Origin of the sequence: Giesbergeria sp., assembly GCF_028686475.1 — a bacterium.
Taxonomy (GTDB): Bacteria; Pseudomonadota; Gammaproteobacteria; order Burkholderiales; family Burkholderiaceae_C; genus Simplicispira.
The window spans coordinates 1-57,671 of sequence record NZ_JAQUCA010000007.1 but is presented as its reverse complement, the minus strand read 5'-3'; the positions used below and the strand labels follow the sequence as shown (position 1 = coordinate 57,671).

The window sequence follows — 57,671 nt, the reverse complement described above, 5'->3', positions numbered from 1 at the left end:
TTTATTGCTAGTGCTGTAATAAACGGCACCAGTCTTAACAACCTTGCCATCGTTATCGAACAAGCCACGCAGAATTTCAAACCGATCTTCTATTGAAGAATCCTTGTATTCTTGAGGAATGCACTTTTCCCAATCTTCAACATCAGCATTATCAAAACCATCACTGAGCATACAGCCGAAGATATAGGGATCAATGGGGGTGCTGACTTTCTTCTTGTAAACAGGCTTGGGCAATCGAATGTGAAAGTTACTCAAGCCATTTTTCATTAACGCAATAATTTCTTCAGTCGTTAAAACTTGAGGTGTATCGCTATCTTTTTTCCGCAAGCCCACTTGATATTGCAGCGGAACTGTCCTTTCAAAGACTTCCCACAAATGGTTTCCACACGCTTGAACTTGCCGCCCATCTTCTAGCGTGATGCGATAAATTTTCAATTTACCCTGGGGGTAAATTCCCAAAACCTTCGCCCGCCCACCATCCGGGGTACTCACCAGCATCCCTACCCGAATCTTCCCCATTTGTATCCAGCCAGTAGGCGTATGCACTTTCGAGTCGAGTGGCTGGGCCTTGCCAGCGCGTGTGGTTCCAGTGATAAGTGTGTGACCCGGCAGTGAAGTGAAGGGAATGCCAATATCTTTTTCCTCAGCAATGCCAACGCCGTGAATCCACGGCGCTCCGATGTCCGAATCACGCACTGGCTTGCTATTTTTGGGTAGGACTCCATCCAGCACCGCCGCTTGGATATTGTCGAATTGCGTGCGCTTATTTTTTGGAATCTGCTCCAACCGATCTACTGCATTGCGAACAAACTCCGGCAAATCAGGCAACTCATCCACATTGCGATTCAAAATTTGCGTAGAAATCTCAGCGTGCTTTTGCGACCAAATAAAACCACGCCCCAGTGATAGCAAGCCGCGCTTTCGCTGCAAGCGTGATCGCTTCATCAGCAATGGCAGGGTAATTGTCCTCATCCGTGATAGCGACAACGCCAGTCGGAACTCCCACAATTTCTTTAGCTGCTGCGTGCGAGCAGCCGCCATCGCCAAGGTGCCCAGCATCATCAGCCACCACCACGGCGGTTGCATGACCACCAGAGTGACCGATCCAGCAAGCCAGCCGATGGCCGCATAGCCCTCATACCCGCGACGGAACAAATCCTCGTATGACCTAGTACCCACAAGACTCTCCAAAAAAAACAGACCGGCCAAATTTGGCCGGTCGTACAAAGAACGCCAGCACCAACTCAGCCTTATTTCTTGGAGGCTTTCGCTTGCTGATAGATAGCTGCCAACTTGGCATTGCAGATGGCAGAGCCATCGGGTAACTTTTCCACCACGCACTTAGCTTCATAAAGGGCCGTGTAGTTAGCTGCCGGAAGGGCACCGAACCCCAACGCCTTGCGTCCAATTTTCAAATTGCCGCCCTCCAGCACCTCGACATCGGGATGCGATCCAAAAGCCAGCGCCCGAACCCACTCCACAACCTTGATCGAAATACCCTGGGTAATGTCGGGGGCCGCTACGGTAGGCGGCGGTGTCTCTGGCTGACCAGACGGGACTGGTGATGGCAGCGAAGAATTAGCCGTGACCTGATTGGCGGCAGGAGAGGATGTTGTGGCGGAAGTGGCTGCCTTTGGGGACGCTGCGCCTGCTGTTGCTGGCGTGGTGCTGGAACCAGTTCCACCAGTGGATTGGGTAGCCGCTGGTGAACTAGGTGCTGGAGCCGAGGCCGTTGCTGGCGACGCAGGCGCGGTAGCGTGTGCTGAATATGACTCAGGACGCAACGGATCGTGGACAGGCCCATTGGCTACCGCAACAGGAATATCAACCATCACGCTGGCGGCTTTACCCCCAATCACCTGCGATTCTTGTTCCCGCAAGAATTCCAAGACCCGCGATAGCGACATACGCACGACTTTAGCGAGTGGACTTTCCGTGCCGCTCATGACCATTGCCGGGTTGATGGCGGCCCCCAGTTGATTTAAAAGCGCAGGTGATAGATGGCTAAATTGACCGGGGTAGAAAAATGTCTGCACATAAATCAATCCTGATTGCTGTGGCAATGCGGGTTCATCACGCCATTTGGCGCTGAACTTGGTATTTAACTCCCCGAGCGTAAAACGCCCTGCAAAGCTGTGGCGATGGCCATCAGCCAACGTAACCTCCACGGCACCCGCGCACATCAGGTAGGCGCTGGCTAATGTGGCGCAATAAGCGCACCAGCGATAAAGCGGATCGTCACGTTGCCGCTCTTGTGCTGTGGCCTTGGGGGCAAAAATCACGGCATCGCATGAGCGCACTGCCAACAGCCCAGCTTGCAATCCAAATTGAAGCGCGCCACCAGGCTGGCTACAAACAGACGGTGAAAGCGGCAGGTTCTGGACGCACATGGCCAAGCGTTCCGCCATCGGGACGTACTGTGTTAGGAAAGAATCACGCTGGATTGCACAAGCCGTCAGTAGGTCAGAGAAGTGACTTCGACCAATTAGCTCTGCGAACAAAATTTGTGGAGTTTTCGTGTGTGAGTGCATCCGCACAGGTTGCACGCACCAGAAGTGTCTTCTTAATCGAAAGATTGCCGCAATTGCGAATTTTTCAAAACTTAACTGGGGTGCTTCTTCGGTCATGCTTGAAAAGTTCGCCCGTTCTTGTTTTTTTCACATTTTTAATCCTATGAACTACTCTCCTGCCGTTTTACAAGCATTCCAGAAGCCCGTGATGATCGATATGTTCGCCTCGGAGGAGGAGGGACAAGACCGCCAGCAAATCATCATGCAGCACGCGATGGCGGTGCTCCAGCACTACCAGAACCTCAACGTCTCTGCGATGCAAATGTGCATCCACCTTTTTCTTTGCCGTGAAGAATTTAAGGCCAGCGGCGAGACTGGCTGGGAACAGTTTTGCGCTACCAACTTCGAGTCGTATGGCTTGAGCCAGAGCAATATTCGCCACTCGATCCGAACTGGACGCTCGTTGTTATCACTGATTCGCCGAGTGGAAAGCGCAGGTGAAAAAATGCCGGACTTGAGCGTCCTCAGCCGTAGCGCCTTGCTCGTCTTGGCCGATGCACCGCCAGATGTTCAGGATCGCATGGTTATCGAAATGGGGGAGCAATTGGCAGAAGAAGCCCAAAACAAAGGGCCAACGGCAGAAGAACTGCGCCGCAAGCTGGAAGAAATGGAAGGCGAACTTAAAGAAACGAAAGCGGAAGTTGAGACAAAAAACAAAGCACTTCACCGCCTCAATCAAGCTATTGACGCTCGTGAAACCGAGATCATGGCGGAAAAAGAGAAGGTGAAGCAGCTCACGCGAAAGTTGTCTACACCTGTGGAGCATGTGGTACACAAACTTCCAGATGGCATTAAAACCGAGATGGAGGCGAAAGAGCGCTTGGGCGAAGAAATCGCTTTCCGCCAGCGTGAATTGGCCCGTTTGGAAGAAGATGCAGCGCGACTCAAAGCCGAAAAAACCCGCTACGAAAGCGAGATGGCAGCCAAACGACAAGCCAAGGATGTATTGGAGGCATTGAACGCAGACATCCAAGCCATGATGACGAAATACACCGATGCCTTGATGCAAAAACTTTCTAGCACTGACCCGGAAAACGTCACTCCACTGCTAACTTCGGCTGCACAGCGCCTGCGAATTTTGGCAAATCAACTCTCTCCCTCTTTGCTTTAAGCGACAAATAATTTTTTAGGTGAATCAAAATGTCTAAAAATAGCAATACCGGGAAGAAAAAATTGCCAGAAATTGCACCTCGTCCACCCGATATTCATCGGGTTTGTGGGCCTGCGATGCAAGAAGCCATCGAGGAAGTGAACAAAGCGTTTTTTAAGCTGTGCTTAACTGCTGCACGCCTGGGCGATTCTGAGCCTCTAGCACCTTCATTGCTGGGTGTCAGCCGCGAAGTGCTTGATGAACTAGCGAACTCTGGGCGTTCGGGGATGCTGATGGCGCAAGCCTATGGGCTACCGCTGGTTGAGTGTCGTTTCAAAGATGCCTCAGTTTTGCGGCAAATTATTGATTCTGGATTGGGTTCACCAGAAGCAGTCGCTGCTATCACCAAGACCATGCCCTTGGATGTGATTACAAAAGGGGGCAAACGTTGACAGCGTTCAACCCACCTTCAGCAGATGCAGGCATCCCATCTTGGGTTTTGCTAATGATAAAAATGCAGGCGCGCGCCTGCGTTATCAGTCGCATCACAGGTATTTCATTGACTGATGCGCGCCGCATTTGGCACGCCGAGAATAAGCGCAGTTCTCCATCGGGTCAGCAGCCCAACGATTTGGGTTGGTTTCTCAAAACAGCCGTGCGGCGCTACCATTCAGCGCTTCTACTGATGCTTTACGCGCAGTCAAAAACAAGGCTGCCGGACTATGCAGCGTTTGCCCATACGTACTACCACTACGCACGGATCGCATACGGCGAATTTGATGCTGCAAAAGCCACTGATCCAGCATTCCGGCCCACCGAGAACGACTACACGATCCCGTTCAGTCGGGCGCACTACCTCGTCACCTCCTACACCGACGAAATGGGCCTGATCGGAAATCGGAAATGCCCATTACAGTTGCGTCGCTGCAAGTGCTGCGATGGTGTTTACCTGGCTGATGAATCGGAAGTAGAGCGCATTTGCCCTATCTGCTCCAACAAAAAACAGCGATAGTTCATTAGCCTCCCGCAGAAAAAACTGCGCTACCAAAGAAAGCTGCCATGCTGGTAATGGTGGCTTTTTTTCAAAGTTGCATCCCGTCGGGTTTGGAGTACGATAGAAAAACCAACCACCCCTTGAGAGGAATCTCTATCATGCACCCCGCGAAACTACACGAAGCCATCACTCATTTGGAGGCCGCATCAGCAGCCCTTTTGCAAGTTGTAATCACGAGCAAAAATACTGAACCCTTGCTGGCTCTTGCACTAACTCCCATTGTTGAAGTAATTGGGCCACTCGCCGCACGCATTCAACTAATCAAAGAAGCGACAGAATCTACCGACAAGCCCACTGAAATCACCAGCCATTGACGGCACACATTCCACCAAAGCACACCGGCCAAGTTTGGCCGGTTTTTTTTCGCCCGCCAAAAATGGGGCTAAATTTTGGATGCTTTACAAATTCGACACGATAAGCGCCAACAATCAAAATTGACTATCCCTTGAAAGGTGGTGAAATAGAAATATCACTAAGGAGTTTCAATGAGTCAATCTTTATCAGTGCAAGTTACACGCCCACACCTGCGGTATCTAGCTGTTGCGGCATCCATTGGCCTGCAAATCGCTATCAATCGGGCTAACACATTTTTCCCAACCAGCAGCGACGTTAGTCAAGATGGTTCAGGTAATTTTATTTTGTCTGGTCAATGGCCTAGCAGCATTGAGCCAATCATGCTCATTAGCGGTGCTGCTAAATTTAAGATTGTTGCCGATAGCACTGGGGCAATCTTAGAGCTACACGAGATAGCTAAAAATCAAGATACCAAAATCAATGGAAGTTTAATCGATAGCAGAATACTTGCCGTTTTATTGGGTGCCTGGGCTGATGAACAGATAGAAAAATCATCTCCCGGTTTATTCACGAAATCGAAAATTTTTAATGAACAAAAAGCAGCCTAAACAGCAAGAAGAAAATTCCTCTCTCAAACTTAGAGATTCACCGTATCTTCTTGATTTGCAATTCATTAACAACTTGGAACCCGTTTTTGCAATTACCGTTGAAAACGGCCACTGCACAGGATTTTCTATTCTCAACAGTGCGAAAAAATTGCCCAATGGCATACACACACTTTATGCAGTTAAGAGTCAAAGCTCTTGATTGCATACAAAGAATATTTCGTAAACTTTGGAGGATTTATCAAACACCAGAAGTACCAGCAAATACAAAAATAGGCTTATATATTCGTTAATACAAAAGGAATTTTATGGACAAGACTCAAATCATGATCGACGCTATCCAAAGTTTTTTTGGTGACAACAGCCAAACCCGCGAAGAAACCATCAACGGACTTGAGCGGGCCAAGAGCCACATTGACCTGCTCTTGGAAACGCTGTCGGATGACGAAGATGACACCAGTCCTACCCAAGAAGAAGAAACAGGCACCGGCAAGCAGTCGTAAAGACATCCCAAGTCGCTAAGGCGGCAGACCCAAGCCCAAGTTCAGTACCACAGCTGGCTTGGGCTTTTTCGCCTGTTTCCACCAACTCAAAGGCGTTATTCGGCCCGAATACTGTTAAAAATCAATAAGTTACGAATAGCTGTCCAGCTATAAGATGCAAAAGTTGATGTTCTACAGGAATGCAGCAACTGAACGAGATGTTTGTAATTTTTTGTTTTTTATGAATTTTTTTTGCAAAACTGATAGAATGCGCCAACAAAATACAAGAGGAAACGAAATGCGCGGAATAATTCGTCAAAAGCAGGCAGTCGATTTTTGCAAATGGTCTGGATCACACATCACATTCAAGGCGCTTTTTTCACCGGGCGAACTGTCTGTTAGCGGCGAGGGCCAGCATCGGGTGTATAGAGCATCCGACATTCGCAAGGCCAGACTCGCACTCATGGATGTCCATGTTGAACCTCGACGGGCTAACACACTGCCGCCTATCATTTACGTCAGAATGGCTAAGGGTGGCGTGGGAAAAACCACCGTTGCAGGGAATGTGTCTGCCTGCCTCGCCATGCAAGGCTACAAAGTGCTGATGATCGATACAGACCCCCAAGCATCTTTGACTAGCCTTTTCGGTATTGACTGGGCTACAGAGGAAATTCTGCACATAGGAAAACTTTTGCAGGCTCACTATGAGAGCAAAACTCCTTTGGATGACGAAACCTTAGAGAAGGCAATCCGCCCTATTTATCCAGGAGGAATGCTTGACCTCATTGCGTCTGATATTACGCTCACCAACCTAGATAGTTGGCTCATCAGTGCGGTTAGACAGCGGGAAAAGCTGGTGCAAAGATTCTTTGATGCCCATGTGAACCTCTTGAGCAGGTACGATGTTATCGTGATAGATGGTGCCCCCAGCACAAGCCAACTTTCTTTTTCGCTGATGTATGCGGCACGAAATTTACTGGCCGTTGTCGGTTTGGATGGACAGTCTGTAAAAGCAATGGAAGTCATGGCCTCCAACATCCAAGAGATGAGCGAGGAATTTCCCGAGGTAGATTTTGATTTTAGGATCATTGCAAACAATTTCGTTTCCAACATCGCTACCTGCACGGATTCTTTAGAAGCTCTACGCAAAGCGTATCCAGATAAAGTCGATCCCAATATCATCCCACGCGCAGCCAGCTTCATGCGACAAGTTTCGCTTGAAAATGACGATATGAGTGCGCCTGTTATTGAAAAGGAACCCAGCAGTGTCGCTGCACGGGCGATGGTTGATTTATCACAATCACTTATTGGAGCTTATGGAATTCAATTGGCTGGACTGTTGCCTCTTGTTTTGCCACGCCCCAGAGGCCCGAAAAAGAAGGTCTAAGTTTTTGGAGTTTTTCAATGAACATAGCAAACAATCGACAAATTATCAAAAGATCGGGCCTAGTCACAAGACAGGATTCTGATGCAGCGGCAGCAAATTTACCCAGAATAGGTGATGGAAATACAGGAGGCAAACCTTTCTTAGTGCCTATTGCACTGATTCACGAAAGCCCTTATCAGTCATACCCGATAAACCCAAAGAAGGTTGAAGATTTAGCTGAAAACTTAAAGAAGAATCCGCTGTCTTCACCTATCGTTTTAAGAAGAAGAAGAAACGATGGAGAACTAGAGCTTATTGCCGGTCGGCACAGGCTGGCTGCATACCGCCTGTTAGATCGTCTTGAGATCGAAGCCACGCTACGCAGTTTAGATGATGATGAAGCTGAACGTCTGGTTTTCTATGACAACTTACTTGGCCCAGAACTCACCGACTTTCAAAAATACTTGGGGTTCGCCCAGCGAAAAAAATCAAAAGGATTAAATCAAGAAAAACTGGCAGAAGAAGCAGGTGTCAGTCAGGGTACAGTATCGCGCATCATGTCATTTGACGGGCTACCAGAATCGGTCATGGCCGAGTTGGCCCGTGTGCCTAATGCAATCGGTATGAACAGCGCATCAGAATTTGTTGCACTGGCAAAGAACAACGAAGCACTAGCCATCCAAGCCATTAAGGCTATCGAAGCAGGTAGCATGAATCAAAAATCTGCTATGGAGTGGATGAAAAATGGTGGCAAGGAGAAAGAAAAAGTTACGCGAAATGGTATCAATTCCGTCATCAAAAGCGGAAAGAAAAACTACGCGAAAATGGCTCTTTCATCCAACAGAATGACAATCGTTTTTTCAGACGACAAAAGTGCGATGGATAACTGGAAAAAGATAGAAGAAATGCTGAAAGAAACTTCCGAACAGGCGAAGAAGGAAAACGCCGACTGAAATTCTGGAACGCAGGACAACCGACAGTGCAGCAGTTTCATCTATTTTTGGGCATCTTATACCACAGATTTTGCTCAATTCTGAATCGAATGCTTCACGTTGACCCTGCTATATTTGTGGGAAATTCCGTTCTAACAACCACGACAATCCTATCCAAGCCAAGGAGACATTGACACACACATCCGAAACCTTCGTCACCGTACCCCGCTAACGAAAAAAGCCACTTCCTGCAAGAAGTGGCTTTCATCGGGTTGCCCATGCTGCCACCAAGAACGAGTCCTAGAAAAAACAGCGCAAAAAACTAACTTGCGCCGATTTTAGGACTTTTCTGTGGCAGTTGGCAACACGGGGGATTTTTCGCCCTCAAAAAAATGACTGCCACTCTCGCATCTAATGAATTTGCGTTACCTGCACCCTATCCGCCGAGCATTGCCCGTGCGGCAGACCGTGCCACCGATTGCCGCATTGCAGCCATCAGTGCCTTAAAGCCCTACGCACGCCTACTACTGCAAGCCGTGGTTCGCAGTATCCAAACGAAGGACATTGCCAATTCCGTTCGCATCAGCAACGAATGCTTCGCGCAGACGCTACATGTGAGCGTGAACAAAATTTGCAAAATCAAGAAGGAACTCGAAAGCAAAGAGTGGATTGTTCGCTCCCAAGTGCAGTCGCGCAGACTGGGAATGCAGGTCAGCGACATTTTCTTGACCCCTTGGGCCTTGCAAACATTGGGACTGGTCAGTGGCCGTGCCAAAGACCATCCGGTAATGCCCATTCCCACCGAAGAACAAATTGCTATTCGCGCCGCCGTCGTGCTGGAGCCAACACCACCCCAGCACATCGAAATCGAAATAAGCAACGGCCCACCCACCCCTGCCACCAGCGATGCTGCTGTGGCAGCTGCCGAGCCTAGCCCACAAGCGCAGCCTGATGACCCTAGCCCACCACAAGCGCAGCCCGACCCACAAGCGGCGTACTATGCCAACAACCAAGTGCCTGACGACCTCATGCCACTCAGGCATCTGGGATTGCGGGCATCTGCGATTCGCAAACTGATGGGCATGGCAAGCAAAGCGGGCTTGATGCTAGGTCACATCGTTGAGCTGGCAGAGGATTCGATTGCCAAGGCCAAAAATCCCTACGCTTACACCGTCAAGTTACTCAGTAGCAACATCGACTGGCAAGGCCGACTGGCAGCTAAACGCCAGCGGGAAGCGCAGCAGCAAGAAGCCACAGCGCAAGAGCAGCAAACGACAAATGATGCCAGCACTTTGCGCCAAGCCTTGGCCCAGACGGGCTTGTTGTCCAGCGAAAAGCGCCTCTATGTTTGGCAGTGGAACAGCAGCAGCGCCGTACTGGAGCGCACCAACATCGAAAATTTCGTATGCAACCCGCTACTGGCGAAATGGTCTGTGGTGCTTGACACCCCATCTATCGCGCAGGCCATACGTGCTGGAACGATTTTCGCGGTAACAAAAGAGCAACTGGAGCAATGGCAAACGGCACCATCGGATGATGCAGATGCAGATGCAGATGCACCGCCTTTAGTGTTCACACCACCGACCCCAGCACCGGCAAGCGAAGCGATTGTCCAACCACAAATTGAGGACGAAGGGCGCGTCCATCCTTGGCATGGCACGCCTGTAGCCGCAAATATGGACGCACTGTTTGCAGCTGCAAGTGCATCACCACAGCGATGGCTATGCAACCCGACGAAAAAAACCGTGCTTTTCAGCGTAGATAACGACTGGATACGCATGGCGAAGGTACAGGAAGTGCAGAGCAAGGAGGCGCACAAGGTTCAATGGCTGGCTGTACCCCCTAGCGATGTGACCAAGGTGGCCCAGCTTCTGCAAAAAGGCCAGCTCATCCCCGTCGATAAAGCCACGGTGCAAAGCTGGGAGCCATCCCAACCGCAGCGCGAAACACCACCGCCAGAGGCAGCCCCAGCGACAAAAGCAACGCAATCATCCTCCACGCGCCAATCGGGCTGGCAGGGATTGGGCAATTTGCTAGGCGGTTTCGCCCCAGCCTGACAGCGGGAAAACTACCGGCCAAATTTGGCCGGTTGGAAAAAATTCAACTGGCCCACGCCAAGGGCAGAAATAGCATCGGCTGAAACAGGGGCCGAGGTTTTTCTGTGCCCGCTGACCACCTTCCACCCCATCTTTTGCGCTAAAACACGACCGGCCAAATTTGGCCGGTCAGGAAAAAAGCGAACTGGCCCATGCCAAGGCCAGAAGCGGCATCGGCTCAAACAAGGGCCGAGGTTTTTTAGCGCCCGCTCACCACTTTGTACCGCCACCCTTGCGCCAAAGTACGACCGGCCAAATTTGGCCGGTCAACGAAAAGCCGCACAAAGTCCAAACTTGGACTCATGGCACCCCTACTTTTCGTAGTGCAAAGCCGTCTTTGTGCTCCACAAGCCCAGTTGTAGCGCGTACAAGCTCCACAAATGCCTGCCTTAGACCCATGCCATTACACACAAGTATTTCCATTAAAAAACAATGGGTTACGTGGAAAATTCTGTGAAATTGGATGAAAAGTGAGTCCTTAGCTGCCCGCTGACCATACTCCAAAGTACCAAATTTGCACAAAATTTAAGCAAATAAAGTGCTTTTTCACATCCTAAAAAAGTATCGCCGACTTGTGTGAAATGGGATGCCTTAGACCGGACTCGAACCCGTCCCAGCCCACGGCACCCACCCATTCTTTTCTTCATATAGCGTTCACCCAAAACGATGAACGCTGCGTTCACCGAAAAAGCAAAGCGCCCTAATAACTATCCCAGTCTTTCAGAGAACAGTCCCCAAGGGGAAGAACGGGCTTCGCGTTTTGCTTAAATTAAGCATGGCTTCATTCAGAACAACCGTCCTCCAAAACCCAGCACCGCCGGATAGGCCACGGTGGCCTAAGCACTAGCCAAACGCTTTGCCCAGCTCATCCGTGCGACGCTGAATCGGCGCACGACCGTAGATGTTGATGGTGGTTTGGATATTGGCATGGCCCATCTGTGCTTGAATCACATCCAGCGGTACTTGCTTGGCGACCGCTCTGGTACCAAAGGTGTGTCTTAGCCAGTGAGTGGATGCTTTGGCCAACCGGAACCTTTCTTTTTCTGGTAACGAAGCAGCTGCTACCGCTTTGCTCATCCAACCCCGGACATGCTCATACAGCGCTTGATAGCCTAGCGCTTGCATAGGGTCTTGGATACTGGATAACAGCGGAGCTTGGGCTGGGGCCAACAAGGGGTCATCGCTGAACCCACGCGCCTGTAGATACTCACGCAGGGCTTGCAAAGCCACGGGCGGAATGGCAACTACTCAATATCTGGCTGTGTACCTCCCGACCACATCACCAAGGTGGCCCAGCTTCTGCAACAAGGCCAGCTCATTCCCGTCGATAAGGCCACTGTGCAAAGCTGCGAGCTACCGTCACCCCAACGCGAAACGGCAATGCCAGAGACAGTGCCAACGGCAAAAGCAGCAAAATCCTCTATGCACAAATCGGGCTGGCAGGGGATAGGGCAGGGGCTGGACAGTTTGCTGCGGAACCTCGCACCCGTCTAGCATTTGGAAAAACTACGACCGGCCAAATTTGGCCGGTCAGAAAAAAAGCAAACTGGCCTGCACTAAGGACACCGCATCGGATGAGACAGCCGAGGATTTTCTGTGCCCGCTTGCAGCGCCCACCAGTCTAACTTTGGGCCACCAAAAATTTCCTCAGCTCCAAACTACGACCGGCCAAATTTGGCCGGTCAAGGAAAAACCGGCTTTGCCAAGACTCAGGCCAGTGTCAGCCCTACTTTGTGGAGTCCAAACCCAGACTGCGCGCTCCACAAGCACGGTTGTAGCACGCACAGACTCCACAAAACATCGGATTAGCCCGCTCATGCCCACGGCTCCCGCGACCGCAAAAAAACTTCATATAGCGTTCACCAAAAACGATGAACGCTGCGTTCACCGAAAAAACAAAGCGCCCTAATAACTATCTCAATCTTTCAGAGAACAGTCCCCAAGGGGTAGAACGGGCTTTGCGTTTTTGCTTATTTTTTAAGCACTGCCTCAATTTAAGCAACCTCCTAGCACCACGTCCCCAAATACCGTTAACAAGCAAAAACACACAGTCTGCGCTGTGCTAACGCCTGCTAGGCCATACGCGCTGTGCCCCTAACCAAACGCCTTGCCCAGCTCATCCGTGCGACGCTGAATCGGCGCACGACCGTAGATGTTGATGGTGGTTTGGATATTGGCATGGCCCATCTGTGCTTGAATCACATCCAGCGGTACTTGCTTGGCCACCGCTCTGGTGCCAAAGGTGTGTCTTAGCCAGTGAGTGGATGCTTTGGCCAACCGCAGCCTTTCTTTGTCCGGTAAAGAAGCAGCTGCTACCGCTTTGCTCATCCAACCCCGGACATGCTCATACAGCGCCTGATAGCCTATCGCTTGCATAGGATCTTGGACACTAGATAACAGCGGGGCTTGGGCTGGGGCCAACAGGGGATCGTCGCTAAAGCCACGCGCCTGTAGATACTCACGTAGGGCTTGCAAAGCTACGGGCGGAATGGCAACCCAGCGGTTTTTCGCCCCTTTGCCATGCACCTGCAACAGCCAACCTTCTGGCTCATGCTGCAAATCACCCAGTTTGGCTGCAATCAGCTCTGCGCTACGCAAACCAACGCTGCTGATGAACGTCAATATGAAGCGAATCCGGCAGCGTGAAGGGCTGCATTCTTGGCTATCAATGTAGGCCAGCACTTGCTCCATTGCCACTTCGCTCAAGGCTTTGCTTTGTAACAAGCGCTGCTCTTTATCATCCCCTTGGTTTCTGTTCAGCAGCAGCCAGGGGTTTGCAGGCAAGTAGCGTGCCGCTTGTAGCCAGGCAAACAGACTGGCAACCATGTTGATGGCTTGTTGGCGGCTATCTACGCTCAATGGGCCACGAAATGGTGCCCAGCCTACACTCCCCGGTTGTGCCCTTTGGCGCGACATCCAATCCGAAGGAATGTCCGCCAAGAAGGCCACATACGCATTGCAGTCCTGCACGTCCATTGCCGAAAGTGGCTTGCTATCTCGATAGGCTTGTAGCCACAGCAATAGCCGCTGCGCTTCACGTCGGTAGCTTTTAGCGGTGGCAGCTGAACCGGAACGCGCAGTGATCCAGCTTTCGATGGCTTGCAGATCGTTGCTGGCATTGAGCAGGCCAAGCCCTTGCCCACCAGCACTGGCGACAGCGATGGCGGTACTGGCAACCTCCAGCTTAAATAGCCGCTTGGCTTGCACCGGCAAATCGGGCAGCAAGTTTCGCAAGTGGGCCTCGATGCGCCTAGCCTTGGTACTGCCAATACCGGGCATGGTGGAAAACCAGCGCCCACCGACCTCAATACGCTGGTGTAGCTGGCCCAGCGTTTGGATACCGGCCCACAGCAAGCGCTGTGCCGTGGCATCGTCAAACCAGCCTGTAACCAAATCCTCTGGCAACGGTTGTTCAGCAGCCAGCACTTCCAAGCGCCGCAGCATGGCGAGTTGTCGCCCACGCAAACGGGCACGGCGCTGTTGGCGGTGGTCAGCAGGGTAAGCGTCAGCGTACATCTCAAGAATTTCCGCTTCGCTCCACCCGTCCAAGCCTTGCTGCTCACAAAAATCTTCCAAACTTGGTGTAGCTACCGAAGTGCCCAATCCGATATGCAGGCCCACCAAGCGCCATTCACCGATACCGGCATGGCGACGGGCCACTGCGCGCACTAAATCCACAGTTTGCTGGTGTGCTGTGCTGGCCTGATGACCATGCTCAATGCCCAGATAGCGGCGGGCGCTGTCAAGCAGCGGTAGCCCTTCGGCCACTGCGCGTAGGTAGGCGAAATGGTGCAGGCCGAGGCGACGTACGAAATGAATGGGGGCAGTGGGCGTGGTGGATGGCATAGGGTCAAGCCTACGTCACAATCTGAACTATGCAAATGCCGGGGTAACTAAAGAAAAATTTCTGTGTTTTGTATTTTTGGTCTGATTGTGGAGAATTTGTATGTCTAAAACGCCTTCTGTCAGCGCTTCTTCAGCTATCACCACAGCCAGTAGGCGCAAATGGTTGTTGGGCTTACTGGCCTTGGGTTCGGTCAGTGCAAGCACACTCGCTGCCAAGCCCCCAGCCATTCCAATCGACGTTTGGAAAGACCCCAATTGTGGCTGCTGCAAAGACTGGATAACCCATTTGCAAGCCAATGGGTTTACGGCCAATGCCATTGACCGAGGCAACAATGCCGCACGGGCACGGTTGGGGATGCCGCAAAAATTTGCTTCTTGCCATACGGCGTTGGTGCAGGGCTATGTGATCGAAGGGCATGTGCCAGCAGCGGATATTGTACGCTTGCTCAAGGAACGCCCACAGGCTTTAGGTCTGGCTGTACCGGGGATGCCGCTAGGTTCACCGGGGATGGATGGAGCTGCCTATGGTGGTCGCCGCGATCCATACCAAGTGTTGTTGGTGCAGAAAGATGGCTCATCGGCAGTCTTCAACAGTTATGCTTGAAGTGGGAAAGGCTGAAGAACTGAAGGATGGTACATGGCAGATGGCGAAGCAATACTGGTGCTTGGCCGGGGCATGTGGTGTAATGACATGCACTCACAACTTTGTAGCTGATAGAGGATTGCCAATGTTGGGCGTGCCAGATAGTTTTTCTACACGGAAAAATTTAGGTTTGACTAAATTGAGGCTACGGACACTTTCCTACGGGTTGTGTAGCGACAAAAAATTTTATCCGACTGGCAGCTAGTGTAAAGTTGTAGTCTAATTCTAGCTAGCTCTCTTCAATCTACCTTTGAATGATTCAACAGCACATCTGGAAACAGCTTTATAGAATGAAGACCCATGCGGTCTATCTAGAGCTATTACTCTCTGAGACGGAGGGAATTGATAGAGGAATAAAGATATTTTTGGCTCTTATTTCTACTGGAAGTATTGCTAGTTGGGCTATTTGGAAAGAGGCTCAATTTATTTGGGCTTTTCTTATCGCTATTTCTCAAGTATTGAATGCGATTCTTCCATATCTTCCATACAAAGAGCGGATGAAAGCTCTTTCGGCTCTCGCGAGAGAACTTGATGAGCTTGCCATACATACAGAAATTAAATGGCTAGAAGTGGCTGCTGGTGAACTGACTGAGAAAGAAATGAGAAAACTGCATGCTGATATGCTTACAAAAGCATCTAGCGCTGCACAAAAACATTTCCCTAACAATTCTATCCCAAATGATCCGGTTTTAATGCAGAAGGCAGAAACAACTGCCACCAAATACTTAGCATCTCATACTGAAGGAGAAAATAGTGAGTAATAAATCACCAACTAGCCAAAGCCAAAACCCGCCGATACATCAATCACCTTCGCGCACTCCTTTAGCAGATCGAAAGCTTCCTGAGCCTCAAAAAATACCACCAATGCCAAAAGTCAATCCACCAAAAGGCTAATTCAAAAGGTAGAGCGTGTTATGAAATCTCAAAAATATCTTTTTAAATCAATAAGCTACGAAGGTTGGAAGCATGATCAAGTTCCAAAAATCTCAATAAAATCAGCTAATTGCGATAATTTCATAACACGCTCTAACCTGGAATCCGGCCATGAAAAAAGCTCTGATCATCGGAATCGACAATTACCCAAGCGCCCCTTTGTCTGGCTGCGTCAATGACGCCAATTCCATGGCAAACGTCCTTGAAGCCAATGGAGATGGTTCTCCCAATTTTTCCGTTCGCTTGATTACTGCTTCAACCAATCAAGTATCCAAGCGGGAACTCAAACAGCAAATCGAAGAACTGTTTTCCGGAGATAATGAGACGTCGCTTTTCTATTTTGCTGGGCACGGGTGCCTAACCTCTGTCGGCGGATATATTGTTACAAGCGATGGCATATCGTATGACGAAGGTATTTCAATGAATGAGATACTTCAGTACGCCAACAAGTCAAAGGCAAAAAACAAAATCATAATTTTGGACTGTTGCCATTCTGGAGCTCTCGGAAGACTTCCCGACATTCAGGAAGATCGCTCGCTACTTGGACTTGGTCTCGTTGTTCTTACCGCCTGTAGAGACTCCGAAACTTCTGCTGAAGTCGGCGGCAATGGCGTATTCACATCGCTCGTTGTAGATGCCCTTCAGGGAGGTGCCGCAGACCTTCGTGGCTTTATTACACCCGGTAGCATCTACTCGTACGTAGATCAGGCATTGGGGCCATGGGATCAACGCCCCGTTTTCAAGTCCAACATTACCGCCTTTACATCACTTCGAAGAATCAATCCACCTCTCGCAACGGAAGACCTTCGGAAAATATGTGCTCTATTTTCGGATGCTGCCGAAGAGTTTGCACTAAACCCGACTTACGAAGACACCGACCCATCGGCGGTTCCTGAGCATTGCCAGCAATTCAAGATTTTGCAGAAATATAACCGCGTTAATCTGGTGGTTCCTGTAGGTGAGGAGCACATGTACTACGCAGCAATCAACAGTAAGAGTTGCAGGCTAACGGCGCTGGGCTACCAATACTGGCGACTTGTAAATGAAAAGAAACTTTAAATAGGAGACTACCAATGACAAATACCTACAATCTGTTCATCAGCCACTCGTGGGCATACAGTGACGCATACGAAAAGCTAATTGGGTTGTTGGACTCGAAAGGTGGCTGCTTTCCCTATAAAAACTACTCTGTGCCACAAGATGATCCAATACATAACGCCCCTAACCAAGCTGCGCTACGCGCGGCTATTGAGCGGCAAATTAAGCCAGCAAGCGTTGTTCTGATATTGGCCGGTGTCTACGCAACATATAGCAAGTGGATCAATGTCGAAATTGAAATTGCCGCACAACTTGGAAAGCCTATCATCGCAATTGAACCTTGGGGTTCCGAGAAAACATCGAAGGTTGTAAAGGATGCAGCCGACAAGATTGTCAAATGGCAGACGGATAGCATCGTCAATGCCATTCGCGAGGTAGCGTGAGAAATCTAACCCTCCGCTCAAGCGGACGGCTTCCAGCCGCCGTTTATCCTGTTCGTTAGACATTAGTAAAACGGCATGGACTATTTCAGTGATCGTGAAAATGGGCTTCGCGTTTGTGCAAGTGACGATGTATCGCCTCAGGCCTGGGGCGGCATTGTTGCGCTCGTTCAAGGTAGCGTGAAGTCCGGGGCATTTGCCTTGAGGTTCCCTAAAAGCTGCCCCGACGGAATGGGCACGATCGGAACGGACGAGACGACATTCGAGCTTTCGGTTAAGGCAGAGATTCCGGAACTGAATTGGCCCCTCCAGACAACAGAGGATGAAATCGACGGGTTTTCGATTCACCGTGTTCCGTTTGCACCTCAAGCGCATGTGGTGATGGACCTCGTCGAATTTTGCTTCAGAGCAATTGCAAAGCCTGTTCAGGGTAGTTATCACAAGTTCTTTCAGCACCATCACCTGTCCTTCGAAGAAGATGCTGGCAAGCAAGAGTTTCAGGAGGCGGTCAATCGAATCTTTGCAAGAAACGGGTTGGCGTATCGGCTTACTCCGAATGGCAAAGTCGAGCGGCTCGTGCCAACGATATTGCGGGAGTCGCTTGTTCCTCGTGTATTTAGTACAGGTGACATCCTGCTCGACAAAATGCTGGAAGAGGCGAGACGTAAGTTTCTCAGCCCAGACCTCGCTGAAAGACGCGTTGCGCTTGAACGGCTTTGGGATTGCTGGGAGCGAATCAAGTCGGCGGAAAACCCATCAAACAAGAGAGTTGCCGTAGAGATGTTGCTGGCGAAGGTCGCACCAGAAGCCGAGTTCAGGGCGGCGCTGAATCGTGAAGCCAATGAACTCACAACGATCGGAAATTCGTTCCACATTCGGCATTCTGAAGTCACTCAACAACCGCTCAAGGAGTCGCGTCATGTGGACTACCTGTTTCACCGCCTGTTCTCCCTAATTATCCTCCTCTTGCGAGAGTAAGGTGATACCGACGGTTGTTTTGATTCTACGCTCGTTAAAAACCGAGTTTTATTTTTACCGGTGTTTCCAAAGTAGGTTTTGACTTTGGTTTTGCGCTGGGTACTTTTGGCGCTGGTAGAGGTTCGTTTTTCCGACTATGCTGCTGGCTTTGGGTGGCTGCCGTGTGTAGGGTTGTGCTCTAATGCAGCAGTCAACTGGACTGTCTCCACGCCCCGCATTCCGACAGCCAACTAATTGCCATGTTATATGACATTGAGTAGAAAACAATTGTTTAAAGGAGTAAACTATCTCGATCATTATATCCAATAAAAATACATGGCCAACTGACGTATCCGATTTCTTGGAGGCTAATTCGAGCAAGTTTGAAGGTTGGGAATGCAATTGCTGCACATATAAAAAAACACATGAATATGACCTGGTAGTTCAAGAATTTCGAGATATTTTGAGAAGGTATTCTCTAATCGGATACCATTGCACAAAATTAACAAAGTCGGAAATTGAAAATATCCAAGTCAATGGCATGATTATGCAAAATGCAACTTCATTGAATTTAAGAATAGACCAGCTTCTTCATGCTGGCTTAGTTGATTATGAAGTCGCGCAATGTCTAAAGGCCGTAAATCAGGCAAATGACAGCAATCGTGCAAATATGCTGTGGTTTTGTTTTTACGAGCCTTTTTTAGCTGGGGAATCTGGGATCGGACGATTTTTCAAGTCGTGGGGCGGGGAAGCACTTTACAACTCACATGAAGATGATCCTGTGACAGGAGCTGCGCTGTGCAACATAGGTATTCCATGCCTTATTAAAGCAAATGTTCCTATTGCCTCAATGAAAGATAGTGTATTTCCTGATGGGGTGATAGCTAGGGAATTTTTATCACATCGAGGGCATCAAGTTGAAACTTCGACGCGCTCTCAAGGCTACAGCACTAAAAACATTTCAGTGCAGAATATTATTGAAATAATCGAGCATCCCAGTGCGAGATTTATAGAACTTACAAAATGCGAAGCATGGAAGCGGTATGTCATATAGCAATTCGATAAAATGGATCGCGCCACCAGTCAGTGGTTCTGAAGTTTTTATTAAAGTTTGCTTGGCTTGATTCAGCGATGTGCCATTTTTCTAAAAAAAGCTGGTGAAGGTCAATTGAGTCAATACTCCAGGTAAAAATCGCTTAGGTGGGCTTCATTCACTTCTTGGGTTAGAAGCCCGATCAAATCAAACTCTGCACCTCAAAGCCCACCACAGAGCGTTTTTCCTTGCTGAACTCCACACCAATGAGGTGAATTGGCTCACCCCGCTGGCGGTACTTTTCCGCATAGCCCCGCTGCACAATTTGCTCCAGCGCCTTGCCTTGGGGTACCAGCTCCACCACCTTAAACTCGAAAAGATAAACATGGCGATTGAACAGCACCGTCATGTCGATTCGGCCTTTGTTCGTCACATCCTCTAGGCGAATATCCAGCCCCAAGGCGGCAAAGTGGCTGTAAAAAATGCTGGCGTAATAACCCTCGTACTGTGCGATGGGATTGTTGCGATACCAGTCGTTGGGGATGCTGGAAAAGAAGGCGGTGAACAGGGTGTTCAAGCCGTCAAAGTCGTTGGCTTGCAGTAGTGCATGAAGCTGACCTGTATGTTCCAGCATGGCCCCAGCCTCGGGCAGGTAGCGGCGCAGCATGGTTTCATTCAAACCGGCGCGCACCTCTAAATTGGGGTAGCGCAATCGGTAGCGCGGCTGTACCCCCAAGTATTGCACCTGATCGATGGTCAGATAGCCCGACTGGAACAGCAAGGCTTCGGTACTCATATCGTCCACATCGAAGCTGGACAACAAATTTTCACTGGCCAGCATGTGTTCCAATGCAGGCATGAAGGTGCGCCGCTGTGTAAGTACGTCTAGCAAGAAGGTTGGCGTGCCCGTTTCAAACCAATAGGGTCTAAATTGGCGCTTTTGCAGTAGCAGCAACACATCAAAGGGGTTGTAAATGCCTACCCCATCCCAGTTATAGCCGTTGTACCAAAGGCGCACTTGCTCCCTGTCCAGTCCTGGTAGTTCAGGTGCAAACACCGTGTCCACATCTTCGTCGGTATAGCCGCACAGCGAGGAGTAGGCACTATCGAGGGTGATGTCATTGAGTTGGTTCAATCCCGAAAACAGGCTCACCTTGCTGAACTTGCTCACCCCCGTGAGCATGGCAAAACGGACATGGGCATCTTGGCCCTTGATGACCGAATAGAGATTGCGTAGACCATCGCGCATCTCACGGGCGATGTCTGGGTGGGTGATGTTGTCCAAAATCGGTTTGTCGTACTCATCGACCAGCACCACCACTGGCTCGCCGGTTTGTTGATGGGTCTGTTGCAGCAGATGACCAAACAAGCCCGCAATGTCTTGGTCTTGGGGTACAGCGATACCCAAGCGGGCATAGTTCTCTTGCAGCAGCAAGCGGATACGGGTGTCGAGTTCGGTGCGGCTGTGCAACACGCCATCGGAGAAGCTGATACGCACCACGGGCCAGCGCTGCTCCCAGTTCCAGTGCGAATCGGCGTGCAGCCCGGCAAACAGTGGGCGGTTTCCTTCAAACAACTCGGCAATGGTGTCCAGGAGCAGGCTTTTGCCAAAGCGGCGTGGGCGGCTCAAGAAATAGTAGGAGCCTTGTTCCACCAGTTGCAGTATCTGGGGTGTTTTGTCCACATAGTAGCAATTTTGCTGTCGCAGCTTGGCGAAGGTCTGGATGCCGATGGGCAGCTTCTTGCGTGGCAGGGTGGTGGTGGCATGGCTCATGGGTGAGATTGTGGCAGTTGTGCTGGCACAGCGCATCCCCTGACCGCAATGGCGCGGCAAATGATTGATTTTAAAAGCAATTTTTCGATTCGCTACAGATTGTCCACTTTTGAGCATCTTTTTTTGCCCTAAGATAAGTAATCATTATCTTAGGGCTATAGGTCAAAAAATGGCCCGGAGAGGTGTATAGAAAGGGCCAGCCCTCCTGCTCAAGCAACGGCGAGTACCGTCCTTGCCCAAGGTGGGCCTTGCATGAGTGGCTCCAGCACCTTGCACCTCAATAGTTATGTCACCAACCGTCATCTGGCTTGAAGGTGGCGGCAGCTCTAACGAACGCGCTTGCGTTTCCGAGTTCTCAGATGTGGTGGATGGCTGCCAGCACATGGCGTGGGTGCTTAGGGTGTGGCGTTGTTTTATTCAAAAATTTGCATAAATATGCAGATTCCTGCATAATCAGAAAATGAAGCCACTCCGATTCATTGACTCCAGCCAAAAAGATTTGCGTGCAATGCCTGCTGACGTGAGGCAGGCTTTGGGTCTTGAGCTGATGACCGTGCAATATGGCGGTGAGCCTAGTGACTTCAAACCTATGCCCAGCGTGGGTGCAGGCGCTTATGAAATCCGCTACCGAGACACGGCTCATGGGGCATTCCGTGTGGTCTATGTAGCCAAGCTGGCCGATTCGATTTATGTACTGCACGCTTTCCAGAAAAAAGCGCAGAAGACACCCAAGCCTGACATTGAGTTAGCGGCACAGCGTTACCGGAAACTGATAGGAGCACTCTAATGAACGACGATACCATCCAAATTACCGAAAGCAGTGGCAATGTCTTTCTTGACTTAGGCTTTGACCCAGCAGAAGCTGAAGTGATGAAGCTGCGCGCCCAGGTAATGATTCGCACAGCCCAACAACTCAAGGCACAAGGCTGGACGCAGGCCGAGGCAGCCCGCCATCTTGGCATTACGCAACCGCGCGTGTCGCGCCTCATAAAAGGCAAAGTGGAGGATTTCAGCCTCGACATGCTGCTGATGCTAGCAAATCGCGCGGGATTGCATCCGCAGTTGCAGTTTGCGCGTTGACTGTTTTTTTGCAAATTGCAGTCACCTGCAAGCGCAATGCCGATCTGCACCGACCGGCCAAATTTGGCCGGTTGATCGCAAGAGCCTCAAGTTATAGCCCAGCGTGGCTCAAAATCTTTGCCACTCTCCTTCTTGTGCGCGGCAATCTCCGCCAGCACATCCCGCCAGCGGCCCGCCTTTGATTCCCAATCGCTCCGCCCCGCAAATACTCCAGCGCCGCAGGCACATTCCGCAACACATAGCCGCCGAGTTCTTCGCTGGGATCGCCCACCTGTGGCGGAAGTGCCTCGTCCCATCCATCGAACACAGGCCACGGCACCAGCAGATGTCCGCCGCTGCTGTGCTGCACCCGTACCCAGCCAGAGTCGTCTTGCAGGGCGATGGACGGCCATAGCTCAATGTGATAACCTTGAGCCATCTTTTCAGTTGCTTTCCCTTCACTTATCTTCCTCATGGCCTACCGGCAACGACTGATCAACGCAGTTCTATTCTTTGCGAAGAACGTGAAGTATTGCGACAAGATCAAGCTCTTTAAGCTGCTCTACTTGCTCGATTTTGAACACTTCCGGCAGACTGGGAAGTGCGTGACTGGGTACGACTATCAGGCTTGGAAATTTGGGCCAGTCCCAGTGGACTTGATGGAGGAATGGGAGCAGCTGGAACCTGATCTTGCCCAAGTCGTCTGCATCCTGCCTGAGCAAATAGTGGACTATGTTCGGCATACCGTAAAAGCAAAAGACGGTGTAGAGTTCGACGACAGTGAATTCACTCCGCGCCAATTGCGTATCATGACTGAACTTGTGGATAAGTATAGTGATACGCTGTCCGCCGAAATGATTGATGTCACCCATGCACAAAACGGTGCTTGGGATAAGGTTTGGCAAGGCGGTAAAGGCGCACATCAGCCGATACCCTATGCGCTTGGTATAGCTGATGACGCACCAGAGAAATCGATCCTTCTTGAAGTCGCAAAAGAACAGGCTATGCACGAAGCATCGCGGGCAGCAGAGTATTCCTCTACGAACTGATTTAGCGGCAATGGCTTTCTTTAAGGCTAACACCCTGTCATGGTCAAGTTTTTTCGGACAGAAAGATAAGGAAAAAAGCGGGTTAGTGGGTTTGCGGGAAAATTGTAGTGCCAAGTTGTTCAAACTCGTTAGGAGAAACATAACCCAGAGTTGAATGCAGCCGCTGGGCGTTGTAGAAGTTGACGATGTAGTCGGCAATGTCGCGCTGTGCCTCGGCGTGGTTAGCGTATTGGCCTTGCCAAACGCGCTCCATCTTCAGGCTCAGAAAGAAACGTTCGCACACGGCGTTATCCCAACAATTACCTTTTCTGCTCATGCTTTGCTCCAAGCCATAGGCTCCCAGCAGTTCAGTGTGCGCTTGGCTGGCGTATTGGCTACCCCTATCGGTGTGCATGAGCAGGCCCGGCTCGGGCTGACGCGCGCCAATGGCCATACGCAAGGCATCACAGACCAAAGACGCTTGCATATGTGGAGCCATCGCCCAGCCAACCACTTTGCGCGAGAACAGATCGAGCACCACGGCCAGGTAAAGCCAGCCGCTGGCGGTGCGCACATAGGTGATGTCGCCCACCCAAGCGCGGTTGGCCTGCTCGGGATGGAATTGGCGATTGAGCACATTCTCAGCCACGGGCAGCTGGTGTTTGCTGTCGGTGGTGTGGGTGAACTTGCGCTTCCAACGCGCCCGCAGTCCATGGCGGCGCATGAGGGCACGCACCTTGTAGCGCCCTATGGCGATACCTTGGCGCTTGAGCGCAGCACGCAGTCGGCGCGAACCATAGGTGGTACCACTGGCAGCAAAAATCGCCTGCAATGACAGGGCGTGCGCGCACAGGGGCGCTTTGGGCGCAAGGCTGCGCTGGCGTGCGCTATACAGGCCAGAGCGACTCATGCCAAAGGTGCGGCTCAGTTGTTTCATATTGGCCTTGCTCGCCGTGAGTAGGTTTTGCATCACCTGATCTCGCGGGCGAACAAGGCCGAGGCTTTTTTTAGCAGTTCGTTGTCCGATTTGAGCTGACGAAGCTCTTTTTCCAATTCACGGATACGCTGGTGCTCAGCGGTGAGGGGCTTGCCTATGCCGGGGCGCCCGGCCAGTTCCGCATCGTATTGCTGTAGCCAGCGGTGGACGGCGCTGGTGGTCAAATCCATGTCTTTGCAGACTTGGCTAACGCTCAGGCCCTGCTCTCGAATCATTTTGGCTACTTGCAGCTTGTAGGCTGGGTCAAAGTGCCGTCGTGTTTTTTGGGTCTCAGATGTTGTCATGTGCTCGACTCTGGGGTGGGGCTTCTTGCCTTATCTCCGTGTCCGATTTCATTGAACCACAACACACTATGGCTTGATTCGCGGTACTATCTCAATCAAGAAACAGGTCGGTACATGCCTAAGTATGTACTAATCATAGCGACCAGCCCGAATGGGAATGATGCGCTATCGGCGGTACTCACCTCTAAAGCGAACGGACTACGTGAAGAACCCGCCTGTGATCCTGGGCCGCCTCGGGCTGGTTACTACATTGGAGTGCCGGGAGGAATTCTGTATAAGCCCACATGGGTGGATTTCAGTAGTGTGAAAGACCAAGATGACTTCGAGTTTAAGGAGCTGATCGATAATGGTCGGATAGCATCTACTGAGATTGCTTTATCCAAATTTATTTTCTACGGTATCCTGTGCTGCCTAAGTAAATCGGAGGATATTAATAACCGGCAGCATAAGTGGCTGGCTGCGACGATTGCAGCCCAAGGTCGCGTTTAAACTATACTGTAAGTATTGCTCGTCACGAGTGACACTTGTTTTTTGGCTAATCGATGCCAATCTGGACTGCTATTGCCAGCAGCACCTAAGCCAGACGTTTTATACCATGTACCAAGGAAATTCGATTCCCACCACCATCACGGCATTGAGCCAATTCGACGCACGCCTGACACCGATTGCCCGCTTTATCCAGCGCGAAGGTCATGCCGACATCCCCCTAGAACACCGAGAAGACGGCCAGCCCATAGGCTACTGGTGCAGCAACTGGCGCTTTCGCATTGAGACGGCCATTGATACCATTCCACCAGAGCAAATCGAGAGACTGCGCCAGATAGGCTTTTTGCGCGATCAACCGCCGCCGCAGTTAGCTGTACCGGCACCAGCGCCTGTAGCAACGATGGCCGAGCTGTTCAGCACACTGCACAAGGCGCAAGAGCAGCCCGCACCAGAAGAAAATTTTGGGATCTTCGAGACATGGTTGAAACCAGAAAAAGAGCCAAAGCAGCAGGAAACTTGGACATTGCCCGTGGGTCGCTTGCGGTCTATCCATAGCGACAAGCCTTTGCCCAAAGTTTCGGTCAAGAAGCGGCGCTGGGGACAGGTGCCGACACAGTGAACCTTCCCAAATCAAGTACCGGCCAAATTTGGCCGGTCGTTCAAGAGGCGAAGGCGACTCTCCTTGCTTGCCCCCAGCCACCCTGATTCGCTCAAGAAAATCGTCGATTGGCACAGCATTCACCAAAATTTCGGCTGAAAAATAGGATGCAATTAGACTTTTGCCTTTTGCAAGCTGTGCCAACAAGACACCATCACACCAGCCATCAGGCTTCATCGCTGGATTACTCGATAATCCAATACAAGCCTTGCTCCCATAGACTAGAGGTAGTCAATATCGGCATAGTTCTATTTACAGATTCAGGCCCAGTCCTAGAGTTTTCTAAAAGCATGAATAAAATCAATTCCTTAGATGCCGATGTATTTTGGGATGATGTTTATCAGCAAATACAAGAAATTGAGCAGGCAACGCGACTACTGTTAGAAGCGAAAGTCTCTACAAAAGATTTGATTGCTTTTTTATCGAGAGACAGATGGGAAGGAGTTCAATACTCGCATCACCGAACTATTCCTATTGAGGGTAGGACAGCGCAAGGAATTATTTTTCACTTAATGCAAAAATTTGTTTTTCCACTATCCAGAAAAAATAAAGGATAAAAATTGAGCCGCAGCTACCGTAAAACACCGATCTTCGCTTTTTGTGGAAACTCAGAGGCGTTCGATAAGCGCCAGTGGCATAAGCGCTGGCGTACACATCAACGAAATCAGCTTGCGACAATCACGCAGGCTAACTGCGACATTGTGCCCATCCATTACCGCCAGGTTTCTAATCCGTGGAGCATGGCCAAGGACGGCAAACATTGGTTTGGCCCAGCCAGCCAGCAAAAAGTAGCGCGTAGCACAGCCAGCCGACGAGCAGCCAAGCGCCCATTGTCCGAAGTGTTGGCACTGCAAGCAAGGTTGCTTGCGAAATGGAACTACAAATAATTTTCCAGAATCGGCAGCATTTGTTCGGCAGGCGATGTGCCTTTTGTGCTGCAATAGCGCTTTTGCAATCTACCACACACTTTCATGCAACCTAATTCCCCAGAATTTTTTTCTCTCCCCTATGCGGAAGATATTTTGAAGTCAGGGGACACGTCACGCTGGCTGAAAAATGCACTCAGCCAGGCGTTAGAGCGCGATCCGGTAGATGCTTTGAACGACGCAGAGTTTTTGCTCGGCGTGCTAGAGAAATCACCCGAAGCCCTACCGCTTCCATCAGCCATCGATGTGCTGGCCGCACCAGCAGGGGGCTACTCGTACTGGCTGCTGGACAGGCTCAAGGAAGCGAAAAAACGCGATCATCTTGATCTTCTAATGGATGTAGAGTTACTAATTGGAGTGCTACAAAATCGGGTTGATAAAATCATGCAGCCGCATATTCACTAAATTTGCGCTAGGCAAAACACACCAAGAAAGCGTAATCTTTCAAAGTTGAAATGGTTGAAAAATCGGTCATTCTTGGGGTATGTCATACCTCCAAGAAATCGCCTCTCCACAGAAAAAGCGTCGCAGCATTCGCAAAGTTGGCGATTCTGCACAGTACGCACTGTTGCCATCACCTGCACTTGCGCCTGCACCGCAGGATGGATTGACGCAACAGCAGTCTGCTCTTGCCAACACCAGTTTAAATGGTGTCATACAAGTTAATGCCTATGCTGGGACTGGGAAAACATCCAGCCTGACAGCCCTTGCTGCTAACAATCCCAGCAAAAAGTGCCTCTACATCGCCTATAACAAATCGGCGCAGCAAGATGCAGCTACTCGCTTTGGCCCTAACACCCGATGCACTACAGTGCATGGTTTAGCGTTCGGTGCTGTTGGAAAGAAGTACGCCCACAAACTCAACAATTTGCGCGCCATTGACATTATCAATCGCGCCCAATTGGGCTGGAACTGGGAGTTTGCGGGTGCCGTACTGTCCACCATCACCGCTTGGACGGTCAGTGACTGGGATCAATTTCCAGAATTGCCATGCAGCGTTGAGGGGCCGATTTATGGCGACCTCAATCTGCTCAAAGAAATCGCCAAAGTAGCAAAACAAGTTTGGTACTGGATGTGCGATCCGAAAGACGAAATGCCCATGACCCACGACGGCTACCTCAAACTCTATCAGCTGAGTAAGCCCCGTATTCTGTGCGACTTGCTGATGCTCGATGAAGCCCAGGATACAAACCCGGTCACATGGGCTATCGTTCGTAGCCAGCAGCATTGCCCCATTGTTGTAGTGGGCGACCGCTACCAATCAATTTACAAGTTTCGTGGTGCCATCAATGCGATGGATAGCACTAACCCAGATTTATCATACCCGCTGACACAAAGTTTCCGGTTTGGCCATCGCGTTGCAAATTTAGCATCTAACTTGCTGCGCCAGTTTTGGCTAGAGTCCCGACCAGTCGAAGGGCTTGGGCCTGATACCACTTTCAGCCCACCACCACCAGATCAGCCATTTGCATTGATCTGCCGCACCAATGCACTGGTATTTTCTCATGCAGTAGAAAATTTGCACGCTGGCAAAACATTGGGCTTTGTGGGCGGTGTAGCAAATTATGGCTTTGATAAGCTGCTCGATGTGCATTATCTGGCAACTGACCGAAACGATTTAATCAAAGACAGGTTCATCAAGAAATTTGATTCAATTGTCGATTTTTTTGAATATGCAGAGAAAAGCAAAGACTTTGAGGCTACCCGCCAACTCGACATTGCATCTGAATATGGTCAAAGTCTGGAGCATTTGATTCCACAAATTTACAGGGCAGCAAAATCCGATCTATCAAAAGCGGAAATCACTTTGACCACAGCCCACCGATCTAAAGGAATGACAGTAGATCACGTTGTTTTAGCGGATGATTTTCCAGAAATATTTTCCGCTCAAGGTAAGCCCTTGCCCGAAGAAGAATTGGATCGGCAAGAAATCAACCTGCTGTATGTGGCTGCGACTCGGGCTAGGCGCACTCTGGCGCTGAATTCAACAGCCCGACAGCTTGCACGATAAATTACAGGCGGACACATCATGTTTTTTGTGCAGGCAAGAAACAACCAGATAGTAGAAACCAATGTTTGGGAGGGCCATGACTACTCAAACAGATTTTGTTTCCTATCAAAGGCCGAAGATCACTGGCTTCTGCTAATTCCTGAGCGCCTAAATTTCGCTCTCGATGAGATTTGGGCTGGCAATTCGGCACTAATCGAACGATCAAGGCACGAGGAAGATTGTATCGATATTTTGTTCCCCAATGATTCAGAAAAGCCGTTCAAAATTTCCTTGGACTTGGGCTTAGTCGATAAAAAAATAGTACCGGGTGATTTCATCATGACTGTCTGGTCACGCCAAGGCGGACTAGAAATTAAGCTCAATTGCCACATTCGAGCCAAAGGTAAAAATGCAGCAGCCATCGATAACACTGCCTGTTTTGCTTAGAAAAGCAGGAAAATTTTGCATTCATATTGGAGCTTCACAGGAAGTCAGAAAGGCTTGGAAGCAAGATATTGATAGCACCCCACCGCACTTGTATGCTGATCTGCACGATTACTTTGATTGGGCAATTGCAAACACGCCAGCGGCGAAGCGGGAAGTTCCTCAGTTAGCTGAAAAGATTGATTCCACTTCACCAGAGATAACAACGTGGATGGATGCAGATAAGGCCGATCAGCGGCATTACTGGAATTGCCCCCAGTGCAAGAAGGTGGAATTACAAAAAATTGGAAGCAGGTGCGCCGAAGGGCAAAAATTGCACGATGCTTATATTGAGATGGCCTTCAAAGAAGGACGATTCAAAACCTCAAGCTGCGTTAAAAAGCCAAGTAATAGCGGAGTCGATTGGTCGGTTCATGCCAAGTGGCGCAAAGCGTATCAAGCCTATTACTCACACTATTGTCATTGTTCATTGTGTAAAACTGCTGGCAAAGGTCATAGTAGCCGCTGCGACGAAGGAGAAAAACTATATGCAATTTATCAGGAAGCAGAAAACAAAAATTATTAAACCTCAACTGTGAAATAAACTAATAAAAACTCATTTTCAAAAAGTGGGTTTGCTTTTTCCACCTAAATGGAGATGTTTTCAAAATGAAAAAATTTGATAAATACTTATTGAAACTGTCATTGTTGATAGGCTTGAGTGCTTTTGGTTCAGCACATGCAGAATTTACATCTTTACATCAATTGCCCAAAGTTTATAAACTATCTTTACCACTGATAGGTTTTAAGGATCAGTTTGCTCCTAGTGGCATACCAGGCTGTGTCATGGGCTATCCTGAACTGCGTAGTCGTTGTGCAACTGTTGAAGGTGGATTTGGTTTTATTTTGAAAGGTTACACATCTTTTAACGAGTTCAAAGTTTATATTCCCGCATCAACTACTTTTTTTGGCCTTTCTGGTTATCTTCCTCAAGGAGAAAAGTACGCAGTAGTTGCTCGAATGGGGACGACTCCCGATCGTACTACTTCATTAACTTTAGATGAATATGAAAAAGTAAAACGCACACAAAATATAAATACTGATTTTTATCGTCTCCAAGCTGGTGAGGAGATGATATTTGTTCACGATGGTGGTGGTAATATCAGTCTTTCGGGCACCGCACGACTGACTAAAAATCCTGTTCAAACAGGGAAATGGCTGTATGTTCGGGTTCTTAATGGTGGGTCAATTTATAATCTAACAAGTGTTTATGAAGTTAATTTAGATCAATACCGTACTGCTTACAATACCTTAAATTTTGGCACTGATGGCGATCCAGTAGATAGAGGCACTGCTCCTACAGTTCCCGTACTACCGGGCGTTGCACAAATCAAGGATAATGTACCCACTACCAATTCCAATGGAAATTTGGTTTTGAATTTCACGCTCAAGCGCCCTGCAACTGAAACCGAAGGCACAAACCGAACTAGCTTCTGGATTGCAGCTTATGTACCAGCAGGATTCTTGCCTGAAGAAGCGTGGTTTTTCTTGACACCAGGCGGGTGGCAACAACTGACCTCGACGAACCCCTACACTGTGGCCTACCAAAATTCTCAGGCCGCCCAGCCAGAAAAAATCTTTAATATCTCTACAGGACTATCTGCTGCTGACTTGCGCCATTTCAATGCCCAATTGCACTTTGGTTACATGGGTAATGATGGTCAGTTGAAGGATATGGGGGTAATTTGGTCTGGTAATTGATTTGGCCTAGCGCGAGGCTTGGGATGCACTAGCTGCACAAGCATAGGCCACCACGCACCCAGCCAAGGTGGGGGCGCTCCTCCAGAACAACCGGCCAAATTTGGCCGGTCTTTTTTTGGCAAAGTCGGACACCGGATTGGCAGACGGCTGCACCAGGGTCGAGCAGCATTCCCGTATGGCGAAATTTACAGGCAATCAAGCATCGACCCGTGCAGCAATTTTGCAGAATCGGGAATTCTTTTCTAAATTTTAGGAAAAAAATTCTAAATTCCCGAAAATTTTAGTGAAGGTCATCAAAACAAGCTAGGCTGATTGCTCCTGCTGGCTTCGGCAGCCAAAACATCCCCAAGTGCAGCCTTGCTCAACCCATCCACCCGCACACTCCCAGCAAGCGCAAGGGCTGCGTTTGCGCCAGTCTGGTGACAAGCACATATAATTGCAATTATGTTTGGTTGGATCACTGGAAAGAGGTTGCTGCCATGTCACAAATTACACTCTATTTGGACGATGCCACACAAGTGATCGTCACGGAAGCTGCCAAAGCACAGGGAGTTTCTAAAAGCCGCTGGGTGGCCGACATCATCCGAAAATACGCTACCCAGGAATGGCCCCGAGACTGCTTGGCGTTGGCGGGACGATTTCCCGATTTCCCATTGCGTGATGATGAGCTGGCTGCACAGCAACCAGCAGATGTGCCGCGCATAGGTTTTTGATTGGTGGCTATGCTGATTCTCGATAGCAACACCATCAGTTATTATTTTCGGGGTGACCCGCAGGTAGTGCCACGCCTACAAGCTCTGCGACCTGCCGATGTGGGCGTACCGGCCATTGTCGAATACGAACTACGGTATGGCCTGCTGCGCTTGCCGCAACAGGCAGCGGCTCCACGTCTGGAAGCGTTAGCGCAGTTGCTACGGCCTATGCAACTTTTGCCTTTTGACAGCGAGTGTGCTAACCACGCCGCTCGCATCCGTGTTTCGCTGGAAGCGCTGGGGACACCCATTGGCCCACACGATACGCTGATTGCCGCTACTGCTCTACGCTATCAGGCCACGCTTGTGACCCGCAATGTGCGTGAATTTTCCCGAGTGCAGGGCTTGCACTGGCAGAACTGGCACGAAATTTGTTAATGCAGACCCGTATTTATCCACAGAAAAATTATTTGCCATAAGGCTGTTTTTAGCAACTTCGCGCCAAAACTAACTTCTGCGTAGCCCTAGTGGCCCCCACATACAGCAGCCGTGCTTTTTCCTGTGGATCGTTTTCGTCGCCTGACTCTGTAGCGCTGGCATCCAGCAGGGCCACCACTGGAAATTCGAGTCCCTTGCTTGCGTGCAGTGTGAGAATGTGAACATGATTGCCGTTCGGAGAAAATTCGCCTGACCTTTTCCGAACTTGGTGCGGGATTTTTTGTCGCTTTAGGGCTTGGGCGCAGTCATCCATGCCACGCCAGTTGCGGCACAGCACGGCCATATCGCCCCATGCGAAACCTTCTGCATGAGCTTGTCCCAGCCATGCGGCTACTTGTTCCGCCAGTTGACGCACAGTAGGCTCCGCAATGACCAAGGGTTCCGGGCCATCGCGCCCACAGCCAACTGGAGCAATTGTCGGAATACTGTCTTCGCCGCTGTCGTGGGCGGTGAGCAAGTCAGCCGCTAACAAGCTGGCAGCGCGAAGAATTTGTTTCGTGTTGCGGTAGTTAATTTTGAGGATGGTGCTTCGGCCTTGGGCTTGGATACCCACACTTTTGAAGCTAAAGTTCTGGCGGCGTTTTTGGTAAATGCTTTGGGCATCGTCGTAGAGCAGCAGCAAACTTTGTGTCTCTGGATCAACCATGCGGGTCAGGAGTTGCAGCCACTCTGGCGCAAAGTCGTGGCCTTCGTCGATCAAGATGGCGTGGTACTGCCCACTCGGGATGCGCCCGTCAGCTACGGCATCAATCACCCGTTGCACCATATCCGTGAAAAACGCATCAGCAGGTAATCTGCTATCGGGTAATTCCTGCTTAAATTTCACCAGTTGCTGGCGGCACCAGCGATGGAAGTTTGCCGTTTGTATTTTTTGCCCAAGTCTCTTGGCATGAATCGTGGCCCCCAGCTTCACTGCCAGTGGCTCGTTGTAGCACAGCATCAGAATGGGCTTTTCCACTGAACTGGCTTGGGCCAAGTATTCGGCGCGGTAGTTCAGGATCATGGTTTTTCCAGAGCCTGCAACTCCGTGGATGATGCGATGGCCAGTGCCCAAGCTGCGGGCAAGCTGTTCCTGCTGTAAGTCCATCACCCGCAAAACATCCGGCACTTCGGCTTCAGCGTCCGATTCATCGAAAAGGCTGGTTTGATCTGGTATCCGTATCTGAGGGAACATGATCCACCGCACACGGTCTATCTGCTGTGCGCTCAATGGCTGGCCGTGGTGGTACTCAAACATGCCCCACAGCCGTGTTTGCAATGCTTCTGGTTCTACGGCTTCACTCATTTCATCAGAGCAGAGAACCCTGTGGGGTTCCAGCACAGCACCTAGTCCAGCTTCCGTGAACTGCTTGCGCGAGATGTTGGACAGCACCACACCGCAACTCCATGCAAAGGCCACCTTTCCTTGGTGCGGCCCTTCGCCATATACCAACTGTTGATCTCGAGCGAGCGTATTGACAACTTGGTGGGCGTACTGCCGAGCTTGGAGCATGGGACTCGCAACGGTTTTGATGTGCCCATCGACCGTAATTTGCCAAGCATCTTTGTCGGCTTTGTGCAGCGTGGACAAGCGCCAGTCTTTCACTTCCAAGATCAGCAAACCCCATACCGGATGTAGTACCACGAAGTCTGGATGCAACTGCTTTGCTCCAATCGGTACGTCGTACCAGATGAGGTACTCATCGCTAAGTTTCTCCCCGGCACGTTCTGCAAAGCGGCGTTCGCCGCTGGTCATGCGAGGCTTGCAAATGCTCAATGCGGGGATCAGGGTAGCCATGTGGGGTGCAGTGCTTGGGAGAAAGCGCAAATTTTTGCTGAATTTTGTAGAAAAACTTCTCTTTCGGAAAAAATTCTCTGAAGTTGCTGACTATTTTTTTTTACAACTTTGAGGATGCACCGTTATCAGCGCAGAAAGCTGCTTATCCCACCCAGCCTAAAAGCAGAGGTATGCTTGACAGATTTGATAGCAAGCAACTGCTGCTATGTCAAAAATTACACTTCATCTTGACGAAGCTACACAGGTGTTCGTCACCGAAGCCGCCAAGGCACACGGAGTTTCCAAAAGCCGCTGGGTAGCTGACATCATCCGCAAATATGCCACCCAAGAATGGCCCCGAGACTGCTTGGCTCTGGCGGGACGATTTCCCGATTTCCCATTGCGTGACGAGGAATTGGCTGCACAGCAGCCATTAGATATGCCACGCCATAGGCTTTTGATCGGAAAAATCTGTCCAAATCAAAACAAGCTAGGTTGATTGTTCCCACTGGCTTCGGTAGCCATGCCCCTCCCAGACACAGCCTTGCTCAATCCATCCACCCGCACCCCCAACAACCGCAAAGGCCGATCCAGCGGTGCCCGCTTCAGCGCCAGTCCCGCTGCACGCCGAATGGTGGTCGCATCGTTGGTAGGCGACGGCAAACTGTGGTTGCGGGTGCTGGTTTTGAAATGGTCATCGCGCAGTTTGATGCCCACAGTTTTCCCTGCATAGCCTTTATGTTGCAAGTCTGCCGCTACCTGCTCACACAGCCTTGTAAAAATCTCCCCCAATGCGGCCTTGTCGCGCACAGCATGGAGATTGCGCTCGAAGGTAGTCTCGCGGCTCACGGTGACTGGTTCGCTGGCTGTGACGACTGGGCGATCATCGCGCCCCCAAGCGGCATTGTGTAGCCAAGCACCGTAGCGCTGGCCGAAGTGGTCAAGCAGCTTATCCAAGGAGCGGGCAGCCAGTTCTCCGATGGTGTGGATACCCAAGGCTTGCAGCTTGGCATCGCTTTTCGGCCCGATACCGTTGATTTTGCGGCATGGCAGAGGCCAGATCAGCTTTTCTAAATCCTCGGCATAGACGATGGAAACGCCATTGGGCTTGTTGAATTCGCTGGCCATCTTGGCAAGCAGCTTGTTGGGGGCCACGCCCACGGAGCAGGTCAGCCCAGTAGCATCAAAAATTCCCTGCTGAATACGCTGGGCCAGTACCTTCCCGCCTTCGATCTGCCCATCTGGAGCTTCGGTGAAGTCGATGAACACCTCGTCGATGCCCATGTTCTCGATCACTGGGGCCATCGTAGCAATCACGGTCTTAAACGCACGCGAGTAATAGCGGTAGGCGTCGAAATCCACGGGCAGCAAGATGGCATCTGGGCAAAGTTTGGCAGCTTTCATCAGGCCCATTGCCGACCCAACACCGAATTGGCGTGCTGCATAGGTGGCCGTGGTGATAACACCGCGCCCGGTATAGTGTCGCAGTCTAGGGAAGGCTTCGGGTGGAATGTCGCTGGTAGCAGTGGCTTGGTACGCCTCTGGTAGCAGCGCGAACCCGTGGCTGCGCCGCGAGCCGCCAATCACCATTGGCAAGCCCTTGAGTTGCGGATAGCGCAGCAACTCCACGGAGGCGAAAAAAGCATCCATGTCTAGGTGGGCGATACGGCGCTGTGGGGAGGGCATGGGCTTGTCTTGAGGTAAATGGCCATCAGCCAAGCGTTTTCTACCGTTATTCCTTATTGCTAGATAGTTACAAATCCAAACGCTTAGGTTTGTGCTAGGATGCCTATTGAACGCAGTATGGAGCTATTTTGAATGAGACACACTGAAAACCGCTCAGTCCTACCTGTTAGCCGTGATGTAAGCGCTGCCAATGCTGGTGCCACTGAAGCATACTTGCGCGCCATGCCGACAGCAGTCTCTGCACACTACGATCAGCAGACTGAGCGTGTGATCATCGCTCTCAGCAGTGGATTAGAGATTGCTTTTAAGCCACACGATGTGCCGTGCCTTGTGTGTGCTGCACCATCCCAGCTGGCCCGGATGGAGCTGTCCCCATCTGGGTTAGAAATTCACTTTCCTGATTTAGACAAGAAGTTTTCTCTGTCTGCGCTGCTGGAAGGTTTTTTGGGTTCATGGCAATGGACTGCCGCTCATATGGGCAAAGTGGGGGGGGCCTCTACCAGCATCCGCAAAACCAATGCGGCCCGTGCCAATGGACGGCTGGGTGGTCGCCCGCGAAAAGTACAGCCTGCGCAAAAAGCATGAGCTTGTACCACGCTGAAATTTCCGCTGGCTCATTAATGCCTGCCGAGAGTCGTAAAGTCGCCCAGCTTCTCCTGACGCAGCCCACTCCTGCGCAATGGGATGCAGCGATCCAAGACGAAAACATTTTGCAAAAATCAGCTGCTACCGCCCGGCGGCAGGCACATCTGATTCGCAAACGACTAGAAACGCTCGATGCCAAAGGCTGGGAGTGGGTGGCGTATGGCGATACCGAATTGTGTGTGCAAACTTTGTTGGCAGCCGCCATCCGCCATAGCCGCTTGCTAGGGGATTTTTTGTGCGATGTCTATGCACAGCACTTGCGCCAGTTGGAGCGCCATCTCAGCCGCCATTCGTGGGATGCTTTTTTAGCCGATTGTGAAAAAAAAGACCCTACTGTGGCGGGCTGGGCAGACAGCACGCGCAGTAAATTATTCGAGGTAATCGTGCGTATATTGACCGAGGCTAAATATCTCGATTCCAGCAGAACCCGCACCTTGACTCCGCCCCTGCTCCACCCTCAAGTGAGCCACTACCTGCTGACACTGGGCGACCGAAAAACCCTTCGATGGATGGACTATCACGCATGAGTGGAGATTTTGAATCACGCCTTAATCAAGTGCTACCGCGCCTGCTGTCGGCAGATGTATTAGACAACCAAGGCGCAGGGGGTGAAATTGGTTTCTGGATTTTTGACTACCCGCCCGAACAAGAAATGACTATGCGTGCTTGGCTGGCTGAGGTGATTGAGCCTAGCTTGCGCAAGCAGGTACCCGCCATCCGCTTTCAAACCGTGGATTTGTTTCAAACCGCGCTCGATTTGCTGGAGGAGCGCAACTTGTTCGACAAAGCCTGTGCCATGCAAGCCCAAAAAGGCGATGCCGCAGTGCTGGCCTCGCTACGCTCAGTGCTGAAAGAAGACCGCCTAGCTGCACGCATGACAGAAAAACTCGATGTTGCCGCGTTAGACCTGCTCATCATCAAAGGCGTGGGGGCTGTTTATCCGCTACTGCGCACCCATACGCTGCTGTCGGCCTTGCACCCGCACATGCGCCAAACCCCGCTGCTTATGCTCTACCCCGGCACTTACAACGGCCAGTCGCTCAGTCTCTTTAATACGCTGTCTGACGATAACTACTATCGCGCCTTTCGTCTGGTGTCGTAAACACCATCTCATGCACACTTGCTGCCGCACTGCGGCACGCCACGCCTTTCAGGAATACAAGCCATGCGCATCCAAGAACTGTTTGTCAAACCCATCGACCGGCCTATCAATGGTGTTATCAAGGCCGATCAGCGCGATGCCGAAAGCACTTGGCAAGAGCTGGATGAATATGTGGCGACCAAGCAGGTGACGGAATACCTGCGCAAGTTCTTTGATGCCTATTTGGCCACCGCCCAGCATCCCAACGATCCGGCCATCGCCTCGCGCATGGGAGTATGGGTCTCCGGGTTTTTTGGCTCGGGTAAGTCGCACTTCATCAAAATCCTGTCCTACCTGCTCGCCAACATAGAGGCCACGCAGCCCGCCACAGGCCAGGCCCAGCGTGCGCTGGATTTTTTCCAGAGCAAGCTCAAAGACCCGATGTTATTGGGCGATATGCGCCGTGCCGTGGCCGGGCAAACCGATGTCATTTTGTTCAACATCGACTCCAAAGCCGATGCCAAGAACGACCGCGATGCTATTTTGCAAGTCTTCCTGCGTGTGTTCAACGAAATGCAAGGTCTGTCGGGTGATGCCCCGCATGTGGCCGATATGGAGCGCCATCTCCTCAGCAAAGGCGCTTTCGACACCTTTAAGCAAGCCTTCAAAGCCTCTAACGGCAACGATTGGGAAGTGGAACGCGATGCAGTGGACTTCCTGCGTGACGATGTGATTGCTGGTCTCAGCCAAGCGTTGGGCATGTCGGAGGATTCTGCTGGCAAATGGTTTGACGATGCACGCGAGCGCCACACAGTCAACATCGAAGGTTTTGCGGCGCTGGTCAACAGTTACCTACAAACCAAAGGGCCGCAGCATCGTGTGGTGTTTTTGGTGGATGAAGTGGGTCAGTTCATCGGCAACAACACCCAACTCATGCTCAATCTGCAAACCATCACCGAGCAATTGGGTACCCAGTGCAAGGGGCGGGCATGGGTCATCGTCACCAGCCAAGCAGACATCGATGCCACGCTGGGCGAAGGTAGTAAGGCCCACGGGCAAGACTTCTCCAAAATTCAGGGCCGCTTCCACACTCGACTGCTGCTCTCCAGCTCTAACACCGACGAGGTGATTGCCCACCGTTTGCTAGAGAAAACTCCAGCCGCACAGGCCGAGTTGCAGCGCATTTGGGCCACCAAGGGTGACATCCTTAACAACCAGCTGTCATTCGCCGACCACGCCATCGCCTTCAAGCGTATCCAAAGCGCTGAAGACTTTGCCGCGCATTACCCCTTCGCGCCCTACCAGTTCCAGCTGCTGCAAAAAGTGTTTGAGTCCATCCGCAAGGTGGGTGCTACGGGCGTGCATTTGGCCAAAGGCGAGCGCTCTATGCTCGATGCCTTCCAAACGGCTGCTGTGCGCAACTCTCAGCGGGGTACCGATGCCGCCTTGGTGCCCTTGTACGACTTCTATCCCGCCATCGAGTCTTTTTTGGAGCCTGCCGTCAAGCGCGCTATCGACCAAGCCTCCGATAACCCAGCACTGCAAAAGTCGGAAAGCCAGCTCGACGACATCAAGCTGTTGCGTGCGCTCTTTCTCATCCGCTACGCTGATGCCGTCAAAGGCACGGTGGACAATCTGGCCACTCTGTGCCTGAACGAAATCGATGCCGACAAACTGGCCTTGAAACGCAGCATCTCGGAAAGTTTGGAACGGCTAGAGCGCCAAAACTTGGTCAACCGCAATGGCGATCTCTGGTTCTTCCTCACCAACGAAGAGCGCGATGTGTCGCAAGAAATCAAGGCGGTAGATGTTTCCAGCACTGAATTGAGCCGTTTGGTAGCCGAGCTGATATTTGACGAAATCCTCAGTGGCCAAAACAAAGTACGCCACCGCCATACCAAGGCTGATTACGAATTCAACCGCCTGCTTGATGCCGCCCCCTACCGCCAAGCCAACCACGACCTGACGCTAGAAGTGCTCACCCCGGTGGGGGGCGACTACGATTTGATGAGCGATGCCAAGTGCATTGGCCGCAGTATCGAAGGGGCAGGGCGTGCCATCATCAAACTGGCCAACGAAGGTCGGGTGGATGTGGAACTGCGTACCTACCTGCAAATTGAGAAATACATCGGCCCTAAAAACGATTTGGCCACCCCCGCCCTCAAGCGCATTTTGCTGGATCGTAAAGAAGAAAATCGTCAACGCCGTGCCCGCCTGCTGCTGCAACTGGCCAGCATGATAAGCAGCGGCCAGTTCTACGTTTTGGGCCAGAAGACCCAGATCAAGCCACAGCCCCCCAGCAATTTGGTGGACGAGTTGCTTAACTACCTCGTGAGCAACACCTTCAGCAAGCTGGGTTACATCAAGGTGCGTGCTCCAGACCCTATGGCAGAAATTCGCGCTGTGCTGACTGCCGATAGTGTGGCGCAAAGCAAGATGGCCGAAGCCACCACCGAAGAGGGCAACGCTTTGGCGCTGGCTGAAATGCGCCAATACCTGTCAATCGCCGCCAGCCAAAACCGTGTCTTGTTATCGGATGTGGTGGAGCGTTTTGCCAAAGCCCCTTGGGGCTGGCGGCCTGCGTGGGAAACCGTGCTGTTGGTGGCCCGCTTGTTCATGGGGGGCGAAATCAAACTGGTGATGGAAGGCAACGACCTCGACGGCCCAGCGGCCATCGAGCCATTGACCAAAGAATCGCGCTTTCGCACGGTCTATATCCTCAAACGCAAAACCAACGACAACGCCACCCGCCAAAAGGCGCGCGAAATCCACCGTGACCTGTTCTCGCTCATGCCGTCCGATGAGCAAGATGCACTGGTGGCCAGCTTCCGTGAACGGCTGCACAGCTTGAAGGCCGAATTGGAGCGCGCCCGCGTCAAAGCCGAGCAAAAGTATTACCCCGGTGCAGCAGATATTGCCAAAGCCTTGGCTACCATCGAGCAGCAATTGGCCATTCGTGACAGCTACGAATTCATCGAAGCCGTGGTGGCCCGGCGCAATGATTGGCGCGATTTGGCCGATGACACCCACGATGTGCTTAGTTTTTATCGCACCCAAGCCAATACCTGGGTGCGTTTGCTCGACATCTTGAATGCTGTGGCAGACAACCACGATGCCTTGGTCAAAGACCCGCAAGCAGCCAGCGCTTTGGCTCAATTAGAGGCCATCCGTGCCAACCCTGCGCCCTATGGTCAAATTAGCCAGATTGAGGCGCTGGTCACTGCGCTGGCCAAGGCTAATGAAACGCTGGCAGCTGCACGGCGTGAACAAGCCTTGATTTCTATCGAGGCCAAATTGGCCGAGGCCACCCAAGCGCTGGATGCTGCACACGCCCCGCCTGAGCTACGCAACAAGGTACTCAAGCCCTTGCAAGACCTGAAAATACAAGTGGCCAGCCTGAGCAGCATTCCGAAAATCTTGTTTCTGCAAGGTCGGGCGGCAGATTTGCTCGACGAGGTGATGGACAAACTGGCCCAAGCCGCCAAAAACCAAGCATCTGCCCCCAGCGTTGCGCTGGGCAAGTCGGCATCCAACGCCACCCAGCATACGCCGCCCCTGACCCCGGTGGCCAAGCCAATTCAAGTGGTGCGCGTGGCCGATATGGGCAGCAAAACCTACTTAGAGAGCGAGGCTGATGTGGAAGGTTTTGTCACCCAACTCAAGGCCGAGTTGCTGGCGACGGTGCGGGCAGGCAAAAAAGCGCGGGTGCAGTAAGAAAAATACGTGTAATATCAATCCAAATTTGAGAAGATAGATTGATATTTCAATAATGGCAACACATCCTTTCCCACTGTTGCCCGGCAAATCCTTGGTGGCCTTGGGCCAGCGTGTGGCTTTAGCCCGGCGTGCCCGTCAACTCAACCAACGTGATCTGGCTTTTTTAGCGGGTGTTGGGGCCAGCTCTATTGCTGCGCTGGAGAAAGGCCATCCGGGCGTGGCTGTAGGTACTTTGGCACGGGTGCTAGATGCGCTTGGCTTGTTGGCCGAAATTGACCAGTGGCTGCAGCCTGAGCGCGACCCAGCCTTGGTTCAATATGCTGTGCAGCAGCTGCAACGATGAAAACCCCTGTCTGGACTTGGCTGCCCGGTGTATCTGACCCCGTATTGGCAGGGCAGTTGGCGATGATCGCTGGTCAAGGCAAGCTATGGTACGAGCAAGCCTATATGGACATGGCCCATGCGCGCGCACTCGATCCGATACAGCTGCGCTTTTCCCGTAAAAACACGGGCATTCCTTTGTTGCAAAACGGTGGTCTGCCCGGTGTGGTGGCCGATGCCATGCCCGCAGGCTATGGTGCTGACCGTTTACATGCACAGCATGACCGCACTTTGACTCCTTTGGAATTGCTAGAGTTTGGCCCTGCCGACGGAGTGGGAGCCATTGAGGTGTGCCATGATATTGAGCGTAAATTGGCATGGCAGCCCCACACATTGGATGAACTCAAAACCTATATTCAAGAACTAGAAGAAACGACACCAGCCAGCCGGGCTATACGCCGTTTGCTAGACGATGCTACCACCAGTGCGGGGGGGGAGCGTCCCAAGCTGACTTTGCAGCACCAAGGTAAGCTGTGGCTTGCTAAGCTCCAAGACCGGGGGGATGCGCCCCACCTGCCAGCGCGTGAATACATTGTGATGCGTATGGCATCAGAGTTGGATTTGCAGGTGCCCGAAGTGCGATTGGAAACCCATGCTGGGCGCGAAGTGTTCTTAATCGAACGCTTTGACCGGGTTGGCGATCCGCTGCACCTTCAACGCCATTTGTTTGCCAGCGCCCACACTGTCTTGGGATTGAGTGCCAACACTTTGCCTGGCGATGCGCGACGTTCGTATTTGGTCTTAGCCGATCAGATGCGTCGCTGGATTAGTGACCCGCAAGATTGCCAGCAAGACCTGCAAGAACTTTGGCGGCGCATGGCTTACAACGCGCTGGTGGGCAATGGTGATGACCACCCCCGTAACCACGGTTTGTTGCACGACGGCACGGGTTGGCGACTGTCTAAAGTGTTTGATATTACCCCTTTGCCCACTTTTAACCGCATCTTGGCCATGAGCGTAACTGCCGATGGCTCGCAAGAGTGCTCTGCACACAATTTGTTGAGTGCAGCACCGCATTTAGGCATGAGCTTGCGCGATGCTGCTGCTTGGCTTGGCGACGCTGCAGCCTATGTTGCCCAGTCCTGGGAGCAACTGTTGCAAGACCAAGGTGTGCCTGTGCTACGGATTGCCCAGTTTAGGCCCGCTTTTGCTTTTGCCACCGAATTGGCTGAAAACCCTGAACTTCTGGAACAGGCGCTGACTTCCGTGGAGCAACAAACCCGGCGCAAAGGGCAGCGCAATAAAAGATGAAAAACAGCATCATTTCCACAGCATAGAACACCCCCCAGAGCGTCTAATATGAACAAATCCAACCTCAAGTCCTACGCCCCCCAAGCCCGCAAGGACTTCATAGCCGCCTTAACCGCCCGCGCCGCATTGCTGGGCATCAGCGCCACGCAGGTAGCGCCCGCCACGGTCAGCGGGGGTGTAGCCATTATCGACGGCACCGAGTGGCCCGCCAAAGTCGCCGCGCAACGCGCCACACTGGTGCAACGCATCCAACGCCAAGGCTTTGCCCAAACCATCGAAGAAGTGGCCTACACTTGGTTTAACCGCTTGGCCGCGCTGCGCTATTTGGAGTTGCACGACTTTTTAGACCACGGCCAGCGCGTGCTGTCCAGCCGCGATGCTGGCCTGCCCGAGCTACTGCGCCACGCCAGTGCAGTAGTGCTGCCCGGCCTGAACCCAGACCAAGTGCAAGCCATGCAATTGGCAGGCAACCAAGACAACGCCCTGTATAAGCTGCTGCTGGTAGCCCAGTGCAACGAGCTATCGCGCACCATGCCGTTTTTGTTCGAGCGCATTGACGACGACACCGAACTGCTGCTGCCCGATAACCTGCTGCACACCGATTCCATCATCGCCAAACTGGTGGCGGGCGTGCCCGAAGCCGACTGGGAAGACATCGAAGTGATTGGCTGGCTGTACCAGTTTTACATCAGCGAGAAAAAAGACCAAGTAATAGGCAAGGTGGTGAAAAGCGAAGATATCCCCGCCGCCACGCAATTGTTTACGCCCAACTGGATCGTGCAATATCTGGTGCAAAACAGCGTGGGCCGCCTGTGGCTGATGGCCAACCCCGGCAGTACCTTGGGCCAAGAATGGCCCTACTACATTGAACCGGCAGAGCAAACGCCCGAAGTGCAAGCCCAGCTTGATGCCCTGATCCAAACCCGCATTGCCGAAGACGGCGGCACGCTCAACCCCGAAACCATCACCGTGCTAGACCCGGCCTGCGGCAGCGGCCATATTTTGGTGGTGGCCTACGATGTGCTGAAGGCCATTTATTTAGAACGCGGCTACCGGCTGCGCGATATTCCGCGCCTGATTTTGGAAAAAAACCTCTACGGCTTGGACATTGACGACCGCGCCGCGCAAATGGCCGGTTTTGCCCTGCTGATGAAAGCCCGCGCCGATGACCGCCGCCTGTTGAGCGACGCCAGCCAGCCGCCGCGCCTGAATATCCACAGCCTGCAAAGCAGCCAAGGGCTGGACGCCGACACTCTCTGCGCCGCCTTGTCGCCCGTGTCCCCCGTGCCTCCCGTGTCCCCCGTGCCTCCCGTAGGTTGGGTTGGCCCGCAAGGGCTAACCCAACAAACCCAACCAATCCAACAAACCTTGGATGCACCGGGGATGGATGCGACGGGGATGGATGCACCGGGGATGTTGGGTTACGTAGTAACCCAACCTACGGGAGGGGGAGAGGGCGGTCTGGGTGCCACCGTGGCCGCGTTGATTGCTACCTTTGAACATGCCAAAACTTTTGGTTCGTTGATAAAAATCAGCCCGCAATGTGCCGCGCAACTGCCCGCGCTGCGCGAGTGGCTAGAGCCAGCGCTGCACGCCGCCGATTTATATGCCCAAGCCGCCGCCAAAGACCTGTGGCCGCTGCTGCAACAGGCGCAGGTGTTGGCGATGCAATTTGATGCGGTGGTGGCCAATCCGCCGTATATGGGTGGTAAGTATCTAACCCCGGTACTGAAGAATTATTTGAAGGCTGAATATGCCGGTTATGAAAAAGACCTGTTTTCAGCCTTTATGATGCGAGATTTATCTTTTGCAAAACCCAACGGCCAACTTGGCTTTATGTCGCCGTTTGTATGGATGTTTATTTCTTCTTACGAACAACTACGCACCCACTTTATTGATAACGCCACCCTAACCAGTTTAATCCAATTAGAGTATTCCGGTTTTGATGGGGCCACGGTGCCGATTTGCACTTTTACCTTGGCCAAGCAGCATGTGGCACAGTTTGTCGGGTCTTATGTGCGTTTGTCAGATTTTAAGGGTGCAGACCAGCAAGGGCCAAAAACGCTAGAAGCGATTAAAAACAAGGATTGCGGCTGGTTCTATACGGCCAAGCCGGATGATTTCAAGAAAATTCCGGGGAGTCCGGTGGCGTATTGGGTCTCCAATAAAGCTAGGGATAATTATTTAATATCTAAATTGCTCGGAGATATTAGTCAGCCTCGACAAGGAATGGCCACAACGGACAATAAAAGATATTTGCGGCTTTGGCATGAAGTGCCCAACAACAAAATTGCATTCGGCTGCAATAGTGCTGATGAAGGCAATAATATTGGTAAAGATTGGTTCCCATACAACAAAGGTGGGGAGTTTAGAAAATGGTATGGCAACAACGATTTCGTGATTTTTTATGAAAATGGTGGTGAAGCACTAATCAATATGGTTCGAGAGAAGTATCCGCGAATTAGTGATCCAGAATTCGTTATAAAAAACCGAAAGTATTATTTCAAGCCATCCGTAACATGGTCATACATTAGTTCTGCGTACTTTGGCGTTCGAGTTTCCGATGCTGGATTCATCTTTGATGTTGCAGGGTCATCAATTTTTCCTGATGAAGATCAGCGAATGTGGATTGCTGCCTTAATGGTTAGCAAGGTTGCTAGTTATTATCTAAACGCAATAAATCCGACATTAAATTTTCAGGTTGAAAATATTTCAGCCATCCCGGTTCTTGACTCGGAACTTGATCCCTTAAAATCGCAACTGACCACTTTGGCAAAGGCGGCAATCTCTATCGCTAAGAACGATTGGGATTCAGAAGAAAGCAGCTGGGACTTTTTGGCAAGTCCTTTGGTTGCAGCGGGAACAAAAGCAGAATCCTTGGAAGTAAGTTGGCAAAATCGCGAAGTAAGTCTTCTGCAAACATTTGAAGATTTGAAAGGAGTTGAGGAGAGAAATAATCAGATATTTATCGACGCCTACGGCCTCCAAGACGAACTTTCCCCCGAAGTCCCCGAATCCCAAATCACCCTCACCCGCGCCGACCGCGAAAAAGATTGCCAGCGCCTGATCTCCTACGCCATCGGCTGCATGATGGGCCGCTATAGCCTCGATGCGCCCGGCCTCATTTACGCCCACGCGGGCAATATCGGCTTTGACCCCAGCCGCTACCCCAGCTTTCCCGCCGATGCCGACGGCATCCTGCCCATCACCGACGAACATTGGTTTGCCGACGACGCGCCCGAGCGCATCCGCGAATTTCTGCACGCTGTCTGGGGGCCAGATACTTTGGCCGAAAACCTCGCTTGGCTGGCCGAAAGCCTTGGCCCCAAAGCCAGCGAAACCCCGGAAGAGACCATTCGCCGCTATATCGCCAGCAAGTTCTTCAAAGACCACCTGCAAACCTACAAAAAGCGCCCCATTTACTGGCTGTTCAGCAGCGGCAAACAGGGCGCGTTTCAGGCGTTGGTCTATCTGCACCGCTACCACGAGGGCACACTGGCCCGGATGCGCGCTGAATACGTCATCCCCCTCAGCGCCAAAATGGCCAATCGCCTAGAAATGCTAGAGCAAGACGCCAACGCCGCCAGCAGCACCGCTGCGCGCACCAAACTGCGTAAACAAATCGAAGCCCTGCGCAAAAAACACACCGAACTGCTGGCCTACGACGAAACCCTGCGCCACTACGCCGACATGCGTATCACGCTGGATTTAGACGATGGCGTGAAAGTCAATTACGGCAAGTTTGGCGACTTGCTGGAGGGGGTCAAGCTGGTCACGGGGGGCAGTGGGGATGATTAATTCCGTTCGGTTTGTCAACTTTAAGTCACTGGCCGAAGTGACGATACCGCTGGGGCAGTTCAACTGCCTGGTGGGTATGAACGGCGCGGGCAAAAGCACCGTGCTGCAAGCCTTCGACTTTTTATCGCAGCTGATGCGTGGCGACTTGCAAGGCTGGCTAGATCAGCGCGGTTGGAAGGCTGTTGACCTCAACTGCAAACTGCGCAAGGAACGTAACATCACCTTCAATGTCAGGTTCACCACCTCCGATGGTGGCTTGTTGACCTGGATCGGTGTCTTTAACCGCTCCGATATGCGATGCTCGCATGAGAGCGCGTTCTTGGGTGATGGTAAAGCGACGCATAACTTATTGCGCTTAACTGGCCAGTCTTACGCCCTAGAAGCCAAGCCCAGCCAAAACATTGCCTTTGAGTACGAAGGCTCCATTCTGTCGGCATTGAAAGAAACTGAACTTGCGCTGCCTTTGCGGGAGTTCCGTGATGCGCTGCGTGCCGTTCGCTCCCTAGAGCTGTTGTCGCCCCACTTGCTACGCAAGAGTGCCCGCACCAGTGAGCATGATATTGGCGCAGGCGGCGAGAAATTGTCGGCCTATCTGGACAACATCAAAGGGGAACAAAAAGCCTCCTTGATAACCTTGTTGCAGCAGTTCTACCCCGCGCTGGTCGATTTTAAGATTACCTCGCAAAGGTCGGGCTGGAAAAAGCTATCGGTGTTCGAGCAGTTTGGCGAGCAACGCATGGAAACCGATGCCCTTCACCTCAATGATGGCTTGTTGCGTATTTTGGCGGTGCTAACCCAAGCAGATGCCAAACGCTCTTTACTGCTGCTCGATGAGCTAGAGAACGGCATCAACCAAGAGATTGTCGAAACGCTGGTGGACACCTTGCTGCAAAGCCCGCAGCAGTTGTTAGTGACCACGCACAGCGCGTTGTTGCTGAACTACTTGCCCGATGATGTGGCGCGCGAGGCGGTGCAACTGCTTTATAAAACCCCAGAGGGTGAGACGCGCATACGGAAATTTTTTGGTATTCCACGCATAGCCGAGAAACTCAAGGCAATGGGGCCAGGCGATGCCTTTGTCGATACGGATTTAAAGCTACTGGCCCAAGAGTGCATCACGCTAGACCAAGCGCGCCAAGCCTCCATCATGGCCGAAGCTGCTGCCGAAGCACAGGCCATGTCGGATGTAATATGAAACTGATTGTGAGTGGAGAAGGCCCTACGGACATAGGTGCTTGCAACAATGCACAGGGCGTATGCTTTGATGGCGATTTTTCGCCGGGGCCGATGACAATCTGGTTGCAAAGGCTGTGGGAGTTGCTGCTGGGCTATGACTTGCGTTCTTTTCCCGAGGCGGTCATTTTTATCAGTGAGACCACATTGGCCCAAGAGGCCAAGCGAAGCCGTGGGCGTATGCAGTCGCTCAGAGGCAGGCATCAGCAGGCTGAAACGGGTCTGTACTACAACAATGCAAAGCAGTTGGGTTTAGCTGCAAAAAAATGGCAAGCCAAGGATGGTTCGCCGGTGATAGCGGTGTTGTTTCGAGATAGTGATGGCACACGCAGCGCCCCCGGACAGCTTTGGCACAACCAATGGCAAAGCATCTTGGATGGTTTTAAGGCAGCGGATTTTGATTTTGGTGTACCAATGCTGCCAAAACCAAAATCAGAGGTGTGGATGTTGGCTTGCACTCAGCAGGGCCATCCTTCCTATGCGGCCTTGGAAGATATTTCAGGCAACGACAATGCCCCTCGTTCCGCCAAATCGCAACTCGACCATGCTTTAGGCGGACACCAGTCCGCCGCCCAGTTGGCCCTGTGGTGCCAAGACCACCCCAGTGACTGGGAGCCACTGCAAACCATGCCTAGTTTCAAGGCGTTTTATGCGCGTTTTTATGCTGTAGCAAACGCCATTCTTCACCCAACCAAGGCCGCCGCAGTATGAATAAGATGGCTGCATACCGGAGAACACGACATGCTCGATTCACTGTTGATCAAAAACTTCCGTTCACTAGAGCACCTAGAGGTGCCCAAACTGGGGCGCGTCAACCTGCTGGTGGGCAAAAACAATTGTGGTAAAAGCACGGTACTGGAGGCGCTGCGCATCTATGCGGGCAACGCGCACCGTCCTTTGTTGGAATCCATAGCGCGTGGGCACGACGAGCGCTACCAAATCAGTGAATCCATCCCTCTGGACGATGAAACCTTGCTGCCATTTCAAGATTTTTTTACTGGCCGATGCTTTCCTCGGGATGATCAGACAGCGATTGAAATTGGCTCCATCCGCTCGCCTGAAGCAAGACTTGTTATCAGGTATGCCTTATTGGAAGAAGTGGAAGAAACTATCGAGGATGAGCAAAAGGGTGTCATTAACCGCGTTCGACGTTCATTGTTTAGCCCAGATGAAGAAGTTGAAACGGATGTTGATTTACAGCCTGTTTTTGTTATTCAACGAGCTGGAAAAGTTTGGCCACTGATGAAGCTCATGGTAACAGCTGTGCGCTCTCGCCTACTCTACGAAAGCATTCCTACTCAAGCGTGCAGCTTGGTTCCAACTGAATTTATTTCTATGGATGAGTTGGCAGATGCTTGGGATAGCGTTGCCTTGACCGAACAAGAAGAAGTGGTGAAACGTGCTTTACGCATTATTGAACCAAATTTTGAAAGTTTGGTGTTTGTTCGTGCTGATGCCAGCCCTAACGGACTGCGTTCACGCTCTACCACGCGCACCGCTATGGTGAAATTAACTGGCATAGCCCGTCCAGTGCCCCTTAATAGCTTGGGTGATGGCATGTTGCGTGTGCTACAGCTGTCCTTAAAGCTATTTGCTGCTAAAGGGGGATTTTTCCTGATCGATGAATTCGAGAATGGCCTGCATTATTCAGTACAAGAAAAAGTTTGGGCCTTGCTATTTGAAATGGCCGAGCTGTACCAGATACAAATCTTCGCCACTACCCACAGCTGGGATTGCATCGAGAGTTTCACCAAGGTAGCAGTGGCCCGTACCCAGACGGATGGCGTGCTGTTCCGTCTAGGCCGCAGTGTGCGTACCAGCGACCAAGGCCGGGTGATTGCCACGGTGTTTGACGAAGCAGCATTGCAGAACATCACCCAGCACGATGTGGAGGTGCGATGAGCGCTAAAAATATCTTGCTGGTCGAGGGCGAGTCTGATCGTGGCTTTTTTGAAGCGCTGTGCAAGCAGTGGCGATTGCCGGTGCAAGTCAAGGTAAGCACGCCACGCGATGCTGGCCATGCCAAAGATACCAAGCAAGCGGTGCTCTCGGTGTTAGAAACCACCTATCTGAGCCAACTGGCTGACGGGCAAATCGAGCGCCTGGCTATTGCTGTGGATGCAGACAGAGTCAGCGATGGCGGTGGCTTTGAACGCACCTTAACCCAGTTGAGCCAACGCCTCCACCCAGCGGGTTATGCACTGGATACAAGCACTGAACCGGGCGGCCTGCTTTTCACACACAACGATGGCTTGCATGATATTGGCGTATGGATCATGCCCAACAACGCCGATGAGGGTGCGCTGGAGCATTGGATTCAAATCAACCTTCACCCGGCTGAAGACGCATTGATGCAGCACGCACGGGCATCGATAGATCAAATTCCGCATGGACAAAAATTCAAATCGTCACGGCGCACGAAAGCGGAAGTATCCACTTGGTTGGCCTGGCAGGCTGAACCTGACCACGGCCTGTGGCAAGCGGCAAAGCCCGGCTTGCTGGATGAAACGGCCCCGCAGTTTCAAGCTATCAAGGCTTGGCTGGAGAAAGTTTTCCCTACAGCGATATGAAACCCGTGGATTCCCCCCCCTTCCTCCCCGCCTTGGCCCGCCTGTTCACAGAAGGCCACAACTTAGTGTTCTGGAACGATGCCGAGGGCGAGTTCACCCAAGACATAGACAGCTTGGTACTGAATAACGCTAACGTGCTGCGCCTAGACCAAACCCCGCTGCTCAAGGTCAAGCGGGAGCTGGAAGCCGCCCCTAGCGCCAACTGGCTGCTATACAGCCCTGCACCCGTGCCTGAGCCAGTGGATGACTGGTTACTCGATGCCCGCCTGCGCGGCAAAGCCTTCAGTGCCGACACGGCTTCCATGCAGCTGGACGAGCTGGGCCTGGCCAGCCATGCGCTGCGCCCGCACCTGAAGCAGCGCGCCAAGTTTTTACGCGCCAAAGACCGGCTAGAGCGCCTCAAGCGCTGGGTGCATCCGCAAGACACCGCTGCCGACCTTGACCGCAAAATGCTGGCCGTGCTGGCCCGTGCCGATACCCCCGATGCCGCCAGCATCTTCCTGAAGATTTTTAGCACCTTGGCCGCTGATGGTTCCGACCTCAGCGTCACGCCGAAACCCTTGGCCGACATGGCCAGCAATGGGCTGGAGCCTACCTTGTGGACGCTGGCCGAGCAGGAGTTTGGCTACACCGTCGCGGCTGCTGAGGAGTCACCCAGTTTGCGCGGTTTGTTGTACCACCTGCTGGTGACGGACTTTGTGAATGCCGTGGGCACAGCCCCGCCAGCGCTCAAGCCTTTTGTCATTACCGACCGGGCGCGGGCGGCCCATGCCAGTGTATTTGCCAGCCGCTGGCGTAGTGACATGAGCAACTATGCCAGCTACGACACCTTGGCCAAAGTAGTGGCCGAAGAGCTGCATATCGAAGCACTGCTAGGCCAACTTCATGCCGACCAGCTGGCTGAGGCGATGACATTCGAGGCCGTTGAAAAACGCATCATTGCCGACCTCAAGGGACGCATCATGGCAGGCCACGGGGCGAATATGGATGCAATGCGCACCCTGATAGCCAAGCGCCGTAACGGCCACTGGGCCAATCCCTTACTGGCGGGTGCCAACGAGAATACCAAGGCACTTTCCGCCAGCTACGATGCTTTGGAGGCGGCAGCCAGCTTCTTTGAGCTGCAAGCTGCACACAGCCAAGGCTTTAGCTTTGCCAATGCCCAAACCGCATTTGAACGCTACCGCGACGAGCTTTTTCGTTTTGACCAGCTGTACCGTGTCTTCATGCGCGCCACCGAGGCGGTCGAGCCTATGGGCTGGTCGCTGCTGCACGAGTTGCGCGTGCGCATGGAAGAATCCTATTCCGGTTGGTTCATCAGCCATCTGGCTTCGGCTTGGGATGCAGTGTTGGAGGGCGAAGGTGGTCTGCTGCAACAGTGGCGACTGCCTGACGTAGCGCACCAAGCCTCGTTTTACCAGCATTACGTTGCCTCCAGTTTCAGCGCTGCTGGCCCCAAGCGGGTCTATGTGGTGATTTCAGATGCGTTCCGCTTTGAGGCGGCACAAGAACTGGCCCGTGAGTTGAACTCGCGCAATCGGGTGAAAGCGCGGCTGGATGCCATGCTGGGCGTGCTGCCCAGCTACACGACATTGGGCATGGCCAGCCTGCTGCCACACCAAAGCATGGCCTACAAAGCCAATGCAGCGCTAGACGTTACAGTCGATGGACTACCCACAGCCACCTTAGAGCAGCGCAGTGCCATTTTGGCCCAACACGGTGGTGTAGCCATTGGCCGCGATGAGCTGATGGAAAAGGGCAAAGACAAGGGCCGCGAATTCGTCAGACCCTACCAAGTGGTGTATGTGTACCACGACCGTATTGATGCCATTGGCGACAAACGCGGCACCGAAACCAAAACCTTTGAAGCCACAGCGCAGGCCATTCAAGAGCTGTCCGAGCTGGTGGGCTTTATCTTCAACAACCTCAACGGCTCCACCATCTTCCTGACGGCAGACCACGGCTTTCTGTACCAAGAATCGGCACTAGAGGAGGCAGACCGCATCGCAGTCCAAGAGGGTATGCCGGGCGTACTCAAGAGCAAAAAGCGGTATATCTTGGGCCGGGGCTTGTGGCCGATGCAAGGGACTTGGGCTGGCAACACTGCCAGCACCGCAGGTACGGCACCGGGTGAAGGTAGCGTAGATTTTCTGCTACCCAAGGGGGCAGGGCGCTTCCACTTTGTCGGCGGTGCGCGCTTTGTTCACGGCAGTGCCATGCCGCAGGAAATTGTGCTGCCCGTATTAGTGATCAAGGAAAGTGAGGCCAGCCAAACCCGCACCCGTACCGTGGAGGTAAGCCAACTGGGTTCGAGCCACCGGGTAGTTACCAACAAGCAGCGGTTTGAGTTCATCCAAAACGATGCCGTCAGTGACCGGGTGCTGCCTGTGACACTGCTGTTGAGCATCCGCGATGGTGAGGTGCCAGTCAGTGATGAACAGGCGGTGACGTTTGATAGCACTTCGTCGATGCTGGAGGAGCGCAAACGCTCTATTTTTCTCACCATACAGGCCGGAACTTACGACCGCAACAAAGACTATGCGCTAGTGGCCCGCGATGCCAAAACCAAGGCCGAAGCCTGGCGCACACCCCTGCGCATTGACCTCGCCTTTAGCAACGATTTTTAAGCCCCCTCATGTCAGATACCCCGATAACCGCCGCTGTGACTCTCAATACCAACTCCACCTTGGATGGTGGACTGGACAGGCTGTTGAACCAGCACTTTGCTGGTAAGGTAGTGCGCAAAGACTTGACCAAGCTGATCAAAGAAGGGGCCAACGTCCCGGTGTATGTGTTGGAGTACCTGCTGGGCATGTACTGCGCCTCAGACGACGCAGCCACTATGGAGACCGGATTGGAAACCGTCAAGCGTGTGCTGGCGGAAAACTATGTGCGCCCAGACGAGGCCGAGAAGGTCAAGAGCAAAATCCGCGAGCGTGGCTCCTTCAAGGTCATCGATAAAGTCACCGTCAGGCTCAATGAAAGGCGCGATGCCTACGAAGCGCTGCTGTCCAACTTAGGCATCAAGGATGCCGAAGTGCCAGATTCTTATGTGCGCGAGTTCGAGAAATTACTGGATGGTGGCATCTGGTGCATCATCACGCTCCAGTATAGGTTTGAAGAAAATCAGAAAACCTCGCCCTTCATCGTCTCTGACCTCAAGCCCATTCAAATGCCGGGCTTGGATATGCAAGAGCTGTTCAGTGGCAGGCGCAACTTCACCGAAGAGCAGTGGCTGGATGTGCTGCTACGCTCAACTGGCATGGAACCTACCTGCTTTAAGGAGCGGGCTAAATGGCATTTGCTGGCCCGCATGATTCCTTTGGTAGAGAACAATTACAACCTTTGCGAGCTGGGGCCACGCGGCACAGGCAAGAGCCACATCTACAAAGAGATCAGCCCCAACTCCATTTTGGTGTCGGGTGGCCAAACCACTGTGGCCAACTTGTTTTACAACATGGCGGCACGCAAAATTGGCTTGGTAGGGTTGTGGGATGTGGTGGCCTTTGATGAAGTAGCAGGCATCAACTTCAAAGACCACGACGGCGTGCAGATCATGAAGGACTATATGGCCAGCGGTTCGTTTAGCCGAGGGCGTGAGTCGATCAACGCCAGTGCCTCGATGGTATTTGTCGGCAACATCAACCAGAGCGTGGAAAGCATGGTCAAAACCAGCCACCTACTGGCCCCGTTCCCGCAGGCCATGATTGACTCCGCCTTCTTCGACCGCTTCCACGCCTACGTGCCGGGCTGGGAAATTCCCAAGATGCGGCCAGAGTTCTTCACCAACCAATACGGTCTGATTGTGGACTATCTGGCTGAATGGGCGCGTGAGATGCGCAAGCGCAGCTTTGCCGATGCTATCGACAAGTTCTTCAAGCTGGGCAATAACCTGAATCAGCGCGATACCATTGCGGTACGCCGAACCGTTTCAGGGCTGCTGAAGCTGCTCTACCCCAACGGGGAATACACCAAAGATGCGGTGCGCAAGTGCTTGGAATACGCGCTGGAAGTGCGCCGCCGTGTGAAAGAGCAGCTTAAAAAGATTGGTGGGATGGAGTTTTACGACGTGCATTTCTCCTACATCGACCTAGAGAGTATGCAGGAGCGGTTTGTGTCGGTACCTGAGCAGGGCGGCGGGGGCTTGATTCCTGAAGGCCGTTTGCAGCCAGGTGTCTTGCACACGATTGCTATGGGTTCAGCAGAAATACCCGGTATCTACCGCCTAGAAATTCAGGCTATGGCAGGTACCGGAAAACTTAATGTGTCAGGGGTGCTATCACGCGAACCAGTAAAAATAGCTTTTGACTATTTTAAGGGGAATGCTCATCGAGTTAGTGCGTCCATTCATCCGACCGAGCGTGATTACCACCTGCACATGGTTGAATTGCAAAATTCTGGCAATCCAGAAAACTTGACATTGACCAGTTTCATTGCCCTATGCTCTACTGCATTGGCCAAGCCGGTGCAGCCACAATTGGTAGTGATGGGTGACATGACGCTGGGCGGTACGATTGCACAAGCACGAAACTTGGCAGAAAGCCTCCAAGTGGCATTTGACGCTGGAGCTAAGAAAATATTGCTGCCGATGTCGAGCGTGGTAGACATTCCATCGGTTCCTGGTGAATTGTTTGCGAAATTCCAAACGAGCTTTTATTCTGATCCGGTAGATGCTGTTTTTAAGGCTTTAGGCGTTGATTGATTAAATCGGTTTCGATAGCACATTGCTACAACTTAATGGAGGATTTGCATGGGTTGGAGATTCCAAAAACGCATCCGGCTTTTGCCCGGTATCGCGCTCAACCTCAGTCGAAAAGGCATCAGCACCTCGATTGGTATACCTGGTGCCCGTGTTACGCTGGGGCATGGCAAGCGGCGCACCACATTAGGAATTCCGGGTAGCGGACTCAGCTATATCACTGTGCAATCCACCAAGAATGCACCTCCATCTGCTCAACCACAAGCGCGAGCTGGCCGGTGGCTCAAGTTGCTGCTGATTGCCGTGGTGATTTTTATCGTGGCACTTGTGATAGGCATTAGCGAGGCACGGGCAATCAGCCAATAGCTGTACTAGCGCTTTTTCTCAATAGCCATCAAAGTCTGGCCAGCCTGCTCCCGAATTGCCTGCTGCGCCTCGGGTGCCATCTTGTCCCAGTTGCGGTACACCATCGCCAGTCGATGGTTGCCGCGAAGCTGGGGTTCATGGCGGGCGAAAAAGTCCCAGTAAAGCGCATTAAACGGGCACGCGCCATCCCCGGTCTTCGCTTTTTTATCGTAGCGGCAGCCCTTGCAATGATCGCTCATGCGGTCGATGTAGGCAGCGCTGCTCACATAAGGCTTGGTTGCCAACAGGCCGCCATCTGCAAACTGGCTCATGCCCAAGGTGTTGGGCGCTTCCACCCACTCGAACGCATCGATGTAGATGCCCAAGTACCAGCGGTGCAGCGCCTGCGGCTCTAACCCAGCCAGTAGCGCGAAGTTGCCAATCACCATTAGCCGCTGGATATGGTGCGCGTAGGCGTGTTCCAGCGACGTATTGATGGCGCTTGCCATGCAGGCCATGTCGGTTTTTCCCGTCCAAAACCATTCTGGCAATGGGTGATGGTGGCCCAGTGCGTTTGTTTCCGTGTAGCCCGGCATGTGTGCCCAGTAGAAGCCCCGGACGTACTCACGCCAGCCGAGAATTTGCCGGATGAAACCTTCGGCGGCGGCCAGCGGCACGAGGCCATTGCGCCATGCGACTTCCGCTGCCTGCACAACCTCCCGTGGATTGAGCATTTTCACGTTCAGGGCGAACGACAACAGCGAGTGGAACAAGCGCCATCCGTGGGATGAGATGGCATCTTGGTAGTCGCCAAAGTGGGGAAGGGTATGGGCGATGAAGGCATCCAGTTGCGCCAGAGCTTCTGTGCGGTTCAGGGGCCAGCGAAAACACTGCGCCTGCGGATTGCCGAAGTGGTCGATTCCACTGGCAGCAATGGTTTGCCATAAGGCGCTATGGTCGTGCTGTGGGCGAAAATCAGGTGGTTCTGGTGGCGTTCCGTGCCAAGGTTTGCGGTTGTCGTGGTCAAAATTCCATTGCCCGCCAGCAGGCTTGCCTGTCGATTCCATCAGTACCGCATGGCGACGGCGCTGGGTGCGGTAGAAGTGTTCAAGCAGCCATTGTTTGCGGCTTTGGAAAAGCTGCGCGGCTTCGTGCCTGCTGGTGTAGAAATGCTCAGAATCCACCATCGTAACTGGCACTGGAGTGCTTTGCGCCCAAGCAGAAAGCTGTGCATCCAGCCGCCATTCATCCGGTGCTTGGTACTGCACGGCATTGGCTTGGTAGTGGGGAATCAGCGCATCCAGATTGCCGGTGAGAAGCTGGCAGTTCGATGGATCGTCGATGGCGACATAGCGCACACGATGGCCGTGGGCCTTGAGATGGCGGGCAAAGTCGCGCATGGCGGCAAAGATGGCCAGAATTTTTTGGGCATGGTGGCGCACATAGTCCGTCTCTTGCCGCACTTCCATGAGCAGGTACACCACGTCAGGTTGTATCGTGTGAAACCATGAGTGCGCGGGGTTCAGTTGATCCCCAAGAATGAGGCGCAGGGTGGGACGGAGCATGGGACGCTACTATAGCGAGAAGATTGGGGTGGCCTGCCATCGCCAGCCTTTGTGTGTGGTGTGGATGCCTAAGCTGTGGCGGTGCGCCTAGTACGCCAGCCGAACGAAAATTTGAGCGCTACCGCCCAAGCTAGGCAGGCTTGCTCGGTGCGTGTGTTGTAATGCTGCTGTGTGTGACAGGTGGATACGCATACGCTCCTGCTGCTTGGGCGGCGTGGGGCATCCGTGGGGGGAATCATCCGCAGAATTTTAGGTTTGGCTAAACGGCGGATTGTTGGCATTTCCCTATGGATGGGGTATGATAGCCGGATTTTATCTGACTGCTGGCCAGCAGTGGGGCAGTCGTCTAATCCTAGTTAGATGCCATGTTGACCATCTTCGTGCTCACAGAAAAATCATTACCGCAAGACTGTTGTTTGCCTATCGCAGACACCATCATCTCTTCTTCGCACTGAGGAGAAAGAGCATGAAGAACTGGCTGTTCCTGACTATTGCAATCATCGGTGAGGTTGTCGCAACTTCAGCGTTAAAATCCAGCCATGGCTTCACAAGGCTAGTACCATCTGTTGTGGTTATGGCAGGCTACGGAATTGCCTTTTACTTTCTATCTCTTGCACTCAAGTCAATTCCCGTAGGCATTGCATACGCAGTCTGGGCTGGACTCGGCATTGTGCTCGTAGCAGCTATCGCTTGGATCTTTCATGGCCAGAAACTCGACTTGTGGGCATTCGTTGGCATGGGACTCATTGTGAGTGGGGTTGTCGTTCTAAATCTGCTGTCTAAGGCCAGCGCACATTGATAGGGCTGGCATCTAACAATTCATTCAAGCCGACGCCGCTTCGCGGCGCGGCTTAATTCAGGCGTTAAACATCATGAGGGAAGCGGTGATCGCCGAAGTATCGACTCAACTATCAGAGGTAGTTGGCGTCATCGAGCGCCATCTCGAACCGACGTTGCTGGCCGTACATTTGTACGGCTCCGCAGTGGAT

55 protein-coding genes and 1 pseudogene (1 of these 56 running past the window's edge) are annotated in these 57,671 nt (G+C 52.1%); 47 read left to right on the top strand and 9 right to left on the bottom strand.

Going from position 1 to position 57,671, the window contains the following annotated elements; genetic code table 11:
- On the bottom strand, nt 1-1,179 hold the 5' portion of the coding sequence (traD, locus tag PHX60_RS06765) for a conjugative transfer system coupling protein TraD (RefSeq protein ID WP_300076104.1). It extends 1,644 nt beyond the left edge of the window; only the first 1,179 of its 2,823 coding nucleotides appear in the window; its start codon is at nt 1,177-1,179; the stop codon falls past the left edge of the window.
- A gap of 71 nt (nt 1,180-1,250) precedes the next feature.
- A complete protein-coding gene (locus PHX60_RS06760; RefSeq protein ID WP_300076102.1) occupies nt 1,251-2,627 on the bottom strand; it encodes a TraI domain-containing protein in 1,377 nt (458 codons plus the stop codon).
- A gap of 46 nt (nt 2,628-2,673) precedes the next feature.
- On the opposite strand from PHX60_RS06760, the gene PHX60_RS06755 reads away from it, so the two are divergent.
- From PHX60_RS06755 to PHX60_RS06710, 10 genes are all read left to right on the top strand, one after another.
- Nucleotides 2,674-3,681, top strand: a complete 1,008-nt coding sequence (locus PHX60_RS06755; RefSeq protein WP_300076100.1) for a hypothetical protein — start codon at nt 2,674-2,676, stop codon at nt 3,679-3,681.
- Nucleotides 3,682-3,710: 29 nt separating this feature from the next.
- Complete coding sequence (locus PHX60_RS06750; protein WP_300076098.1) at nt 3,711-4,112, top strand: hypothetical protein; 402 nt, start codon at nt 3,711-3,713, stop codon at nt 4,110-4,112.
- Nucleotides 4,113-4,165: 53 nt separating this feature from the next.
- The gene (locus PHX60_RS06745; RefSeq protein ID WP_300076096.1) at nt 4,166-4,672 is read left to right on the top strand and encodes a FlhC family transcriptional regulator; all 507 of its coding nucleotides are present in this window, start codon (nt 4,166-4,168) and stop codon (nt 4,670-4,672) included.
- 47 nt (nt 4,673-4,719) lie between these two features.
- Nucleotides 4,720-5,028, top strand: coding sequence for a hypothetical protein (locus tag PHX60_RS06740; RefSeq protein ID WP_300076094.1), 309 nt, complete (start codon nt 4,720-4,722; stop codon nt 5,026-5,028).
- Between the two features lie 171 nt (nt 5,029-5,199).
- Nucleotides 5,200-5,616, top strand: coding sequence for a hypothetical protein (locus tag PHX60_RS06735; protein ID WP_300076092.1), 417 nt, complete (start codon nt 5,200-5,202; stop codon nt 5,614-5,616).
- A complete protein-coding gene (locus tag PHX60_RS06730) occupies nt 5,597-5,815 on the top strand; it encodes a hypothetical protein (RefSeq protein WP_300076090.1) in 219 nt (72 codons plus the stop codon). Before PHX60_RS06735 ends, PHX60_RS06730 begins: the two co-directional genes overlap by 20 nt.
- Before the next feature lie 106 nt (nt 5,816-5,921).
- Nucleotides 5,922-6,116 (top strand): hypothetical protein, encoded by a 195-nt coding sequence (locus PHX60_RS06725; protein ID WP_300076088.1) that lies wholly within the window; start codon nt 5,922-5,924, stop codon nt 6,114-6,116.
- A 154-nt stretch (nt 6,117-6,270) separates the two neighbouring features.
- On the top strand, nt 6,271-7,482 hold the full coding sequence (locus tag PHX60_RS06720) for a ParA family protein (RefSeq protein ID WP_300076086.1): 1,212 nt from the start codon (nt 6,271-6,273) through the stop codon (nt 7,480-7,482).
- Nucleotides 7,483-7,499: 17 nt separating this feature from the next.
- A complete protein-coding gene (locus PHX60_RS06715; protein ID WP_300076084.1) occupies nt 7,500-8,414 on the top strand; it encodes a ParB/RepB/Spo0J family partition protein in 915 nt (304 codons plus the stop codon).
- A gap of 371 nt (nt 8,415-8,785) precedes the next feature.
- Nucleotides 8,786-10,450, top strand: coding sequence for a hypothetical protein (locus PHX60_RS06710; RefSeq protein ID WP_300076082.1), 1,665 nt, complete (start codon nt 8,786-8,788; stop codon nt 10,448-10,450).
- 882 nt (nt 10,451-11,332) lie between these two features.
- Here the strand turns inward: PHX60_RS06710 and PHX60_RS06705 are convergent.
- Nucleotides 11,333-11,719, bottom strand: a complete 387-nt coding sequence (locus PHX60_RS06705) for a site-specific integrase (RefSeq protein WP_300076080.1) — start codon at nt 11,717-11,719, stop codon at nt 11,333-11,335.
- An 864-nt stretch (nt 11,720-12,583) separates the two neighbouring features.
- The gene (locus tag PHX60_RS06700) at nt 12,584-14,335 is read right to left on the bottom strand and encodes a tyrosine-type recombinase/integrase (protein WP_300076078.1); all 1,752 of its coding nucleotides are present in this window, start codon (nt 14,333-14,335) and stop codon (nt 12,584-12,586) included.
- A gap of 100 nt (nt 14,336-14,435) precedes the next feature.
- On the opposite strand from PHX60_RS06700, the gene PHX60_RS06695 reads away from it, so the two are divergent.
- The 6 genes from PHX60_RS06695 (at nt 14,436) to PHX60_RS06670 (ending at nt 19,400) form a co-directional block, all read left to right on the top strand.
- Nucleotides 14,436-14,939, top strand: coding sequence for a DUF411 domain-containing protein (locus PHX60_RS06695; protein WP_300076076.1), 504 nt, complete (start codon nt 14,436-14,438; stop codon nt 14,937-14,939).
- Nucleotides 14,940-15,232: 293 nt separating this feature from the next.
- The gene (locus tag PHX60_RS06690) at nt 15,233-15,739 is read left to right on the top strand and encodes a hypothetical protein (RefSeq protein ID WP_300076074.1); all 507 of its coding nucleotides are present in this window, start codon (nt 15,233-15,235) and stop codon (nt 15,737-15,739) included.
- A gap of 283 nt (nt 15,740-16,022) precedes the next feature.
- Entirely contained in the window at nt 16,023-16,970 is a 948-nt protein-coding gene (locus PHX60_RS06685; RefSeq protein WP_300076072.1) for a caspase family protein, read from the top strand.
- Between the two features lie 14 nt (nt 16,971-16,984).
- Complete coding sequence (locus PHX60_RS06680; RefSeq protein WP_300076069.1) at nt 16,985-17,392, top strand: TIR domain-containing protein; 408 nt, start codon at nt 16,985-16,987, stop codon at nt 17,390-17,392.
- A gap of 75 nt (nt 17,393-17,467) precedes the next feature.
- Entirely contained in the window at nt 17,468-18,367 is a 900-nt protein-coding gene (locus PHX60_RS06675; RefSeq protein WP_300076067.1) for an AbiJ-NTD4 domain-containing protein, read from the top strand.
- 340 nt (nt 18,368-18,707) lie between these two features.
- Nucleotides 18,708-19,400 (top strand): hypothetical protein, encoded by a 693-nt coding sequence (locus tag PHX60_RS06670; RefSeq protein ID WP_300076065.1) that lies wholly within the window; start codon nt 18,708-18,710, stop codon nt 19,398-19,400.
- Between the two features lie 181 nt (nt 19,401-19,581).
- Here PHX60_RS06670 and PHX60_RS06665 read toward each other — a convergent pair whose 3' ends face one another.
- Nucleotides 19,582-21,153: an ATP-binding protein gene (locus PHX60_RS06665; protein WP_300076063.1), complete on the bottom strand. Its 1,572-nt coding sequence runs from the start codon at nt 21,151-21,153 to the stop codon at nt 19,582-19,584.
- Between the two features lie 460 nt (nt 21,154-21,613).
- On the opposite strand from PHX60_RS06665, the gene PHX60_RS06660 reads away from it, so the two are divergent.
- The 3 genes from PHX60_RS06660 (at nt 21,614) to PHX60_RS06650 (ending at nt 23,261) form a co-directional block, all read left to right on the top strand.
- The gene (locus tag PHX60_RS06660; protein ID WP_300076060.1) at nt 21,614-21,940 is read left to right on the top strand and encodes a type II toxin-antitoxin system RelE/ParE family toxin; all 327 of its coding nucleotides are present in this window, start codon (nt 21,614-21,616) and stop codon (nt 21,938-21,940) included.
- On the top strand, nt 21,940-22,233 hold the full coding sequence (locus PHX60_RS06655; protein WP_300076058.1) for a helix-turn-helix transcriptional regulator: 294 nt from the start codon (nt 21,940-21,942) through the stop codon (nt 22,231-22,233). Before PHX60_RS06660 ends, PHX60_RS06655 begins: the two co-directional genes overlap by 1 nt.
- Nucleotides 22,234-22,685: 452 nt before the next feature.
- The gene (locus PHX60_RS06650) at nt 22,686-23,261 is read left to right on the top strand and encodes a Panacea domain-containing protein (RefSeq protein WP_300076056.1); all 576 of its coding nucleotides are present in this window, start codon (nt 22,686-22,688) and stop codon (nt 23,259-23,261) included.
- An 82-nt stretch (nt 23,262-23,343) separates the two neighbouring features.
- Here the strand turns inward: PHX60_RS06650 and PHX60_RS06645 are convergent.
- A protein-coding gene (locus PHX60_RS06645) for an IS3 family transposase (protein WP_300076054.1) occupies nt 23,344-24,521 on the bottom strand; the annotation gives its coding sequence in 2 pieces (ribosomal slippage) (nt 23,344-24,239 and nt 24,239-24,521; 1,179 coding nt in all).
- Nucleotides 24,522-24,824: 303 nt separating this feature from the next.
- On the opposite strand from PHX60_RS06645, the gene PHX60_RS06640 reads away from it, so the two are divergent.
- The 11 genes from PHX60_RS06640 to PHX60_RS06590 all read left to right on the top strand — a co-directional run bounded on the left by PHX60_RS06640 (nt 24,825) and on the right by PHX60_RS06590 (nt 31,895).
- Nucleotides 24,825-25,010, top strand: a complete 186-nt coding sequence (locus PHX60_RS06640) for a hypothetical protein (RefSeq protein ID WP_300076052.1) — start codon at nt 24,825-24,827, stop codon at nt 25,008-25,010.
- A gap of 106 nt (nt 25,011-25,116) precedes the next feature.
- Entirely contained in the window at nt 25,117-25,626 is a 510-nt protein-coding gene (locus tag PHX60_RS06635; protein WP_300076050.1) for a helicase associated domain-containing protein, read from the top strand.
- Between the two features lie 146 nt (nt 25,627-25,772).
- On the top strand, nt 25,773-26,222 hold the full coding sequence (locus PHX60_RS06630) for a DUF3037 domain-containing protein (protein ID WP_300076048.1): 450 nt from the start codon (nt 25,773-25,775) through the stop codon (nt 26,220-26,222).
- A 3-nt stretch (nt 26,223-26,225) separates the two neighbouring features.
- Nucleotides 26,226-26,552, top strand: a complete 327-nt coding sequence (locus PHX60_RS06625) for a hypothetical protein (RefSeq protein ID WP_300076046.1) — start codon at nt 26,226-26,228, stop codon at nt 26,550-26,552.
- Between the two features lie 84 nt (nt 26,553-26,636).
- Nucleotides 26,637-26,996, top strand: coding sequence for a hypothetical protein (locus tag PHX60_RS06620; protein ID WP_300076044.1), 360 nt, complete (start codon nt 26,637-26,639; stop codon nt 26,994-26,996).
- A 79-nt stretch (nt 26,997-27,075) separates the two neighbouring features.
- Complete coding sequence (locus tag PHX60_RS06615) at nt 27,076-28,602, top strand: UvrD-helicase domain-containing protein (RefSeq protein ID WP_300076042.1); 1,527 nt, start codon at nt 27,076-27,078, stop codon at nt 28,600-28,602.
- Between the two features lie 18 nt (nt 28,603-28,620).
- A complete protein-coding gene (locus PHX60_RS06610; protein ID WP_300076041.1) occupies nt 28,621-29,028 on the top strand; it encodes a hypothetical protein in 408 nt (135 codons plus the stop codon).
- On the top strand, nt 28,991-29,590 hold the full coding sequence (locus tag PHX60_RS06605; RefSeq protein ID WP_300076040.1) for a hypothetical protein: 600 nt from the start codon (nt 28,991-28,993) through the stop codon (nt 29,588-29,590). The genes PHX60_RS06610 and PHX60_RS06605 overlap by 38 nt, the downstream gene beginning before the upstream one ends.
- Before the next feature lie 83 nt (nt 29,591-29,673).
- The gene (locus PHX60_RS06600; RefSeq protein WP_300076039.1) at nt 29,674-30,765 is read left to right on the top strand and encodes a hypothetical protein; all 1,092 of its coding nucleotides are present in this window, start codon (nt 29,674-29,676) and stop codon (nt 30,763-30,765) included.
- Nucleotides 30,766-31,244: 479 nt separating this feature from the next.
- Nucleotides 31,245-31,478: a CopG family transcriptional regulator gene (locus PHX60_RS06595; protein ID WP_300076038.1), complete on the top strand. Its 234-nt coding sequence runs from the start codon at nt 31,245-31,247 to the stop codon at nt 31,476-31,478.
- Between the two features lie 9 nt (nt 31,479-31,487).
- On the top strand, nt 31,488-31,895 hold the full coding sequence (locus tag PHX60_RS06590) for a type II toxin-antitoxin system VapC family toxin (protein ID WP_300076037.1): 408 nt from the start codon (nt 31,488-31,490) through the stop codon (nt 31,893-31,895).
- Between the two features lie 49 nt (nt 31,896-31,944).
- On the opposite strand, the gene PHX60_RS06585 is transcribed toward PHX60_RS06590, so the two are convergent.
- Nucleotides 31,945-33,732 carry a 3'-5' exonuclease gene (locus PHX60_RS06585; protein ID WP_300076036.1) on the bottom strand — a complete coding sequence of 596 codons (1,788 nt, stop codon included), beginning with the start codon at nt 33,730-33,732 and terminating at the stop codon, nt 31,945-31,947.
- Nucleotides 33,733-33,937: 205 nt separating this feature from the next.
- Here PHX60_RS06585 and PHX60_RS06580 point away from each other — a divergent pair, with 205 nt between their 5' ends.
- On the top strand, nt 33,938-34,210 hold the full coding sequence (locus PHX60_RS06580) for a CopG family transcriptional regulator (protein WP_300076035.1): 273 nt from the start codon (nt 33,938-33,940) through the stop codon (nt 34,208-34,210).
- Here PHX60_RS06580 and dinB read toward each other — a convergent pair.
- On the bottom strand, nt 34,192-35,397 hold the full coding sequence (gene dinB / locus PHX60_RS06575) for a DNA polymerase IV (protein ID WP_300076034.1): 1,206 nt from the start codon (nt 35,395-35,397) through the stop codon (nt 34,192-34,194). The two genes, PHX60_RS06580 and dinB, sit on opposite strands and share 19 nt — an antisense overlap.
- Nucleotides 35,398-35,619: 222 nt before the next feature.
- On the opposite strand from dinB, the gene PHX60_RS06570 reads away from it, so the two are divergent.
- The 14 genes from PHX60_RS06570 (at nt 35,620) to PHX60_RS06505 (ending at nt 55,138) form a co-directional block, all read left to right on the top strand.
- Nucleotides 35,620-35,982 carry a DUF2442 domain-containing protein gene (locus PHX60_RS06570; protein WP_300076317.1) on the top strand — a complete coding sequence of 121 codons (363 nt, stop codon included), beginning with the start codon at nt 35,620-35,622 and terminating at the stop codon, nt 35,980-35,982.
- On the top strand, nt 35,979-36,569 hold the full coding sequence (locus PHX60_RS06565) for a DUF1819 family protein (protein ID WP_300076033.1): 591 nt from the start codon (nt 35,979-35,981) through the stop codon (nt 36,567-36,569). Before PHX60_RS06570 ends, PHX60_RS06565 begins: the two co-directional genes overlap by 4 nt.
- Nucleotides 36,566-37,144, top strand: coding sequence for a DUF1788 domain-containing protein (locus PHX60_RS06560; protein ID WP_300076032.1), 579 nt, complete (start codon nt 36,566-36,568; stop codon nt 37,142-37,144). Before PHX60_RS06565 ends, PHX60_RS06560 begins: the two co-directional genes overlap by 4 nt.
- 63 nt (nt 37,145-37,207) lie before the next feature.
- Nucleotides 37,208-40,837, top strand: coding sequence for a BREX system P-loop protein BrxC (gene brxC / locus PHX60_RS06555; RefSeq protein ID WP_300076030.1), 3,630 nt, complete (start codon nt 37,208-37,210; stop codon nt 40,835-40,837).
- Nucleotides 40,838-40,892: 55 nt separating this feature from the next.
- Nucleotides 40,893-41,183: a helix-turn-helix domain-containing protein gene (locus tag PHX60_RS06550; protein ID WP_300076028.1), complete on the top strand. Its 291-nt coding sequence runs from the start codon at nt 40,893-40,895 to the stop codon at nt 41,181-41,183.
- The gene (locus PHX60_RS06545) at nt 41,180-42,472 is read left to right on the top strand and encodes a type II toxin-antitoxin system HipA family toxin (protein WP_300076026.1); all 1,293 of its coding nucleotides are present in this window, start codon (nt 41,180-41,182) and stop codon (nt 42,470-42,472) included. The genes PHX60_RS06550 and PHX60_RS06545 overlap by 4 nt, the downstream gene beginning before the upstream one ends.
- 48 nt (nt 42,473-42,520) lie before the next feature.
- Nucleotides 42,521-46,270 carry a BREX-1 system adenine-specific DNA-methyltransferase PglX gene (gene pglX, locus PHX60_RS06540; protein WP_300076024.1) on the top strand — a complete coding sequence of 1,250 codons (3,750 nt, stop codon included), beginning with the start codon at nt 42,521-42,523 and terminating at the stop codon, nt 46,268-46,270.
- Nucleotides 46,263-47,465 carry an ATP-binding protein gene (locus PHX60_RS06535; protein WP_300076022.1) on the top strand — a complete coding sequence of 401 codons (1,203 nt, stop codon included), beginning with the start codon at nt 46,263-46,265 and terminating at the stop codon, nt 47,463-47,465. Before pglX ends, PHX60_RS06535 begins: the two co-directional genes overlap by 8 nt.
- Before the next feature lie 92 nt (nt 47,466-47,557).
- Nucleotides 47,558-48,214: a hypothetical protein gene (locus PHX60_RS06530; RefSeq protein WP_300076020.1), complete on the top strand. Its 657-nt coding sequence runs from the start codon at nt 47,558-47,560 to the stop codon at nt 48,212-48,214.
- Between the two features lie 30 nt (nt 48,215-48,244).
- A complete protein-coding gene (locus PHX60_RS06525) occupies nt 48,245-49,405 on the top strand; it encodes an ATP-binding protein (protein WP_300076018.1) in 1,161 nt (386 codons plus the stop codon).
- Nucleotides 49,402-50,073 (top strand): DUF3226 domain-containing protein, encoded by a 672-nt coding sequence (locus PHX60_RS06520; protein WP_300076016.1) that lies wholly within the window; start codon nt 49,402-49,404, stop codon nt 50,071-50,073. The genes PHX60_RS06525 and PHX60_RS06520 overlap by 4 nt, the downstream gene beginning before the upstream one ends.
- Before the next feature lie 5 nt (nt 50,074-50,078).
- Entirely contained in the window at nt 50,079-52,700 is a 2,622-nt protein-coding gene (gene pglZ / locus PHX60_RS06515) for a BREX-1 system phosphatase PglZ type A (RefSeq protein ID WP_300076014.1), read from the top strand.
- A gap of 35 nt (nt 52,701-52,735) precedes the next feature.
- Nucleotides 52,736-54,775 (top strand): protease Lon-related BREX system protein BrxL, encoded by a 2,040-nt coding sequence (gene brxL / locus PHX60_RS06510; RefSeq protein ID WP_300076012.1) that lies wholly within the window; start codon nt 52,736-52,738, stop codon nt 54,773-54,775.
- A 48-nt stretch (nt 54,776-54,823) separates the two neighbouring features.
- A complete protein-coding gene (locus PHX60_RS06505) occupies nt 54,824-55,138 on the top strand; it encodes a DUF4236 domain-containing protein (RefSeq protein WP_300076010.1) in 315 nt (104 codons plus the stop codon).
- A gap of 5 nt (nt 55,139-55,143) precedes the next feature.
- On the opposite strand, the gene PHX60_RS06500 is transcribed toward PHX60_RS06505, so the two are convergent.
- Nucleotides 55,144-56,682, bottom strand: a complete 1,539-nt coding sequence (locus PHX60_RS06500; protein WP_300076008.1) for a cryptochrome/photolyase family protein — start codon at nt 56,680-56,682, stop codon at nt 55,144-55,146.
- Nucleotides 56,683-57,148: 466 nt separating this feature from the next.
- On the opposite strand from PHX60_RS06500, the gene qac reads away from it, so the two are divergent.
- Nucleotides 57,149-57,481 (top strand): quaternary ammonium compound efflux SMR transporter QacL, encoded by a 333-nt coding sequence (gene qac / locus PHX60_RS06495; protein ID WP_300076006.1) that lies wholly within the window; start codon nt 57,149-57,151, stop codon nt 57,479-57,481.
- A gap of 73 nt (nt 57,482-57,554) precedes the next feature.
- Nucleotides 57,555-57,671, top strand: a pseudogene (locus PHX60_RS06490) (ANT(3'') family aminoglycoside nucleotidyltransferase); the annotation flags it as partial.

Bases quoted from the DNA above. Each gene is read 5' to 3' on its own strand.
- PHX60_RS06760 (WP_300076102.1), bottom strand. From the start codon at position 2,627: ATGACCGAAGAAGCACCCCAGTTAAGTTTTGAAAAATTCGCAATTGCG.
- PHX60_RS06755 (WP_300076100.1), top strand. From the start codon at position 2,674: ATGAACTACTCTCCTGCCGTTTTACAAGCATTCCAGAAGCCCGTGATG.
- PHX60_RS06750 (WP_300076098.1), top strand. From the start codon at position 3,711: ATGTCTAAAAATAGCAATACCGGGAAGAAAAAATTGCCAGAAATTGCA.
- PHX60_RS06745 (WP_300076096.1), top strand. From the start codon at position 4,166: ATGATAAAAATGCAGGCGCGCGCCTGCGTTATCAGTCGCATCACAGGT.
- PHX60_RS06740 (WP_300076094.1), top strand. From the start codon at position 4,720: ATGCTGGTAATGGTGGCTTTTTTTCAAAGTTGCATCCCGTCGGGTTTG.
- PHX60_RS06735 (WP_300076092.1), top strand. From the start codon at position 5,200: ATGAGTCAATCTTTATCAGTGCAAGTTACACGCCCACACCTGCGGTAT.
- PHX60_RS06730 (WP_300076090.1), top strand. From the start codon at position 5,597: ATGAACAAAAAGCAGCCTAAACAGCAAGAAGAAAATTCCTCTCTCAAA.
- PHX60_RS06725 (WP_300076088.1), top strand. From the start codon at position 5,922: ATGGACAAGACTCAAATCATGATCGACGCTATCCAAAGTTTTTTTGGT.
- PHX60_RS06720 (WP_300076086.1), top strand. From the start codon at position 6,271: ATGCAAAAGTTGATGTTCTACAGGAATGCAGCAACTGAACGAGATGTT.
- PHX60_RS06715 (WP_300076084.1), top strand. From the start codon at position 7,500: ATGAACATAGCAAACAATCGACAAATTATCAAAAGATCGGGCCTAGTC.
- PHX60_RS06710 (WP_300076082.1), top strand. From the start codon at position 8,786: ATGACTGCCACTCTCGCATCTAATGAATTTGCGTTACCTGCACCCTAT.
- PHX60_RS06700 (WP_300076078.1), bottom strand. From the start codon at position 14,335: ATGCCATCCACCACGCCCACTGCCCCCATTCATTTCGTACGTCGCCTC.
- PHX60_RS06695 (WP_300076076.1), top strand. From the start codon at position 14,436: ATGTCTAAAACGCCTTCTGTCAGCGCTTCTTCAGCTATCACCACAGCC.
- PHX60_RS06690 (WP_300076074.1), top strand. From the start codon at position 15,233: ATGATTCAACAGCACATCTGGAAACAGCTTTATAGAATGAAGACCCAT.
- PHX60_RS06685 (WP_300076072.1), top strand. From the start codon at position 16,023: ATGAAAAAAGCTCTGATCATCGGAATCGACAATTACCCAAGCGCCCCT.
- PHX60_RS06680 (WP_300076069.1), top strand. From the start codon at position 16,985: ATGACAAATACCTACAATCTGTTCATCAGCCACTCGTGGGCATACAGT.
- PHX60_RS06675 (WP_300076067.1), top strand. From the start codon at position 17,468: ATGGACTATTTCAGTGATCGTGAAAATGGGCTTCGCGTTTGTGCAAGT.
- PHX60_RS06665 (WP_300076063.1), bottom strand. From the start codon at position 21,153: ATGAGCCATGCCACCACCACCCTGCCACGCAAGAAGCTGCCCATCGGC.
- PHX60_RS06660 (WP_300076060.1), top strand. From the start codon at position 21,614: ATGAAGCCACTCCGATTCATTGACTCCAGCCAAAAAGATTTGCGTGCA.
- PHX60_RS06655 (WP_300076058.1), top strand. From the start codon at position 21,940: ATGAACGACGATACCATCCAAATTACCGAAAGCAGTGGCAATGTCTTT.
- PHX60_RS06650 (WP_300076056.1), top strand. From the start codon at position 22,686: ATGGCCTACCGGCAACGACTGATCAACGCAGTTCTATTCTTTGCGAAG.
- PHX60_RS06635 (WP_300076050.1), top strand. From the start codon at position 25,117: ATGTACCAAGGAAATTCGATTCCCACCACCATCACGGCATTGAGCCAA.
- PHX60_RS06630 (WP_300076048.1), top strand. From the start codon at position 25,773: ATGCAATTAGACTTTTGCCTTTTGCAAGCTGTGCCAACAAGACACCAT.
- PHX60_RS06620 (WP_300076044.1), top strand. From the start codon at position 26,637: ATGCAACCTAATTCCCCAGAATTTTTTTCTCTCCCCTATGCGGAAGAT.
- PHX60_RS06615 (WP_300076042.1), top strand. From the start codon at position 27,076: ATGTCATACCTCCAAGAAATCGCCTCTCCACAGAAAAAGCGTCGCAGC.
- PHX60_RS06610 (WP_300076041.1), top strand. From the start codon at position 28,621: ATGTTTTTTGTGCAGGCAAGAAACAACCAGATAGTAGAAACCAATGTT.
- PHX60_RS06605 (WP_300076040.1), top strand. From the start codon at position 28,991: ATGCAGCAGCCATCGATAACACTGCCTGTTTTGCTTAGAAAAGCAGGA.
- PHX60_RS06600 (WP_300076039.1), top strand. From the start codon at position 29,674: ATGAAAAAATTTGATAAATACTTATTGAAACTGTCATTGTTGATAGGC.
- PHX60_RS06595 (WP_300076038.1), top strand. From the start codon at position 31,245: ATGTCACAAATTACACTCTATTTGGACGATGCCACACAAGTGATCGTC.
- PHX60_RS06590 (WP_300076037.1), top strand. From the start codon at position 31,488: ATGCTGATTCTCGATAGCAACACCATCAGTTATTATTTTCGGGGTGAC.
- PHX60_RS06585 (WP_300076036.1), bottom strand. From the start codon at position 33,732: ATGGCTACCCTGATCCCCGCATTGAGCATTTGCAAGCCTCGCATGACC.
- PHX60_RS06580 (WP_300076035.1), top strand. From the start codon at position 33,938: ATGTCAAAAATTACACTTCATCTTGACGAAGCTACACAGGTGTTCGTC.
- dinB (WP_300076034.1), bottom strand. From the start codon at position 35,397: ATGCCCTCCCCACAGCGCCGTATCGCCCACCTAGACATGGATGCTTTT.
- PHX60_RS06570 (WP_300076317.1), top strand. From the start codon at position 35,620: ATGCCGACAGCAGTCTCTGCACACTACGATCAGCAGACTGAGCGTGTG.
- PHX60_RS06565 (WP_300076033.1), top strand. From the start codon at position 35,979: ATGAGCTTGTACCACGCTGAAATTTCCGCTGGCTCATTAATGCCTGCC.
- PHX60_RS06560 (WP_300076032.1), top strand. From the start codon at position 36,566: ATGAGTGGAGATTTTGAATCACGCCTTAATCAAGTGCTACCGCGCCTG.
- brxC (WP_300076030.1), top strand. From the start codon at position 37,208: ATGCGCATCCAAGAACTGTTTGTCAAACCCATCGACCGGCCTATCAAT.
- PHX60_RS06550 (WP_300076028.1), top strand. From the start codon at position 40,893: ATGGCAACACATCCTTTCCCACTGTTGCCCGGCAAATCCTTGGTGGCC.
- PHX60_RS06545 (WP_300076026.1), top strand. From the start codon at position 41,180: ATGAAAACCCCTGTCTGGACTTGGCTGCCCGGTGTATCTGACCCCGTA.
- pglX (WP_300076024.1), top strand. From the start codon at position 42,521: ATGAACAAATCCAACCTCAAGTCCTACGCCCCCCAAGCCCGCAAGGAC.
- PHX60_RS06535 (WP_300076022.1), top strand. From the start codon at position 46,263: ATGATTAATTCCGTTCGGTTTGTCAACTTTAAGTCACTGGCCGAAGTG.
- PHX60_RS06530 (WP_300076020.1), top strand. From the start codon at position 47,558: ATGACAATCTGGTTGCAAAGGCTGTGGGAGTTGCTGCTGGGCTATGAC.
- PHX60_RS06525 (WP_300076018.1), top strand. From the start codon at position 48,245: ATGCTCGATTCACTGTTGATCAAAAACTTCCGTTCACTAGAGCACCTA.
- PHX60_RS06520 (WP_300076016.1), top strand. From the start codon at position 49,402: ATGAGCGCTAAAAATATCTTGCTGGTCGAGGGCGAGTCTGATCGTGGC.
- PHX60_RS06505 (WP_300076010.1), top strand. From the start codon at position 54,824: ATGGGTTGGAGATTCCAAAAACGCATCCGGCTTTTGCCCGGTATCGCG.
- PHX60_RS06500 (WP_300076008.1), bottom strand. From the start codon at position 56,682: ATGCTCCGTCCCACCCTGCGCCTCATTCTTGGGGATCAACTGAACCCC.
- qac (WP_300076006.1), top strand. From the start codon at position 57,149: ATGAAGAACTGGCTGTTCCTGACTATTGCAATCATCGGTGAGGTTGTC.